At 52.5% G+C, this 53,780-nt stretch carries 52 protein-coding genes and 2 pseudogenes; 23 read left to right on the top strand and 31 right to left on the bottom strand.

The genetic code is table 11. The annotated features are described in order from the left end of the window. Window positions 1–31: 31 nt before the first annotated feature. The 4 genes from hemG to pepQ are packed head-to-tail and all read right to left on the bottom strand — an operon-like array spanning window position 32 to window position 4,024. Window positions 32–577 (bottom strand): menaquinone-dependent protoporphyrinogen IX dehydrogenase, encoded by a 546-nt coding sequence (gene hemG / locus D9738_RS22465; RefSeq protein WP_130209490.1) that lies wholly within the window; start codon window positions 575–577, stop codon window positions 32–34. Window positions 578–588: 11 nt separating this feature from the next. Next, entirely contained in the window at window positions 589–2,040 is a 1,452-nt protein-coding gene (gene trkH, locus D9738_RS22460; protein ID WP_000545680.1) for a Trk system potassium transporter TrkH, read from the bottom strand. Window positions 2,041–2,078: 38 nt separating this feature from the next. Then, on the bottom strand, window positions 2,079–2,693 hold the full coding sequence (locus D9738_RS22455) for an IMPACT family protein (RefSeq protein WP_001296979.1): 615 nt from the start codon (window positions 2,691–2,693) through the stop codon (window positions 2,079–2,081). Then, on the bottom strand, window positions 2,693–4,024 hold the full coding sequence (gene pepQ / locus D9738_RS22450; protein ID WP_130261222.1) for a Xaa-Pro dipeptidase: 1,332 nt from the start codon (window positions 4,022–4,024) through the stop codon (window positions 2,693–2,695). Before pepQ ends, D9738_RS22455 begins: the two co-directional genes overlap by 1 nt. A 189-nt stretch (window positions 4,025–4,213) precedes the next feature. Between pepQ and fadB the strand changes: the two genes are divergently transcribed. After that, entirely contained in the window at window positions 4,214–6,403 is a 2,190-nt protein-coding gene (gene fadB, locus D9738_RS22445; protein WP_130261221.1) for a fatty acid oxidation complex subunit alpha FadB, read from the top strand. A 9-nt stretch (window positions 6,404–6,412) separates the two neighbouring features. Next, the gene (gene fadA, locus D9738_RS22440; RefSeq protein WP_130209482.1) at window positions 6,413–7,576 is read left to right on the top strand and encodes an acetyl-CoA C-acyltransferase FadA; all 1,164 of its coding nucleotides are present in this window, start codon (window positions 6,413–6,415) and stop codon (window positions 7,574–7,576) included. Between the two features lie 183 nt (window positions 7,577–7,759). Here the strand turns inward: fadA and fre are convergent, their stop codons facing one another. Together fre and ubiD are read right to left on the bottom strand one after the other, a co-directional pair. Continuing rightward, the gene (gene fre / locus D9738_RS22435) at window positions 7,760–8,461 is read right to left on the bottom strand and encodes an NAD(P)H-flavin reductase (RefSeq protein ID WP_130209480.1); all 702 of its coding nucleotides are present in this window, start codon (window positions 8,459–8,461) and stop codon (window positions 7,760–7,762) included. Window positions 8,462–8,506: 45 nt separating this feature from the next. Then, complete coding sequence (gene ubiD / locus D9738_RS22430) at window positions 8,507–10,000, bottom strand: 4-hydroxy-3-polyprenylbenzoate decarboxylase (protein ID WP_000339804.1); 1,494 nt, start codon at window positions 9,998–10,000, stop codon at window positions 8,507–8,509. A gap of 166 nt (window positions 10,001–10,166) precedes the next feature. On the opposite strand from ubiD, the gene rfaH reads away from it, so the two are divergent. Next, window positions 10,167–10,655 carry a transcription/translation regulatory transformer protein RfaH gene (rfaH, locus tag D9738_RS22425; RefSeq protein ID WP_130209478.1) on the top strand — a complete coding sequence of 163 codons (489 nt, stop codon included), beginning with the start codon at window positions 10,167–10,169 and terminating at the stop codon, window positions 10,653–10,655. Here the strand turns inward: rfaH and tatD are convergent. The 8 genes from tatD to rmuC form a co-directional block, all read right to left on the bottom strand. Next, window positions 10,652–11,434 (bottom strand): 3'-5' ssDNA/RNA exonuclease TatD, encoded by a 783-nt coding sequence (gene tatD, locus D9738_RS22420; RefSeq protein ID WP_130261220.1) that lies wholly within the window; start codon window positions 11,432–11,434, stop codon window positions 10,652–10,654. The genes rfaH and tatD overlap by 4 nt on opposite strands. 41 nt (window positions 11,435–11,475) lie before the next feature. After that, window positions 11,476–12,252 (bottom strand): Sec-independent protein translocase subunit TatC, encoded by a 777-nt coding sequence (gene tatC, locus D9738_RS22415; protein ID WP_000109937.1) that lies wholly within the window; start codon window positions 12,250–12,252, stop codon window positions 11,476–11,478. 2 nt (window positions 12,253–12,254) lie between these two features. Beyond that, window positions 12,255–12,770: a Sec-independent protein translocase protein TatB gene (gene tatB, locus D9738_RS22410; protein WP_130209474.1), complete on the bottom strand. Its 516-nt coding sequence runs from the start codon at window positions 12,768–12,770 to the stop codon at window positions 12,255–12,257. 3 nt (window positions 12,771–12,773) lie between these two features. After that, the gene (gene tatA, locus D9738_RS22405; protein ID WP_130209472.1) at window positions 12,774–13,043 is read right to left on the bottom strand and encodes a Sec-independent protein translocase subunit TatA; all 270 of its coding nucleotides are present in this window, start codon (window positions 13,041–13,043) and stop codon (window positions 12,774–12,776) included. 78 nt (window positions 13,044–13,121) lie between these two features. Next, window positions 13,122–14,762 (bottom strand): ubiquinone biosynthesis regulatory protein kinase UbiB, encoded by a 1,641-nt coding sequence (ubiB, locus tag D9738_RS22400; RefSeq protein WP_130209470.1) that lies wholly within the window; start codon window positions 14,760–14,762, stop codon window positions 13,122–13,124. Then, the gene (ubiJ, locus tag D9738_RS22395) at window positions 14,762–15,367 is read right to left on the bottom strand and encodes a ubiquinone biosynthesis protein UbiJ (protein ID WP_130261219.1); all 606 of its coding nucleotides are present in this window, start codon (window positions 15,365–15,367) and stop codon (window positions 14,762–14,764) included. Before ubiJ ends, ubiB begins: the two co-directional genes overlap by 1 nt. Before the next feature lie 13 nt (window positions 15,368–15,380). Next, entirely contained in the window at window positions 15,381–16,136 is a 756-nt protein-coding gene (gene ubiE / locus D9738_RS22390) for a bifunctional demethylmenaquinone methyltransferase/2-methoxy-6-polyprenyl-1,4-benzoquinol methylase UbiE (protein ID WP_000227958.1), read from the bottom strand. Window positions 16,137–16,230: 94 nt separating this feature from the next. Next, the gene (rmuC, locus tag D9738_RS22385; protein WP_130261218.1) at window positions 16,231–17,658 is read right to left on the bottom strand and encodes a DNA recombination protein RmuC; all 1,428 of its coding nucleotides are present in this window, start codon (window positions 17,656–17,658) and stop codon (window positions 16,231–16,233) included. Between the two features lie 215 nt (window positions 17,659–17,873). On the opposite strand from rmuC, the gene D9738_RS22380 reads away from it, so the two are divergent. The 6 genes from D9738_RS22380 to D9738_RS22355 are packed head-to-tail and all read left to right on the top strand — an operon-like array spanning window position 17,874 to window position 23,313. Beyond that, window positions 17,874–18,641: an IclR family transcriptional regulator gene (locus tag D9738_RS22380; protein ID WP_130261217.1), complete on the top strand. Its 768-nt coding sequence runs from the start codon at window positions 17,874–17,876 to the stop codon at window positions 18,639–18,641. 23 nt (window positions 18,642–18,664) lie between these two features. Continuing rightward, window positions 18,665–19,669 (top strand): 2-dehydro-3-deoxygalactonokinase, encoded by a 1,005-nt coding sequence (locus D9738_RS22375; RefSeq protein ID WP_130209462.1) that lies wholly within the window; start codon window positions 18,665–18,667, stop codon window positions 19,667–19,669. Further along, a complete protein-coding gene (locus D9738_RS22370) occupies window positions 19,659–20,288 on the top strand; it encodes a 2-dehydro-3-deoxy-6-phosphogalactonate aldolase (RefSeq protein WP_130261216.1) in 630 nt (209 codons plus the stop codon). The genes D9738_RS22375 and D9738_RS22370 overlap by 11 nt, the downstream gene beginning before the upstream one ends. A 24-nt stretch (window positions 20,289–20,312) precedes the next feature. Continuing rightward, complete coding sequence (locus tag D9738_RS22365) at window positions 20,313–21,287, top strand: tripartite tricarboxylate transporter substrate binding protein (protein ID WP_130261215.1); 975 nt, start codon at window positions 20,313–20,315, stop codon at window positions 21,285–21,287. A gap of 16 nt (window positions 21,288–21,303) precedes the next feature. Next, window positions 21,304–21,810, top strand: coding sequence for a tripartite tricarboxylate transporter TctB family protein (locus D9738_RS22360; protein ID WP_130209456.1), 507 nt, complete (start codon window positions 21,304–21,306; stop codon window positions 21,808–21,810). Window positions 21,811–21,822: 12 nt separating this feature from the next. After that, window positions 21,823–23,313 carry a tripartite tricarboxylate transporter permease gene (locus D9738_RS22355; protein ID WP_130261214.1) on the top strand — a complete coding sequence of 497 codons (1,491 nt, stop codon included), beginning with the start codon at window positions 21,823–21,825 and terminating at the stop codon, window positions 23,311–23,313. Between the two features lie 211 nt (window positions 23,314–23,524). Here the strand turns inward: D9738_RS22355 and udp are convergent, their stop codons facing one another. Then, window positions 23,525–24,289, bottom strand: coding sequence for a uridine phosphorylase (gene udp / locus D9738_RS22350; protein ID WP_000045178.1), 765 nt, complete (start codon window positions 24,287–24,289; stop codon window positions 23,525–23,527). Window positions 24,290–24,550: 261 nt separating this feature from the next. Here udp and D9738_RS22345 point away from each other — a divergent pair, with 261 nt between their 5' ends. Continuing rightward, window positions 24,551–25,366, top strand: coding sequence for a dienelactone hydrolase family protein (locus tag D9738_RS22345; RefSeq protein ID WP_130209450.1), 816 nt, complete (start codon window positions 24,551–24,553; stop codon window positions 25,364–25,366). 38 nt (window positions 25,367–25,404) lie between these two features. On the opposite strand, the gene metE is transcribed toward D9738_RS22345, so the two are convergent. Beyond that, a complete protein-coding gene (gene metE, locus D9738_RS22340) occupies window positions 25,405–27,666 on the bottom strand; it encodes a 5-methyltetrahydropteroyltriglutamate--homocysteine S-methyltransferase (RefSeq protein WP_130261213.1) in 2,262 nt (753 codons plus the stop codon). A 117-nt stretch (window positions 27,667–27,783) separates the two neighbouring features. Between metE and metR the strand changes: the two genes are divergently transcribed. After that, a complete protein-coding gene (metR, locus tag D9738_RS22335; protein ID WP_000573618.1) occupies window positions 27,784–28,737 on the top strand; it encodes an HTH-type transcriptional regulator MetR in 954 nt (317 codons plus the stop codon). On the opposite strand, the gene bioP is transcribed toward metR, so the two are convergent. The 3 genes from bioP to pldB form a co-directional block, all read right to left on the bottom strand. Then, window positions 28,625–29,524 carry a biotin transporter gene (bioP, locus tag D9738_RS22330; protein ID WP_001196237.1) on the bottom strand — a complete coding sequence of 300 codons (900 nt, stop codon included), beginning with the start codon at window positions 29,522–29,524 and terminating at the stop codon, window positions 28,625–28,627. The genes metR and bioP overlap by 113 nt on opposite strands. Before the next feature lie 75 nt (window positions 29,525–29,599). Then, window positions 29,600–30,400 carry a sugar/pyridoxal phosphate phosphatase YigL gene (gene yigL / locus D9738_RS22325; RefSeq protein WP_130209446.1) on the bottom strand — a complete coding sequence of 267 codons (801 nt, stop codon included), beginning with the start codon at window positions 30,398–30,400 and terminating at the stop codon, window positions 29,600–29,602. 7 nt (window positions 30,401–30,407) lie between these two features. After that, window positions 30,408–31,430 carry a lysophospholipase L2 gene (gene pldB, locus D9738_RS22320; RefSeq protein ID WP_130209444.1) on the bottom strand — a complete coding sequence of 341 codons (1,023 nt, stop codon included), beginning with the start codon at window positions 31,428–31,430 and terminating at the stop codon, window positions 30,408–30,410. A 110-nt stretch (window positions 31,431–31,540) separates the two neighbouring features. Between pldB and rhtB the strand changes: the two genes are divergently transcribed. Continuing rightward, a complete protein-coding gene (rhtB, locus tag D9738_RS22315) occupies window positions 31,541–32,161 on the top strand; it encodes a homoserine/homoserine lactone efflux protein (protein ID WP_130261212.1) in 621 nt (206 codons plus the stop codon). Window positions 32,162–32,222: 61 nt separating this feature from the next. Here rhtB and rhtC read toward each other — a convergent pair whose 3' ends face one another. The 3 genes from rhtC to pldA all read right to left on the bottom strand — a co-directional run bounded on the left by rhtC (window position 32,223) and on the right by pldA (window position 35,737). Further along, entirely contained in the window at window positions 32,223–32,843 is a 621-nt protein-coding gene (gene rhtC / locus D9738_RS22310) for a threonine export protein RhtC (protein WP_000928845.1), read from the bottom strand. A gap of 63 nt (window positions 32,844–32,906) precedes the next feature. Beyond that, window positions 32,907–34,736, bottom strand: a complete 1,830-nt coding sequence (gene recQ, locus D9738_RS22305) for an ATP-dependent DNA helicase RecQ (protein ID WP_130209494.1) — start codon at window positions 34,734–34,736, stop codon at window positions 32,907–32,909. 131 nt (window positions 34,737–34,867) lie between these two features. After that, on the bottom strand, window positions 34,868–35,737 hold the full coding sequence (gene pldA, locus D9738_RS22300) for a phospholipase A (protein WP_130223375.1): 870 nt from the start codon (window positions 35,735–35,737) through the stop codon (window positions 34,868–34,870). A gap of 165 nt (window positions 35,738–35,902) precedes the next feature. Here pldA and yigI point away from each other — a divergent pair, with 165 nt between their 5' ends. The 4 genes and pseudogenes from yigI to D9738_RS22280 all read left to right on the top strand — a co-directional run bounded on the left by yigI (window position 35,903) and on the right by D9738_RS22280 (window position 38,346). After that, complete coding sequence (gene yigI / locus D9738_RS22295) at window positions 35,903–36,370, top strand: acyl-CoA thioesterase YigI (protein WP_001277142.1); 468 nt, start codon at window positions 35,903–35,905, stop codon at window positions 36,368–36,370. 217 nt (window positions 36,371–36,587) lie between these two features. After that, complete coding sequence (gene rarD / locus D9738_RS22290) at window positions 36,588–37,478, top strand: EamA family transporter RarD (RefSeq protein WP_000339104.1); 891 nt, start codon at window positions 36,588–36,590, stop codon at window positions 37,476–37,478. Between the two features lie 94 nt (window positions 37,479–37,572). Continuing rightward, window positions 37,573–37,953 carry a protein YigG gene (yigG, locus tag D9738_RS22285; protein WP_276320300.1) on the top strand — a complete coding sequence of 127 codons (381 nt, stop codon included), beginning with the start codon at window positions 37,573–37,575 and terminating at the stop codon, window positions 37,951–37,953. A gap of 12 nt (window positions 37,954–37,965) precedes the next feature. Beyond that, window positions 37,966–38,346: pseudogene (locus tag D9738_RS22280) on the top strand (DUF2628 domain-containing protein). 40 nt (window positions 38,347–38,386) lie between these two features. Here the strand turns inward: D9738_RS22280 and corA are convergent. Then, complete coding sequence (gene corA, locus D9738_RS22275) at window positions 38,387–39,337, bottom strand: magnesium/cobalt transporter CorA (protein ID WP_130209436.1); 951 nt, start codon at window positions 39,335–39,337, stop codon at window positions 38,387–38,389. Between the two features lie 150 nt (window positions 39,338–39,487). Continuing rightward, entirely contained in the window at window positions 39,488–39,544 is a 57-nt protein-coding gene (gene ysgD / locus D9738_RS25305; protein WP_212723238.1) for a YsgD/CorL family protein, read from the bottom strand. A 161-nt stretch (window positions 39,545–39,705) separates the two neighbouring features. On the opposite strand from ysgD, the gene D9738_RS22270 reads away from it, so the two are divergent. Together D9738_RS22270 and D9738_RS22265 are read left to right on the top strand one after the other, a co-directional pair. Continuing rightward, window positions 39,706–40,470, top strand: a complete 765-nt coding sequence (locus D9738_RS22270; protein ID WP_130261210.1) for a phosphodiester glycosidase family protein — start codon at window positions 39,706–39,708, stop codon at window positions 40,468–40,470. An 82-nt stretch (window positions 40,471–40,552) separates the two neighbouring features. Beyond that, window positions 40,553–41,455 carry an S-adenosyl-l-methionine hydroxide adenosyltransferase family protein gene (locus tag D9738_RS22265; protein WP_130261209.1) on the top strand — a complete coding sequence of 301 codons (903 nt, stop codon included), beginning with the start codon at window positions 40,553–40,555 and terminating at the stop codon, window positions 41,453–41,455. A 112-nt stretch (window positions 41,456–41,567) separates the two neighbouring features. Here the strand turns inward: D9738_RS22265 and uvrD are convergent, their stop codons facing one another. The 6 genes from uvrD to D9738_RS22235 form a co-directional block, all read right to left on the bottom strand. After that, the gene (gene uvrD / locus D9738_RS22260) at window positions 41,568–43,730 is read right to left on the bottom strand and encodes a DNA helicase II (RefSeq protein WP_000383407.1); all 2,163 of its coding nucleotides are present in this window, start codon (window positions 43,728–43,730) and stop codon (window positions 41,568–41,570) included. 83 nt (window positions 43,731–43,813) lie between these two features. Beyond that, a complete protein-coding gene (gene yigB / locus D9738_RS22255) occupies window positions 43,814–44,530 on the bottom strand; it encodes a 5-amino-6-(5-phospho-D-ribitylamino)uracil phosphatase YigB (RefSeq protein ID WP_130261208.1) in 717 nt (238 codons plus the stop codon). Continuing rightward, window positions 44,530–45,426 carry a tyrosine recombinase XerC gene (gene xerC, locus D9738_RS22250; protein ID WP_130209428.1) on the bottom strand — a complete coding sequence of 299 codons (897 nt, stop codon included), beginning with the start codon at window positions 45,424–45,426 and terminating at the stop codon, window positions 44,530–44,532. Before xerC ends, yigB begins: the two co-directional genes overlap by 1 nt. Continuing rightward, complete coding sequence (locus D9738_RS22245) at window positions 45,423–46,130, bottom strand: DUF484 domain-containing protein (RefSeq protein WP_130209426.1); 708 nt, start codon at window positions 46,128–46,130, stop codon at window positions 45,423–45,425. The genes xerC and D9738_RS22245 overlap by 4 nt, the downstream gene beginning before the upstream one ends. Next, complete coding sequence (dapF, locus tag D9738_RS22240) at window positions 46,127–46,951, bottom strand: diaminopimelate epimerase (protein WP_001160654.1); 825 nt, start codon at window positions 46,949–46,951, stop codon at window positions 46,127–46,129. Before dapF ends, D9738_RS22245 begins: the two co-directional genes overlap by 4 nt. 36 nt (window positions 46,952–46,987) lie before the next feature. Further along, window positions 46,988–47,191, bottom strand: a complete 204-nt coding sequence (locus D9738_RS22235) for a lipoprotein (protein WP_021581201.1) — start codon at window positions 47,189–47,191, stop codon at window positions 46,988–46,990. A 158-nt stretch (window positions 47,192–47,349) separates the two neighbouring features. Between D9738_RS22235 and D9738_RS24950 the strand changes: the two are divergent. Continuing rightward, window positions 47,350–47,528: pseudogene (locus D9738_RS24950) on the top strand (DKNYY family protein); the annotation flags it as partial. 125 nt (window positions 47,529–47,653) lie between these two features. Then, the gene (cyaY, locus tag D9738_RS22225; protein WP_000999936.1) at window positions 47,654–47,974 is read left to right on the top strand and encodes an iron donor protein CyaY; all 321 of its coding nucleotides are present in this window, start codon (window positions 47,654–47,656) and stop codon (window positions 47,972–47,974) included. Between the two features lie 39 nt (window positions 47,975–48,013). Here cyaY and cyaA read toward each other — a convergent pair whose 3' ends face one another. Next, window positions 48,014–50,560, bottom strand: a complete 2,547-nt coding sequence (gene cyaA, locus D9738_RS22220; RefSeq protein WP_130209424.1) for a class I adenylate cyclase — start codon at window positions 50,558–50,560, stop codon at window positions 48,014–48,016. Window positions 50,561–50,933: 373 nt separating this feature from the next. On the opposite strand from cyaA, the gene hemC reads away from it, so the two are divergent. The 3 genes from hemC to hemX all read left to right on the top strand — a co-directional run. Then, window positions 50,934–51,875 (top strand): hydroxymethylbilane synthase, encoded by a 942-nt coding sequence (gene hemC / locus D9738_RS22215; RefSeq protein ID WP_130261207.1) that lies wholly within the window; start codon window positions 50,934–50,936, stop codon window positions 51,873–51,875. Next, window positions 51,872–52,612, top strand: a complete 741-nt coding sequence (hemD, locus tag D9738_RS22210; RefSeq protein ID WP_130261206.1) for a uroporphyrinogen-III synthase — start codon at window positions 51,872–51,874, stop codon at window positions 52,610–52,612. The genes hemC and hemD overlap by 4 nt, the downstream gene beginning before the upstream one ends. Before the next feature lie 21 nt (window positions 52,613–52,633). Next, the coding region (hemX, locus tag D9738_RS22205) for a uroporphyrinogen-III C-methyltransferase (RefSeq protein ID WP_130261223.1) at window positions 52,634–53,780 on the top strand (1,147 nt) is incomplete at its 3' end.

The following is a 53,780-nucleotide window of genomic DNA, read 5'->3' as shown; positions in this document are numbered from 1 at the left end:
TTTCCGAATGCGCGTTTTTTATTCTTTATGCTTATTTCGACGCCGATCTGTTGGTTAATTGAGCTATTTCTCGGGCAAAATTCGCGACCTGCTCCCAATCGGTATAGACAACCTCTTTGCGCGTATCTGTTTCTCCGCCTGACATCTTCATAATCAGCTTGATCATAAAGCGGTCGTACCAACGATAGCGTGGATAACGCAGCGCCCCGGCAATAACGGCACAGCGATCGGGGCGCCATTGTGAACTCATCAGAAACTTCCGCGCGTAGCTGTTGGTCTGCACAGTCCGCTTCTCCGGCTTGCGTGCCACCAGGTTGACGGAGTAAAAGGCGCTCGGCATTGAGTTCAACCGGGTGGCATGCTTTTTGACAAATGCCTGGAACGCAGAATGGTAATGACCGTAGCGAATAGAAGCGCCAATCACCACGCGATCGTAGTTTTCCCATTGTGGTTCTTCAATGCGGTGCACATTAGCGACATCCGCCTGGATCCCCAGTTCTTTCAGTTCCGAAGCCAGGTAGGAGGCAATCTCGCGCGTTTGTCCGTCCCTTGTTGAGAAAAGAATTAATGTTTTCACGTATTACTCCATCATTCACGCCAGAAAGTCGGGGTAAAGAGCACCAGCAATGTAAAGACCTCAAGACGACCAAACAGCATGTTGGCAATCAGGATCCATTTAGCCACCGGGTTCATGCTGGTAAAGTTATCAGCAACCACGCCAAGCCCTGGCCCCAGGTTATTCAATGTCGCAACAACCGAGGCAAAGGCAGAAAAGTCATCCACGCCCGTGGCGATTATCGCCAGCATACTGACAATAAACACCAATGCATAGGCGGAGAAAAATCCCCAAACGGCTTCGAGAATACGTTCCGGCAGTGCACGGTTCCCCAGCTTAATGCTGTAGACGGCGTTCGGATGCACCAGTCGTTTCAGCTCACGGTTCCCCTGCTTAAACAGCAGCAGGATGCGGATCACTTTCAGGCCACCGCCCGTTGACCCGGCGCAACCGCCGATAAAAGCTGAACATAAAAGCAGTACCGGCAAAAAGAGCGGCCAGCGGGCAATGCTATCAGTCGTAAACCCGGCGGTTGTCGCCATCGACACCACCTGGAAAAATGCCTGGTTAATTGTCATCAGCGCCGAACTGTAGACATTATGAAACCACAGCACGAGGGTACAAATAACCACCAGCGTAAACTGTACGCCGATAAACATGCGAAATTCCGGATCGCGCCAGTAGACCTTCAGACTACGCCCACTTAACAGTGAAAAGTGCAGACCGTAGTTACAGCCGGAGATCAGCAGGAAGATAGCAATGATAGTGTTAATAGTCGGGCTATCGAAATAGCCAACGCTGGCATCATGCGTCGAAAAGCCGCCAATAGCGATTGTCGCAAAGCTATGACCGATGGCATCAAAGGCATCCATTCCAGCAAACCACAGCGCCAGTGCACAGGCGACGGTCAACAAGACATAAATCAACCACAGGGTTTTCGCCGTTTCCGCAATTCGCGGACGCATTTTGTTATCTTTCAGCGGGCCGGGCATTTCCGCGCGATAGAGCTGCATACCACCAACGCCGAGGATAGGCAGTATCGCAACCGCCAACACGATGATCCCCATCCCGCCAAACCATTGCAGCATCTGGCGATAAAAGAGGATTGCGTGAGGGAGCGAATCCAGCCCCACCAGCGTAGTGGCCCCCGTGGTGGTCAGGCCGGAGAAAGATTCAAAAAACGCATCGGTGATCGTGAGGTTCGGGCTTTCCGAGAAGATAAAAGGGAGCGCACCGACGCTACCCAGCACGGTCCAGAATAGCACCACGATCAGAAACCCTTCACGGGATTTCAGTTCGCCCTTCTCTTTACGGTTAGGCCACCACAACATAGAGCCAATAGCGAGGGCGACAAAAAAGGTCTGGGTAAATGCGCGGCCCGCCCCATCCCGGTAGATGAGTGCTACCAGCCCAGGGATAATCATTGTCCCTGAGAATAAGATGACCAGTAGTCCAACGATTCGGGTAATGGCGCGAAAATGCATCTCTGCCGCTTCCTTAGTTCTGCAAAACGAAGTGGGGATTATTCTTCAATCGCTAACAATTGCAATGAACCACGGCTAAAATCCGCCAGCTTTGCGGAAAATTCAGCCACTTTCGCCGCTGGAAGCGCCACCCGCAGCAGAACGAATGCCTGATAATCACTGTTGATAATTTTGCCGTCACACTGCCCCAGCAACGCTTCAATGCCGGTTAACTGACTATATTCACATTGCAAAGTATATTCGGTTAATGGCGTCTTGCGTTGGGTCGTTAGCTGGCGCAACGCCTGATTCACGCCGCCGCCATACGCTTTCACTAACCCACCGGTGCCAAGCAATATGCCGCCGTAGTAACGCACCACCACAGCAGTAATTTCCCCGACGCCGCTGCCCATCAGTTGGGCGAGCATCGGTTTACCTGCCGTTCCCGCCGGTTCCCCGTCGTCAGAGAAACCCAGCTGTTGAGAATCATCCGGCGCCCCCGCAACCCACGCCACACAATGGTGGCGGGCATCGGGGTGTTCTGCCCGCACCGATTCAACAAACGCTTTCGCCGCCTCAACGCCATCGGTATGCGCCAACATCGTTATGAAGCGGCTCTTTTTGATCTCTTCAACGACCGTGACCGGTGCCGCAGGAATTAACCAGCTTTCCATCACGCCAGTTTCAGATCCCGGGTCATGTTTTCCACGTTATTTTCGTGGATCACCACGTTGTCTTCGATACGAATGCCGCCGAACGGTTTCAGTGCTTCAATTTTCTGCCAGTTGAAGTGTTTGCTGAACTGCCCTTCACGCCACGGTGCCAGCAGCGATTCGATGAAGTAGATACCCGGCTCAATGGTTAATACCATGCCCGGCTGGAGAATACGGGTGCAGCGCAGGTACGGATATTTTGCCGGTGCCGCGAGGTGCGTACCGCTATCATCCTGCATAAAACCTGCTACGTCATGCACCTGCAGGCCCAGCGGATGGCCGATACCGTGCGGCATAAACGGTCCGGTGAGATCGTTTTCGACCATCGCTTCTTCACTCATATCGGTGATGATTTGATGTTTACGCAGCAGTTTGGCAATGCGCTGATGGAACTGGATGTGGTAATCCACATAGCTGACGCCTGCTTTCATGGTGGCGATCAGCGCCAGTTGTTCATCATTAACGTCTTTCACCAGCTGTGCGTAGTCGTTGTCGCTTTTTGCCGACCAGGTTCGGGTCAGGTCAGCCGCATAGCCATTATATTCTGCCCCGGCATCCAGCAGGAAGCTACGCATCTCTTCCGGTGCCTGATGGTCCAGTTTGGTGTAATGCAGCACCGAAGCGTGTTCGTTGAGCGCCACAATGTTGCTGTAAGGTACGTCGGTATCACGATGACCGGTCGCGGTCAGATAGGCAATGTTGATATCGAACTCGCTCATGCCAGAACGGAACGCTTCTTCTGCCGCGCGATGACCGTTGACCGCCATTTTCTGCGCTTCACGCATACAGGCCAGTTCGTACTCGGTTTTGAAGGAGCGGTAGTAATGCAGGTAGTCGATCACCCCTTTCGGGTTGATATTGCTGGCCTCAATGCCCAGTTGCAGCGCACGTTCCGGCACCGGACCGATATAACCAATATTGCCGCGCGCAGCAGGCAGCAGGCTACCAATGCCATCGGCTTTCGGCAGCGCGATCACGTCCACATCTTCAGTCCAGAAGGCGGTCGGCAGCGGTTCGACGTTGTGCCAGTAATCAACTGGCAGATAGAACCACAGTTTCGGCTTGTTCACGCCATCCACCAGCAACCAGCAGTTTGGCACCTGAGTTACCGGCACCCACGCTTTGAATTGCGGGTTCACTTTAAACGGATAGGGATGATCGTCGAGAAAAACATTGAACAGCTCGCCGGAGTGAATAAGTAATGCATCCAGCTTGAAGCGCGCCAGCGCATCGCGAGTCCGTTCTTGTAAGGTAGCTATATGATTTTTATAGAGCGAGGCCAGTGATTCCATTTTTTACCCTTCTGTTTTTTTGACCTTAAGTCTCCGCATCTTAGCACATCGTTCATCCAGAGCGTGATTTCTGCCGAGCGTGATCAGATCGGCATTTCTTTAATCTTTTGTTTGCATATTTTTAACACAAAATACACACTTCAATGCATCTGGTACGACCAGATCACCTTGCGGATTCAGGAGACTGACATGCTTTACAAAGGCGACACCCTGTACCTTGACTGGCTGGAAGATGGCATTGCCGAACTGGTATTTGATGCCCCAGGTTCAGTTAATAAACTCGACACTGCGACCGTCGCCAGCCTCGGCGAGGCCATCGGCGTGCTGGAACAGCAATCAGATCTAAAAGGGCTGCTGCTGCGTTCGAACAAAGCAGCCTTTATCGTCGGTGCTGATATCACCGAATTTTTGTCCCTGTTCCTCGTTCCTGAAGAACAGTTAAGTCAGTGGCTGCATTTTGCCAATAGCGTGTTTAATCGCCTGGAAGATCTGCCGGTGCCGACCATTGCCGCCGTCAACGGCTATGCGCTGGGCGGTGGCTGCGAATGCGTGCTGGCGACCGATTATCGTCTGGCGACGCCGGATTTGCGCATCGGTCTGCCGGAAACCAAACTGGGCATCATGCCGGGCTTTGGCGGTTCTGTACGTATGCCACGTATGCTGGGCGCTGACAGTGCGCTGGAAATCATTGCCGCCGGTAAAGATGTCGGCGCGGATCAGGCGCTGAAAATCGGTCTGGTGGATGGCGTAGTCAAAGCAGAAAAATTGGTTGAAGGCGCGAAGGCGATTTTACGCCAGGCCATTAACGGCGACCTCGACTGGAAAGCGAAACGTCAGCCGAAGCTGGAACCGCTAAAACTAAGCAAGATTGAAGCCACCATGAGCTTCACCATCGCTAAAGGGATGGTCGCGCAAACGGCGGGGAAACATTATCCGGCCCCCATCACCGCAGTAAAAACCATTGAAGCTGCGGCCCGTTTTGGTCGTGAAGAAGCATTAAAGCTGGAAAACAAAAGTTTTGTCCCGCTGGCGCACACCAACGAAGCCCGCGCACTGGTCGGCATTTTCCTTAACGATCAATATGTAAAAGGCAAAGCGAAGAAACTCACCAAAGACGTTGAAACACCGAAACAGGCCGCTGTACTGGGCGCAGGCATCATGGGTGGCGGCATCGCTTACCAGTCCGCGTGGAAAGGCGTGCCGGTTGTCATGAAAGATATCAACGACAAGTCGTTAACCCTCGGCATGACCGAAGCCGCGAAACTGCTGAACAAGCAGCTTGAGCGCGGCAAGATCGATGGTCTGAAACTGGCTGGCGTGATCTCCACGATCCACCCAACGCTCGACTACGCCGGGTTTGACCGCGTGGATGTTGTGGTAGAAGCGGTTGTCGAAAACCCGAAAGTGAAAAAAGCTGTACTGGCAGAAACCGAGCAGAAAGTACGACCGGATACCGTGCTGGCGTCTAACACTTCAACCATTCCTATCAGCGAACTGGCCAACGCGCTGGAACGCCCGGAAAACTTCTGCGGAATGCACTTCTTTAACCCGGTACACCGGATGCCGTTGGTAGAAATTATTCGCGGCGAGAAAAGCTCCGACGAAACCATCGCGAAAGTCGTCGCATGGGCGAGCAAGATGGGCAAAACGCCGATTGTGGTTAACGACTGCCCCGGCTTCTTTGTTAACCGCGTGTTGTTCCCCTACTTCGCCGGTTTCAGCCAGTTGCTGCGCGACGGCGCGGACTTCCGCAAGATCGACAAAGTGATGGAAAAACAGTTTGGCTGGCCGATGGGTCCGGCATATCTGCTGGATGTTGTGGGGATTGATACCGCCCATCACGCCCAGGTGGTGATGGCTGCAGGTTTCCCGCAGCGGATGCAGAAAGATTATCGCGATGCCATCGACGCGCTGTTTGATGCCAACCGCTTTGGTCAGAAGAACGGCCTCGGTTTCTGGCGTTATAAAGAAGACAGCAAAGGTAAGCCGAAGAAAGAAGAAGAAGACGCCGTTGACGATCTGTTGGCAGAAGTCAGCCAGCCGAAGCGTGATTTTAGCGAGGAAGAGATTATCGCCCGCATGATGATCCCGATGGTCAACGAAGTGGTGCGCTGTCTGGAAGAAGGCATTATCGCCACTCCGGCAGAAGCGGATATGGCGCTGGTCTACGGCCTGGGCTTTCCTCCGTTCCACGGCGGCGCGTTCCGCTGGCTGGACACCCTCGGCAGCGCGAAATACCTCGATATGGCACAGCAATATCAGCACCTCGGCCCGCTGTACGAAGTGCCGGAAGGTCTGCGTAATAAAGCGCGTCATAACGAACCGTACTATCCCTCGGTTGAGCCAGCCCGTCCGGTTGGCGACCTGAAAACGGCTTAAGGAGTCACAATGGAACAGGTTGTCATTGTCGATGCAATTCGCACCCCGATGGGCCGTTCGAAGGGCGGTGCTTTTCGTAACGTACGTGCGGAAGATCTCTCCGCTCATTTAATGCGTAGCTTGCTGGCGCGTAATCCGGCGCTGGAAGCGGCGGCCCTCGACGATATTTACTGGGGCTGTGTGCAGCAGACGCTGGAGCAGGGTTTTAATATCGCCCGTAACGCGGCGCTGTTGGCTGAAGTACCACACTCTGTCCCGGCGGTTACCGTCAACCGTCTGTGTGGTTCATCCATGCAGGCACTGCATGATGCAGCACGAATGATCATGACTGGCGATGCACAGGCATGTCTGGTTGGCGGCGTGGAGCATATGGGCCATGTGCCGATGAGTCACGGCGTCGATTTTCACCCCGGCCTGAGCCGCAATGTCGCCAAAGCGGCGGGCATGATGGGCTTAACGGCAGAAATGCTGGCGCGTATGCACGGTATCAGCCGTGAAATGCAGGATGCCTTTGCCGCGCGGTCACACGCCCGCGCCTGGGCCGCCACGCAGTCGGGCGCATTTAAAAATGAAATCATCCCGACCGGTGGTCACGATGCCGACGGCGTATTGAAGCAGTTTAATTACGACGAAGTGATTCGCCCGGAAACCACCGTGGAAGCCCTCGCCACGCTGCGTCCGGCGTTTGATCCCGTCAGCGGTACGGTAACGGCGGGTACATCTTCTGCGCTTTCCGATGGTGCAGCTGCCATGTTGGTGATGAGTGAAAGCCGCGCCCGTGAATTAGGTCTTAAGCCGCGCGCCCGCGTACGTTCGATGGCGGTCGTCGGTTGTGACCCGTCGATTATGGGTTACGGCCCGGTCCCGGCCTCAAAACTGGCGCTGAAAAAAGCGGGGCTGTCTGCCAGTGATATCGGTGTGTTTGAGATGAACGAAGCCTTTGCCGCGCAGATCCTACCGTGCATTAAAGATCTGGGGCTGATGGAGCAGATCGACGAGAAGATCAACCTCAACGGTGGCGCGATCGCGCTGGGTCATCCGCTGGGCTGTTCAGGTGCTCGTATCAGTACCACGCTGCTGAATCTGATGGAGCGTAAAGATGCCCAGTTTGGTCTGGCGACGATGTGTATCGGTCTGGGTCAGGGTATTGCGACGGTGTTTGAGCGGGTTTAAACACTTGCCGGATGCGGCGTAAACGCCTTATCCGGCCTACGGTTCAGGACTATTTGTAGGCACGATAAGACGCACCAGCGTCGCATCAGGAATTGTTTGCCGGATGCGACATAGATCAAAATGTCACTGTATAAAGTTTTAGTTGCCGTTCTTCCCGCCTGTCAGGGGCGGGTTTTTTATGGCTTAGATAAACGCAAACGCATCGCCAAACAGGCGATCTTCCCGCGCATTACGCTCATTGCAGAACAGGTCACGGGCGATTTTCGCCATCTCAAAGCGGCCAGCGATATAGATATCATGCTCCGCCAGCGTACCGTGATCCTGCAATACCGCCGTTAATACCGTTCCAGTACGTCCACGCCAGCCCGCTTCCGGTTGTTCAACTACCGGCACCACACGCAAACCAGGATGCTTCAGAGAAAGCGCCTCAAGCTCGGACAGATCATAAAGATGTTGCTCTTCACGCCCGCCCCAGTAAATGGTGATATCGCGATTGGGATTACGTGCCAGCGCTGTCAGCAAAATCGAGCGCGCATAAGAGAACCCCGTGCCGCCCGCAATCAGAATCATCGGACGTTCTTCATCATCGCGCAGCCACGCTTCACCGTGGGGAATATCCACCACGATTTGATGATCTTTAAGGATGCGATCCATAACGGCTTTGGCGTAGAGATTGATCTCCGAAGCGCCAATGTGCAGCTCAATGAAACCTTGTTCATTCGGCGTCGAAGCCATTGAAAACGGGCGTTTGTCGCGCTCGTCCATCACCACCATCAAATACTGACCAGCACGAAAAGAAAAGGCCGCGTCTGGCACAATGCGGACACGATATACGGTATCCGTGATAGCTTCTACCGAGGTCACTTTACAGCTTAAGGTTGTCATGCGCTTTCTCTGTCGGATCGATAAATAGGGCAAAACAAACGCGCATCAGGCGCTTTTACCGTTGTTAAAAATAGCCAGTTCATCCCAGATGGCGTCAATATGCGCGACAACATCTGGATCTTTTTTGATGGGACGCCCCCATTCACGCTGGGTTTCCCCTGGCCATTTATTCGTGGCATCCAGCCCCATTTTTGAACCCAGCCCGGAGACGGGCGAGGCAAAATCCAGATAATCAATGGGCGTATTTTCTACCAACACCGTATCCCGCGCAGGGTCCATACGGGTGGTAATTGCCCAAATCACATCGTTCCAGTCGCGTGCGTTAACATCATCATCGCAGACGATCACGAACTTAGTGTACATAAACTGGCGTAAGAATGACCAGACCCCCATCATGACGCGCTTCGCATGTCCGGCGTACTGTTTTTTGATTGTCACTACCGCCAGACGATAAGAACAGCCTTCCGGCGGCAGGTAAAAATCGACAATTTCCGGGAACTGTTTTTGCAGAATCGGCACGAACACTTCGTTCAACGCCACGCCCAGTACCGCGGGTTCATCTGGCGGACGCCCGGTATAGGTGGAATGGTAAATCGCATCTTCACGCTGGGTAATATGCGTCACGGTAAATACCGGGAAGCTATCGACTTCGTTATAGTAACCGGTATGGTCGCCATACGGCCCTTCCGGCGCCGTTTCGCCTTGTTCGATATACCCTTCCAGCACAATCTCCGCACTGGCGGGCACTTCAAGGTCATTGGAGATACACTTCACCACTTCGGTCTTGGTGCCGCGCAGCAATCCGGCAAAGGCGTATTCCGACAATGTATCCGGGACTGGCGTCACTGCACCGAGAATCGTAGCGGGATCGGCACCCAGCGCCACAGAAACCGGGAAACGTTCGCCCGGATGCGCCGCGCACCACTCCTGATAATCCAGTGCGCCGCCGCGATGCGACAGCCAGCGCATAATCAGTTTGTTTTTACCAATCAGCTGCTGGCGATAAATACCCAGATTCTGCCGCTCTTTATGCGGGCCGCGCGTTACGGTCAGCCCCCAGGTAATTAGCGGCGCGGCGTCTTCCGGCCAGCAGGTCATAATGGGAATGCGGTTAAGATCGACGTCATCACCAGAGACGATTTTTTGTTGGCAAGGGGCACCACGCAATCGCTTTGTCGGCATGTTTAACACCTGCTTAAACTGCGGCAGTTTATCAAACAGGTCGCGGAAACCTTTTGGCGGCTCCGGCTCTTTCAGAAACGCCAATAATTTACCGACTTCACGCAGCGCCGAAACATCTTCCTGGCCCATGCCCATCGCCACGCGCTTTGGCGTACCAAACAGGTTGCACAGCACCGGCATCGAATAACCTTTGGGGTTTTCAAACAACAACGCAGGTCCACCGGCACGCAGAGTGCGGTCAGCAATTTCAGTGATTTCCAGATGCGGATCCACCGGGAGCGTGATACGTTTTAGCTCACCCTGCTGTTCAAGCAGCGTCAGGAAGTCGCGTAAATCGTTATATTTCATGGCGTCCATTGTAGCCTCTTAATCTTCGCCCATTATACGGCGTTCATCTTCGCGATGCTGTAAATTTGTTAAATTAGCGTGAACTCTGACGGCATAACGCAAACCGGGGAATATAATTAACTTAGCGTAAAGCTTTTGCTATCCTTGCGCCCCGATTAAACGGATAAGAGTCATTATGCAATCCTGGTATTTACTGTACTGCAAGCGCGGGCAACTTCAACGTGCCCAGGAACACCTCGAAAGACAGGCGGTGAATTGCCTGGCGCCGATGATCACCCTGGAAAAAATCGTGCGAGGCAAACGTACCGCAGTCAGTGAACCATTGTTCCCCAACTACCTGTTTGTGGAATTTGACCCGGAAGTGATTCATACCACAACCATCAGTGCGACCCGCGGCGTAAGCCACTTTGTGCGCTTTGGCGCATCGCCGGCGATAGTCCCATCTGCGGTTATTCATCAACTGTCGGTGTATAAACCGGAAGACATTGTTGATCCTGCGACGCCCTATCCTGGTGATAAGGTGATTATCACCGAAGGCGCTTTCGAAGGTTTTCAGGCCATTTTCACCGAACCCGACGGCGAGGCTCGCTCTATGCTATTGCTTAATCTTATCAATAAAGAGATTAAGCACAGTGTGAAGAACACCGAGTTCCGCAAACTCTAGAACGCAATCCTAAATAACTTTTTGACATTGGCATCCGTGGTGGCAGCCAGCCATGCGGCATCTTCCCCACGCCAGTGTGCAATACGTTGCAAAATATGGGGCAGATAGGCTGGCTCATTACGCCGTGACGATGGCTTCGGCGTGAGATCGCGCGGAAGCAAATACGGTGCGTCTGTCTCGACCAGCAATTTCTCCGCCGGAATAAATGGCAACAGTTCTCGCAGCTCCAGTCCGCGTCGTTCATCGCAAACCCAACCGGTAATGCCGATATAAATCCCTCGCGCCACGCACGCCTGCATCTCTTCGCGTGTGCCGGTAAAACAGTGCAACACCGCACCAGGTAGCTTATCCAGCCACGGTTCCAGCAACGTCATAAACCGCTCGTGGGCATCACGGCAGTGCATAAATACCGGCATGTTTAACTCTGCGGCAATACGTAGCTGGGCAACAAAAGCGCGTTCCTGCTCTTCTGGTGTGGAAAAGTTGCGGTTAAAGTCGAGGCCACACTCACCAATCGCCACCACTTCTGGCTGCGAGGCCAGCGCCACAATCATTTCTTCTGTTGCGTCTTGCCACTGGCTACTGTCATGAGGATGCACGCCCGCCGTTGACCAACAGGACGAATACTGACGCGCCAGCTTTTGCGCCTGCTGGCTTTCGCGCAGGTTAGTGCCGGTGATGAGTAGCCCATTAACTCCCGCAGCAAAAGCGCGCGCTACGACATCATCACGGTCTTTCGCAAATTGCGAACTGGTCAGATTAACGCCGATATCAAACATCCTGCACTCCATATGACAACCGCCCTGACGGGCGGTTGAGTTTATTCTTCAGTTTTTTCGCTTTCTGCTTCAGCGTCGTTTTCTTCTTCCCGGTTTCGGCCTTTACCAACGTAAAAGCGCGAGAAGAAGACGCCAATTTCAAACAGGCAGTACATCGGGATCGCCAGCAGCGTTTGCGAGAAGACATCCGGCGGCGTCAGCAGCATCCCGACGACGAATGCGCCAACCAGCACATACGGACGTTTTTTGCGTAAGTCTTCTGGCGAGGTAATCCCCATCCAGCACAGCAGCACAATCGCCACAGGTACTTCAAAGGAGATACCAAACGCCATAAATAGCGCCATCACGAAGCTCAAATAGCTGGCAATGTCGGTGGACACCTGCACCCCTTCAGGCGCGGTATTGGCAAGGAAACCAAACGCCAGCGGGAAGACCACGAAATAAGCGAACGCCATGCCGATATAAAACAGCAGAGAGCTGGAAACCAGCAGCGGCACCACCAGGCGACGTTCGTGCTTATAGAGTGCAGGAGCGATAAATGCCCACACCTGATAGAGAATCACCGGCGCTGACAGAATCAGCGACACCATAAAGGTCAGCTTGATTGGCGTAAAGAACGGCGAGGCCACATCGGTGGCGATCATCGTTGAACCTTGCGGCAACTGCTTGATCAATGGCGCGGATACCAGGTGATAAATGTCATTGGCGAAATAGACCAGACACAGAAATATCACGATCACCGCGATAATGCAGTTCAGCAGACGCTTACGCAGCTCAATCAGATGCGTGATAAGCGGTTGAGTATCTTCTACAGACATGTTTACGGTTTATCACTCGACGAAGGGGAATGTGCAGCGGTTTTCGGTTCAGCGTCCGCAGCAGGTTTTACCACCGGCTCTGGCGTGGTTTCTGGCTTCTGTTCCGGCGAACTGGCCTGCGTTTGTGCAGCGGCTGGCGTGACGCCTTCATGCGCAGCCTCATTGTCTTTCACCACCGGGTTATGAATGGTGTGCGCTTCATCGCTCGCCTTTTCAGGGTCATTCGCAACGTAGGAACGCTTCATCGACTCCGCGGCCTGGCGCAGTTCATCCATTGACGCTTTCAGTTCGGGCGTCAGGTTGGTGAGACTCGCCTTTTCAACCTTTTTCAGGCTGTCCTGAAACTCCTGGAGTTTTAACTCCTGGGTCAGTTCGTTCTGCACCGTTGTTGCCAGTGAACGCAACGCGCGAATCCAGCCCGCTACCGTTTTTACCGCCACAGGCAGTCGTTGCGGCCCCAGAACTACGAGGCCGATGATGAACACCAATAGCAGTTCGCTAAAACCGATATCAAACACGGATTACACCTGCTCTTTATCGTGGCGCTTTGCGTCTTCTGTTTTAGCCTGTTCCTGATTCGCATCCGCCTGCTTATCGGCGATTGTTTTCGCAGTAAAATCAGCATCCTGACTGGTTTTATCCTGCTTTGGTTCATCATCGCTCATTGCTTTTTTAAAGCCTTTGATCGACGCACCAAGATCGGAACCGATGGAACCGAGCTTTTTGGTGCCAAAAAGCAGTACAACGATGACGGCAATAATCAATAACTGCCAAATACTGATACCACCCATACATGTTCCTCTGTGGTAGATGATGATTAAACAAGGCCGCATTATACGTTACACGGCCCGCCTTGAGCGATGAAAAAATCAGCGTGTTTTGCACCAACCGACAAACCAGGCGATCAGACCGGCCGCCATTAACCAGCCGGGCATCAGCCCCCATTCCGGTCGGCTGACCAACAAGAATGTGCCGCTTAATACTAACGTCGCACCAATCCCCAATAAGTAACGAGATTGTCCCTGACGCACATGATTCGACTGTAACTCGCGCGCAATCTTATCAACACTATGCTGTAAATACTTGCCCTGGCGCAAACTGTCATAAACCAATTCAGGCAGTTCTGGCATTTTTTCAATCCAGAACGGCGCTTTTTCCTTAAATGCTCTCACCAGCGCGGGAATACCGACCTGATCTTTAATCCACGATTCAAGGAAAGGTTTTGCAGTTTTCCATAAATCGAGCTGCGGATAAAGCTGCCGTCCTACTCCTTCGATATAGAGCAAGGTTTTCTGAAGTAACACCAGTTGCGGCTGCACTTCCATATTGAAGCGACGCGCCGTATTAAACAGATTTAACAGCACATGTCCAAACGAAATTTCCGCCAGCGGTTTCTCAAAGATAGGTTCGCAAACGGTACGAATGGCAAATTCGAACTCTTCAACGTTGGTATCTGGCGGTACCCAGCCTGAATCGACATGCAGCTCTGCCACTTTGCGATAGTCGCGGTTAAAGAAGGCGATAAAGTTTTCCGCCAGATAGCGTTTATCTTCCTTGTTTAGCGAGCCGACTATCCCGCAATCAATGCCGATATATTTCGGGTTTTCCGGGTGCTCATAGCTTACGAAGATGTTGCCTGGATGCATATCGGCATGGAAAAAGCTGTCACGGAAAACCTGGGTGAAGAACACCTGCACACCGCGTTCTGCCAGCAATTTCATGTTAGTGCCGTTTTTCTCCAGCGCCGCGACATCAGAAACGGGAATGCCGTAAATGCGCTCCATCACCATCATCCCTTCGCTGCAATAGTCAGGGTAAACTTCCGGGATGTAGAGCATCGGGCTGTCTTCAAAATTGCGTCGTAACTGAATGGCGTTGGCAGATTCCCGCAGCAAATTCAATTCATCAATCAAGGTCTTTTCGTACTCGCGCACCACTTCAGTTGGGCGCAGACGGCGACCATCCGGCAGCAAACGCGGCACCCAGCGAGCCAAGCGGTAGATAAGTTTCAGATCCGCTTTAATCACCGGCAAAATGTCCGGACGGATGACTTTAATTACCACATCTTTGCCATTCGATTTCAATCGCGCGGTATGAACCTGGGCGATAGAGGCCGACGCCAGCGGCTCGATTTCAAAATCGTCAAACCACGCTTCCACCGGCAAACCGCCCATTGCAGCTTCAATCTGTTGCTTCGCCAGTCTGCCATCAAACGGTGCGACTTTGTCCTGCAATAACGCCAGCTGATCGGCAATATGCGGCGGGAAAAGGTCACGACGGGTAGACAACATCTGCCCGAACTTGATCCATACCGGCCCCAATTCTTGCAGCGCCAGTCGTAGTCGCTCACCTAATGGTTTGTCTTTGTGCCGATTCGGCATCCAGAATAATGAGTATCGCCATAACCGCAGCGGCAGGGTGATACGCATTTTAGGGATCAGTTCATCAAGTCCGTAGCTTAAAAAAGTGCGAATGATGAAATACAGGCGCCGTACTTCACCTGGCGTCATTAAACTGCCTCCAGTTTTTCCAGCCGTTTGATTAACGCATCAACGGCACGTTCAACAGCGGCTGTCTCTTCCGCAAACCAGGCCACTTCAAGCGGACCAGGCGCCATACGCCACTCTTCGGTAATGGCTTCTGCCACATAACGTTGCTGGCGTTTAATACCATGATGCAAGAATTTCGCACCGCCGCGCAGGGCTTTGCTGATTCCTTCAGCGGCGATATCACCGGTATAAGGGGCCAGCAGTTCCGCAGGGTCGAACTCTGCCAGATCTGCCAGCGCCACGAAATTCTGTACCACCTGAATATCGCCCTGCACTTCCAGCTCACCGCTACGAATTAGTGCGGCAAGCTGCTGGCGGTCACGAAGTTTCGGCAACACGCTGGCGTAGGCGATAACGGTGCAATCAGCATCGCCAGACCATTCGCCCAGCACATCGACCTGCCGTTCACTAAACACCAGAATTAGCGACGTCGAAAAGCCTTTTACCTCCACGCGCAATACTTTACCCAGCAGGCGCGAGCGGGCTGTTTTCAGCGCGGGTGAGCGATACAGGAAAGTGTTGAGCAGACTTTCAATTCCTGCCGTCACTAAAGGTTTAAAAGGCATAGTCGTACTCCTGTCAGAACTTATAACCACGATGCAGCGCCACAACGCCAGCCGTCAGGTTGTAATAATCGACACTTTCAAATCCGGCATCCTGCATCATGGCTTTCAGCGTATCCTGATCGGGATGCATACGGATGGATTCGGCCAGATAGCGGTAGCTGTCGGCATCGTTCGCCACCAGCGAACCAATACGTGGCAGCACATGGAAGGAGTAAGCGTCATAGGCTTTGCTTAACGGTTCGATAATCGGCTTCGAGAACTCAAGCACCAGCAGGCGGCCGCCCGGTTTCAGCACGCGATACATCGAACGCAGTGCTTTATCTTTGTCGGTAACGTTACGCAGACCAAACGAAATGGTGATGCAATCAAAGGTGTTATCCGGGAACGGCAGCGCCTCTGCGTTCGCCTGAACATACTCAACGTTGCCAATCACACCGATATTGCGCAGTTTCTCACGGCCCATCTTGAGCATGGATTCATTGATATCGGCGAGAACCACTTTGCCCGTTTCACCGACCAGGCGGGAGAATTTCGCCGTCAGATCGCCGGTACCGCCAGCCAGATCCAGTACGGTCTGCCCACGACGCACACCGCTGCAATCGATCGTGAATCGCTTCCACAAACGATGAATACCAAATGACATCAAATCATTCATGACATCATATTTCGATGCCACGGAATGGAAAACGTGAGCGACCATATCCGCTTTTTGTTCCTTCGCGACGGTCTGAAAACCAAAGTGCGTCGTTTCTTGTGACTTATCCACCATCTCAATGCCTGCTCATCAAAAAATTGTTCCAGAAGTGTAACAGATTGGGCGTCGATGCCCTAGATTTCTACCCGGCTTAACTACCCCTAATGGGCTAGCGCGACTGCTGATTATATTCATCATCGCGTTGATAAGCTTCATCATTCGGCTGCCCCGGAACCGACCGCAGTCGATACTCTTCATCCTGGCTCACCGCCTGTTCAGCCAAGTCCGGATTAATCTCGCGTTTAATTTCTACCCCTAAACCGCGAAACGCTTCTGCCTGCGCCAGCACATTTCCGCGACCTGAAGAGAGTTTTTTCATCGCCTGGCGATAGTTATCCTGCGCTTTGTCCAGACTTTGACCAATCGCGGACATATCATCAATAAACAGACGCATCTTGTCGTACAGCTTGCTGGCACGATCGGCGATTTGCTGGGCGTTACGGCTTTGATGCTCATAACGCCACAGGTTGGCGATAGTACGCAACGCCACCAGCAGCGTGGTGGGGCTAACCAGCATGATGTTGTTCTTTAACGCTTCGGTGATCAGCTCTGGCTGGCGATCAAGCGCCAGTAAAAACGCTGGTTCAACGGGAATAAACATCAGCACGTAATCCAGCGTTCGTAGCCCCGGCAGCTGTTGATAATCTTTGCGCCCAAGTAAGCGGATGTGATTACGTACCGAAGCAATATGCTCCTGCAATGCGCTTTCGCGTGTGTAGTCGTCTTCCGCGTTGAAGTAGCGTTCATAGGCGACCAACGTCATTTTGGCATCGATCACCACATCTTTCCCCTGCGGCAGCCGCACGATGACATCCGGCTGCATCCGCGAGCGAGCATCATTTTCGATGCTTACCTGGGTTTCGTATTCATACCCTTCACGCAGTCCGGAAGCCTCCAGCACCCGCGTCAGTACCACTTCGCCCCAGTTCCCCTGGGTTTTGTTATCGCCTTTCAGCGCGCGCGTCAGGTTGATCGCTTCCTGGGCCATTTGCGCGTTGAGTTGCTGTAGATTACGAATTTCGTGGGTCAGGGTATGGCGTTCTTGTGCTTCTTTACCAAAGCTGTCCTGTACCTGTCGGCGAAAACCATCCAGTTGTTCACGCAGCGGCGATAGCAGGTTGTTCAGACTCTGGCGATTTTGTTCATCTACACGGCGATTACTGTGCTCAAAAATACGGTTGGCGAGGTTTTCAAACTGCTCGCTCAAACGCTGCTCGCTGTTAATCATCTGGCGAATTTTATCGTCAGCATGTTGCTGTGCAGCTTCCATCCGCGTGGTCACTTCACGCAGATCTGCCTCCAGCGAGGTGTTAATACTTTGCAGACTACGCACTTCGTTATTGAGCAATTCACACTCTGCACGCCAGTGCTCACTTTGGGTAATTTGTTGTTTTGCCGCACTTAACTCCGCGACCATCTCTTCACGTTCAGCTAATTGCTCGGCTTTTTGCTGCGCATGTTGATAACTGGCAAACAGCCAACCGATGGCCACACTGACCAGCGCAATAATGGCATAAACAATGATTGATAAATCCACAAAGCCTCCTGACGCAACAACTTACCCGCACAAAATAGAATTGTGCTGTACAAACGTCCAGTTTGAAAGAAGTTTCCTGCGAGGCGCTACGCAAAACGATCGTTTATTTTGCTTATTTTATCCCACAATATGAGACTAAGTTTATATTGTGGGACACATCACCTTTTCCCCACTTTATTCTGTGAAACACTCGGCAATATCATCAGGAGACATCTATGGCAGAAACCTCTTCAACCACCGCTGGCGCACAAACGTTATTACGCGGACTGGCTGTTATTAATGCTGTTTATAACGGTTGCCATGACCTGAAAAGCATCGGCGAGTTCATCGGCACGACGCGGAGTACAACCCATCGTTTAGTCTCTGTTTTGGTGGAGCAACGCTATCTGCGCCATGTCCCAACTCAGGGCTACCAACTGGGCGCCAAACTGATCGAACTCGGCGCCAGAGCGCTGGAAAGCACTTCATTGTATGAAGTTGCACAGCCCGTTTTGCAACGTCTGGCCCGTTACACCCTGGACACCGTGCATCTGGGGATCGTTGAAGGCGACGAAGTGCTGTATCTGGAGAAGATCAACAGTCAGCGCGGGCTGGAAATGCGCTCACGCCCAGGCCATCGCATGCCACTGGCAATCACCGGCATCGGCAAGGCGTTGATCCTCAACCGAACAGAAGAAGAGTGGCGCACACTATTTTTGACTTGTGGTGATGAAACAAAACTGGGCGCATTTATACAAAACATGCGCCGTTATGCCGCCAGTGGTTTTGCTTTTGATCTGGAAGAGAACGAGCCCACTATCCGTTGCGTTGCAGCGCCGATTTACAACGCCCGGAATGAAGTTGTGGCGGCCATTTCTGTCGCCAGCACCACCACGTATATGTCGCTGGCGCGCCTGGAAGAACTGGCACCTTACGTCAAATCCTGTGCAGAAGAGATATCCGCTGAACTGGGCTGGGGTAAGCACGTCCGCAAAGATAATTAAACCATGATTAAAGGAAACGGCTAATGTCGGGAAATACCTCATTTATTGCCCTGGACTGGGGAACGTCATCGCTTCGGGCATGGCGTTTTGGTGACTCACCTGATCCACAAGAAAAACGTGAATTCCCCTGGGGAATCATGAAATTACCCTCCCAGGCAGCAACACGTGAGGACGCTTTCCACGATACATTTTTGCGTGTCTGTGGCGACTGGCTGGCACAATCCCCCTGCCCGGTTCTGGCTTGTGGCATGATCGGCAGTGCGCAAGGGTGGCAACCAGCAGCTTATTTACCTTGCCCGGTCACTCTCGATGGACTGGCGAAGCAACTGACGCCGGTTATCCACCAGCAGCAGACAATGCTGCACATCATTCCCGGCGTGATTAAAGAAGGTGAAATGCCCGAAGTAATGCGTGGCGAAGAGACACAAATCTTCGGTGCCATCACAATGGAACCTGCTCTGCAAGACGCAATCCGTAAGGGGGTGCCGGTGCTGATTGGCTTACCTGGCACTCATGCGAAATGGGCGGTGGTTGAAAATAACACCATTACCGATTTCCGAACCTTTATGACGGGCGAATTATTTGATGTTTTATCCCGCCATTCGATTCTTGGCGCCACCATGCATTCGGGAGATGAGCCGCACTGGGATGCCTTTGCCCAAGGACTGACAGCGGCACTGGAGCATCATCAGACCGGATTATTATCGACGCTGTTTTCGACCCGTTCGCGCTTGCTGACCGATAATCTTACGCCGTCCTCACAGGGAGATTATCTTTCTGGATTACTGATAGGCCATGAATTATGTGGTCTGGCATCCAGCTTGCTGCGTGATTTACCCGCCACAACGCCGATCGCCTTAATCGGTAGCGCCACCCTGAACAGCCGCTATTCACGGGCGTTCAGCCACGTTTTTCCCGACAGACAGCTTCACGCCATTCCTAATGCCACTGAACAGGGATTATGGCGAATCGCCCACGCTGCCGGGCTACTCTCCACCAACGCCAGGGAATGTACTCATGCCATTTAATACGCTTTTGCAAAAAACCGGGTTAGTCGCCATTTTACGCGGCGTGAAACCGGATGAGATTGTCGCCATCGGTGAAAAGCTGTACGCCGCCGGATTCCGCCTGATTGAGATTCCCATGAACTCGCCGGAGCCGTTGCAAAGTATCAGTCTACTGCGCGACGCCCTGCCTAAGGACTGCCTGGTCGGAGCCGGAACTGTGCTTTCAGTAGAGCAGGTGGTCGCGGTTAAAGAGGCTGGAGGCCAGATTATCGTGATGCCGCATTGCGATACTGCGGTGATCCGTCGCGCCCGTGCGCTGGGTATGTATTGCGCGCCTGGCGTCGCTACGCCCACTGAAGCCTTTGCTGCCATTGAACACGGCGCCAATGCCATCAAGCTGTTCCCGGCCGAACAAATTACGCCAGAAGTCACCAAAGCCTGGCGTGCGGTTATTCCGCAATCCGTTCCGATGTTACCGGTTGGCGGTATCACACCGGAAACCATGGCGCGTTATCTGAGCCACGGCGCAAACGGTTTTGGCCTCGGTTCTGCGCTATATCGCCCCGGCATGACGCCAGAGCAGGTCTATGAAAATGCAGTACTGTTTATGAACGCATGGAACAATTTAAATAATAACTAACTGATAAATAAGGATATAAAACCAATGATAAAACATCTTACCTTACCGAAAAAAATGGCTGCGATGGTACTTCTTGCAGGCGCTGCCCTCAGCACTGCACCCGTACAGGCGGCTTCCTACCCAACCAAACAGATCGAGTTAGTCGTACCCTACGCTGCCGGAGGCGGTACGGATCTGGTTGCCCGAACCTTTGCTGATGCCGCCAAAAACCATTTACCCGTCAGCATCGGGGTTATCAATAAACCTGGCGGTGGCGGCGCTATTGGCCTGAGCGAAATCGCCGCTGCCCGCCCTAACGGTTACAAAATCGGTTTAGGCACGGTTGAACTGACCACCCTTCCCGGCCTCGGAATGGTGCGTTTTAAAACCAGCGACTTCAAACCCATCGCCCGTCTGAATGCGGATCCGGCGGCTATCACCGTCCGTGCCGATGCGCCGTGGAATAGCTATGACGAATTTATGACTTACGCCAAAGCGAATCCCGGAAAAGTACGCATTGGTAACTCAGGCACCGGGGCTATCTGGCATCTGGCGGCGGCTGCTCTGGAAGACAAAACGGGCGCGAAGTTCTCTCATGTCCCTTATGACGGCGCAGCCCCTGCCATTACAGGTCTGTTAGGCGGGCACATTGAAGCGGTTTCTGTAAGCCCAGGTGAAGTTATCAACCATGTGAAAGGTGGCAAGCTGAAGACACTGGTGGTGATGGCGGATGAGCGTGTGAAAGCCATGCCTGACGTACCGACGTTAAAAGAGAAAGGCGTTGATCTCTCTATCGGCACCTGGCGCGGTCTGATTGTGTCGCAAAAAACGCCGCAGGATGTGGTGGATGTTCTGGCGAAGGCAGCAAAAGAGACGGCTGAAGAGCCTGTATTTCAGGATGCTCTGCAAAAGTTGAATCTCAACTATGCATGGCTTGATGGCGCCAGCTTCCAGACACAAATCAGCGAGCAGGAACAGTATTTTGACGAGCTGCTAACTCGCCTGGGCCTGAAAAAATAATCCCGAGGTACGGTCGATGAACACAAAACAGTCTGTTGCTCAACTCGCCGTACCGCACCGCAAGCGCCTTTCATCCACCGTGGTGGTGGCGCTGTTGCTTTGCGTAGTTGCTGGCACAGTGATGATTAATGCCGCTGATTTTCCAGCAACTGCCATTGAAACGGATCCCGGTGCAAGTGCCTTCCCTACCTTCTATGCCTGCGCCCTGATTGTGCTCGCTGTCTTGCTGGTGATACGTGATCTTTTGCTGGCAAAACCAGAATCTTGCGCCAACGCACAGGAAAAACCGGCATTCAGGAAAACGGCAACGGGAATTGCGGCAACCGCGTTTTATATTGTGGCGATGAGCTACTGCGGTTATCTCATTACTACTCCTGTTTTCCTCATCGTCATTATGACGTTGATGGGCTACAGGCGATGGGTACTCACACCGGGTATTGCGCTGTTGTTAACGGCAATCCTCTGGTTGCTGTTCGTCGAAGCGTTACAGGTGCCATTGCCTGTCGGCACATTTTTCGAATAACAGGGGCCAGCAATGTTTGAAAGTGAACTTTTAACTCAGGGTTTTTCGACATTACTCAGTAATCCTCAGGCGCTGCTGTTTGCCACGTTTGGGGTGATGCTGGGTATTGTGATTGGCGCCCTGCCCGGTTTAACAGCGACCATGGGGGTGGCGATTTTACTGCCTTTCACCTACGGCATGGAGCCTGTTTCTGGCTTGTTGATGATTTGCGGCGTCTTTTTTGGCGGCGTCTATGGCGGTTCTATCACCGCAATTTTGCTCAAAATTCCAGGCACACCCGCAGCCGCAGCCACCGCAATTGACGGTTATGAGCTGACGAAGCAGGGAAAAGCCGGGCTGGCGTTGAGTGCCGCCACGTTCTCTTCCTTTAGCGGCGGAACAATCAGCATTATTGTGCTGATGTTTCTCTCTCCGGTACTTGCCAGTTGGGCGTTGAAGTTTAGTGCTTCAGAGTCCTTCGCCCTGGCAACCTTCGGGCTGAGTATTATTGCCAGTATTTCCGGCGAGTCGTTGATTAAAGGACTGATTGCCGGAGTTGGCGGATTGCTGATCGCAACGATAGGCCTTGATCCAATGGGCGGTTTTCCACGGTTTACAGGTGGATTTGTGGAGCTGATGAATGTGCCATTTATCCCGGTGATGATTGGTTTATTTGCTGCTTCAGAGGCATTCCGCTCTATGGAGCAAAACCAGCAAATTCGTCAGGGGGCGAAGGTGGCTATCGGCAGTCTGTTACTGCCCTGGCAAACGCTACGTCGCATCGCATTAACCATTTTGCGCTCATCAGGATTAGGGGTTTTTATCGGCATGATCCCCGGTGCGGGGGCGGATATTGCAGCTTTTGTTGCCTATAACGAAACTCGTCGTTTCAGTAAGACACCAGAAAACTTTGGTAAGGGTGAAATTAAAGCTGTGGCGTCCAGTGAGGCAGGCGCGAATGGCTGCACCGGTGGCGCCTTGTTACCTATGCTGACGCTGGGGATCCCTGGCGATGCGGTAACCGCCATCATGCTGGGCGCGTTAACGTTACAAGGGATGCAGCCAGGCCCACTGATGTTTACCGACCACGGCGATATGGTTTATACGCTGTTTGTCGGCATGATCTTCTGTTACTTCATGCTGCTAGTGCTTGGGCTGCTCTCTTTGAAAGTCATCGGCAACGTGGTGAAAATCCCCGGCAATATTCTCACGCCGATGATCCTCGCGCTTTGTGTTGTTGGGACTTATGCGCTGAACAATAGCCTGTTTGATGTCGGCATTATGCTGATTGCGGGCGTAGTGGGCTATTTCATGCAGAAAGAGGGATATCCGGCGTCGCCAGTGGTCCTGGCATTGATTATGGGGCCAATGGCAGAAAGTAATTTTCGCCGGGCGCTGTCGCTTTCGGGTGGGTCACTCGACTTTCTGTATACCCGACCGATCACCCTGGCATTGCTGACTCTGGCAGCCTTTACGCTACTGACACCAATAATCCGCAAAATTATGCGCTTACGGCGTCAGTAACAGATATCGCTCTCCGAAGTTGGGGAGTATGAGACTGATGACAAACGCTAAATTGCCTGATGCGCTGCGCTTATCAGGCCTACCACAGAAATGCAATATATTGAATTTGCATGCTTTTGTAGGCCAGGTAAGGCGTTCACGCCGCATCCGGCATGAACAAAGCACACGTTAACAACAATCAGAATGCTCCCCTAAGCCAGGGAGCATTTTTTTATTTCAGCAGACGACGCGCCGCTTCCACTACGATTTTCACCGCATGGCTTTCGGTTTGTTTCATCGTCTCGGCGTTCGGGATCTCTTGCTGGGTACGGTTAACGATAACGCCCGCCACCATACCGGCGCGCAGGCCCTGGCTTGCACACATGGTCAGCAGAGTTGCAGATTCCATTTCATAGTTCATCACGCCCATCGCCTGCCACTCTTCCATAGAACCTTTAAAGTGACGGACTACGCGACCAGAGTAAGTATCGTAACGCTCCTGGCCCGGGTAGAAGGTGTCAGAAGAAGCCGTCACGCCTACGTGAGTGGTGGCACCAATTGATTTCGCGGCTTCTACCAGTGCAGTCGTACATTCGAAATCAGCGACAGCCGGGAACTCCAGCGGAGCGAAGTGCAGGCTCGCGCCATCCAGACGAACAGACGCCGTGGTAACCAGGACATCACCAACATTAATATGCGGCTGAATAGCCCCCGTCGTACCGATACGCAGGAAAGTGCGAATGCCCAGCTGTGCCAGCTCTTCAACAGCAATAGAAGTAGACGGACCGCCGATACCGGTAGAGCAGACAATAACAGGTTTACCATCCAGCTCTGCGCGCCAGGTGGTGAATTCGCGGTGAGATGCCAGCTTAACCGGCTTATCCATCAGCGCGGCGATCTTTTCCACACGATCCGGGTCGCCAGGGACGATGGCAAGCGTAGCCCCTTGTAAATCGTTTTTAGTGAGGCCGAGATGAAAAACATCAGACTTGGACATATACAACTCCTCTGTGAATCGGTTTAGTCAGAAGAAGCAAAAAGACACTTTACCGAAGGATTTAACATTTTTTCGTGACACCCATCACCATGACGCAAATGTGTTGCATGCATTTACCTGATAAAAGTGATTTAAATCACATAAATAACTCTTTACCGTGTGTTGTTGCATAAAAGATGAGCCGATTCAGGCAATGTGATTTGTTGCATGCTGACTATAGTTAACATTGCGCAAAATTTTTATAAGGGTACGGAGAATACCATGGCAACAACACAACAATCTGGATTTGCACCTGCTGCATCGCCCCTCGCCTCGACCATCGTTCAGACCCCGGAAGATGCGATTGTGGCAGGGTTCACCTCTATCCCTTCACAAGGGGATAACATGCCTGCTTACCATGCTCGCCCAAAGCAGAGCGATGGCCCACTGCCAGTGGTCATTGTAGTGCAAGAAATTTTTGGCGTGCATGAACATATCCGCGATATTTGTCGCCGTCTGGCGCTGGAGGGGTATCTGGCTATCGCACCAGAACTCTATTTCCGCGAAGGCGATCCGAATGATTTCGCCGATATCCCAACGCTGCTAAGTGGTCTGGTGGCAAAAGTACCTGACTCACAGGTATTGGCCGATCTCGATCATGTCGCCAGTTGGGCGTCACGCAACGGCGGCGATGTCCATCGTTTAATGATCACCGGATTTTGCTGGGGCGGACGCATCACCTGGCTGTATGCCGCGCATAATCCACAGTTAAAAGCCGCAGTGGCGTGGTACGGCAAACTGACGGGCGATAAGTCACTGAATTCACCGAAACAACCTGTTGATATCGCAACCGATCTTAACGCTCCTGTTCTCGGCTTATATGGCGGCCAGGATAACAGCATTCCGCAGGAGAGCGTGGAAACGATGCGCCAGGCGCTGCGGGCAGCAAACGCGAAAGCAGAGATTATCGTTTACCCGGATGCAGGACATGCATTCAACGCCGATTATCGTCCGAGCTATCATGCCGAATCTGCAAAAGACGGCTGGCAGCGAATGCTGGAGTGGTTCAGGCAGTATGGTGGCAAGAAGTCGCTGTAATGAGAAAAGACCGGGTGGTATTACCACCCGGTTTGGATTTACCCCCGACGCAAATTCTGCGCCGCCTGCACCATGTTCGCCAGCGCGGCGCGGGTTTCTGGCCAGCCACGCGTTTTCAGGCCGCAGTCCGGGTTGACCCACAGACGCTCTGCCGGAATGCGTTTTGCCGCTTTCTTCAGCAAGGCTTCAATCCATTCCACACTCGGTACGTTTGGCGAGTGAATGTCATAGACGCCCGGGCCAATTTCATTCGGATAATCAAACTCTTCAAATGACTCCAGCAACTCCATGTCGGAACGCGAGGTTTCGATGGTGATGACGTCTGCGTCCAGCGCCGCAATCGAATCCATGATGTCGTTGAACTCGCAATAACACATGTGAGTGTGGATTTGCGTTTCATCTTTCGCTACGGCGGCGTTGATACGGAAGGCCTCTACGCCCCACTGGAGATAAGCATCCCAGTCGCTGCGGCGCAGCGGTAAACCTTCGCGCAGTGCCGGTTCGTCAATCTGGATGATACCAATCCCTGCCGCTTCCAGGTCCGCCACTTCATCACGCAGCGCCAGCGCAATTTGTTTGGCGATGGTTTCACGGCTGACATCTTCACGCGGGAACGACCAGCAGAGAATCGTCACCGGGCCAGTCAGCATCCCTTTCACCGGTTTATCAGTCAGCGATTGCGCGAACGATGCCCACTCCACGGTAATCGGTGCCGGGCGGCTAACGTCACCAATAACAATCGGTGGCTTCACGCAGCGGGAACCGTAGCTCTGTACCCAACCGTTTTGCGTAAAGACAAAACCGTCGAGATGCTCACCAAAGTATTCCACCATGTCGTTACGCTCGGCCTCGCCATGTACCAGCACATCCAGTCCCAAACGTTCCTGCTCAACAATGGCCTGCTTGATATGTTCCGCAATGCCCGTGCGGTAGTTATTGGCGTCAAGATTGCCCTTTTTGAAATCCAGACGCAGGGTACGAATTTCCGTGGTTTGCGGGAAGGAACCAATCGTGGTGGTCGGCCACGCGGGCAGTTTAAAACGCGCACGCTGGGCTTCGGCACGCACTTCATAGACATTCGCACGCTGACTGTCCTGGGCGGTGATCGCCGCCAGACGTTTTTCTACCGCCGGATTATGTACACGGGTAGAGTGGCGGCGCGCCTGAATCGGGGCGCTCCACTCTGCCAGAGCTGCCGTGTCACTACTGTTCAGCGCATCGCGCAGCAGCGCCAGTTCATGGCATTTTTGCAGGGCGAAGGCAAACCAGCTTTTCACTTCTGCATCAAGACGCGTTTCCACGCTCAGGTCGATGGGGCTGTGCAGCAGTGAGCAGGAAGATGCCACCCACAAATCACGTTTGCCGACAATGTCCTTAATTTGCGCATATTTCTCGGTAAGATCGGCGCGCCAGACGTTACGACCATTGATCAGACCAGCAGACAGCAGCCAGTCAGAAGGCAAACGCTTGTGCAGTTCAACAACGTCATCTTTGCCATGCACGAGGTCAACATGCAGCCCCTGAACAGGCAGCGCAGTAATCGTGTTGAGGTTTGGTGTGACGCCTTCAAAATAGGTAGTCAGCAGCAGTTTCACCTGCCCCTGGAGCGCGTCGTAAGCGGGTTTGTATGCGTCCAGCCACGCCTGCGGCAGTTCCAGTACTAGCGCGGGTTCGTCGATCTGTACCCACTCAATGCCGCGTTTTGCCAGTTCTGCCAGCACTTGCTGATAAACCGGCAGAATGTCGTTCAGCAGGCTCAGTCGGTCAAATTGCTCACCTTTCACTTTACCCAGCCACAGGTAGGTAATCGGCCCCAGCAGCACAGGTTTCACCTTGTGGCCCAGCGCCAGCGCCTCGTCCACTTCCTCCTGCAGCTGCGTCCAGGTCAGTTTGAACTGTTGGCCTTTAACGAACTCCGGCACCATGTAGTGATAGTTGGTGTTAAACCATTTGGTCATTTCCGCCGCTGCCGCAGGTTCGCCAGTCGGTGCACGTCCACGACCAATACGGAACAGGGTGTCGATATCTACCGAACCATCTTTGTTCTGGTGACGCGCCGGAACATTACCCAGCAGCAGGCTGGTGGTCAGAACATGATCGTACCAGGCAAAATCGCCCACCGGCAGCAGGTCGATACCCGCTTGCTTTTGTTGATCCCAGTGACGAGCACGCAATTCACGCCCTACTGCCAGCAGTTCTTCACGCGTGGAGTTCCCCGCCCAATAACTTTCTTGCGCTTTTTTCAGCTCGCGACGCAGGCCAACGCGAGGAAAACCGAGGGTGTGATTAAGAATTGTCATTATATGCCCCTTGTGGAATTTTTAGTATTTAGACGTCCAGATGTTTACACATCCATATTTGCCAGTTACTGTATATTCCTCAAGCGCAAATTATTCATGCCGAAGTGAAGGACTTTCATGATCGAAGTAAAACACCTGAAAACGCTACAAGCGTTGCGGAACTGCGGCTCGCTCGCAGCCGCTGCGGCGACGTTGCATCAGACGCAATCCGCCCTGTCTCACCAGTTTAGCGATCTGGAACAACGTCTTGGCTTCCGGCTATTTGTGCGTAAAAGCCAGCCGCTTCGCTTTACACCGCAAGGAGAAATCCTGCTACAACTGGCAAATCAGGTGCTGCCGCAAATTAGCCAGGCACTGCAAGCCTGCAATGAACCGCAGCAGACGCGCCTGCGCATTGCCATAGAGTGCCATAGCTGTATTCAGTGGCTGACGCCCGCATTAGAAAATTTCCATAAGAACTGGCCGCAGGTGGAGATGGATTTTAAATCGGGCGTAACGTTTGATCCGCAGCCTGCGTTGCAACAGGGCGAGCTGGATCTGGTGATGACGTCCGATATTCTGCCGCGCAGTGGCCTGCATTATTCGCCGATGTTCGACTATGAAGTGCGTCTGGTGTTAGCACCTGACCATCCACTGGCGGCAAAAACGCGTATTACACCGGAAGATCTCGCCAGCGAAACGCTGTTGATTTATCCGGTGCAGCGTAGCCGACTGGATGTCTGGCGCCATTTTCTTCAGCCAGCAGGCGTCAGCCCGTCACTGAAAAGCGTCGATAACACCTTATTGTTGATTCAGATGGTTGCCGCACGGATGGGTATTGCCGCACTACCGCATTGGGTAGTGGAGAGTTTTGAACGCCAGGGCCTGGTGGTCACCAAAACCCTGGGCGAAGGCTTGTGGAGCCGACTGTACGCCGCCGTGCGCGATGGCGAGCAGCGTCAGCCGATTACAGAAGCGTTTATTCGTTCAGCGCGCAATCACGCCTGCGATCATCTGCCGTTTGTGAAGAGCGCGGAGCGACCCACTTACGATGCACCCACAGTGAGGCCAGGATCACCAGCGCGCCTGTAATAAACGTTGGCCAGTGCGGCTGTTGGTGCCAGATAGCCAGGTTTACCAGCAGCCCTGCCGGAACGTGCATATTATTCATAATGCCCAGCGTTCCGGCGTCCACCTGCGTCGCGCCGTAGTTCCACATAAAGTAGCCAATTCCGGAAGCCACCACGCCAAGAAACACCAGAATGCCCCATTGCAGCGTGGTTTGCGGCATTTTCTGCGCATTTCCCAGCAAGAACCATGCAATCACTGCCACCAGGAACGCGCCAAGATAGAACCACGCAAAGGCGTTATGCTGCGGCATCGGGCGAGTTTCCATCAGGCGTTTATAGCCCACCATACCAATGGCAAAAGTGATATTGGAGAGTTGTACCAGCAGCAGGCCCGTCCAGAAATGGTCGGTGACCTGATCGTAGCGAATAATTCCGGCGCCAATCACCGCCAGCAAGGCGCTAAAGGCATAGCCCCAGCGCAGGCGGCGCTTGCTCATGATGTCATAAATCAGCGTGATGTAGAGCGGCGTCAGCACGGTGAACAGCAACAGTTCGGAGACCGTCAGGTAGAGATAAGCACGGAAACTCAGCATATACATCACGCCAAGCTGCATCGCGCCCACCAGCATATACAGGCCGACCGTTTTCAGGCTATTGCCACGGGTACGCAGAAACGGCAGAAAAACGAGTGCCGCCAGGCCAACGCGCACCAGCACCGCAAAATAGCTATCGACGTGGCCCGCAAGGTACTCGCCATAAAAGCTAAAGGAGAAGGCCCACAGAATCGTGGTGATGATAAGTAGCGCCACAATGGAAAACTCTTTGATTAACGAGTATCCATTGTAGCGAAGTATCAGGTTGACAACTGACCAAATAAAGAACGATTACGATAAATAGAGCTTACGCAGATAATGCGGCACTGCGTCTTCGGCGTTAGTACCAATCACTTCCAGCTCTGGATGCAGGTCTTTCAGCCGTTGGTGTGCGCTGCCCATAATGCAGCCCTTACCCGCCATCGACAGCATTTCGGCATCGTTCATTCCATCGCCAAAGGCAATACAATCTTGCAGGCTGTAGCCCAGTTTCTTCGCTACCGCTTCCAGGGCATGGCCTTTTGAAACGCCGCCAGCCATGACTTCCAGGCAGGTTAAGGTAGAGAAACTGACATTGACGCGATCGCCCCAGCGAGCGTTAATCGCTTGCTCCAGTGGCAGAAGTTTTTCATGGGAATCACTGGTGAAGAACACTTTGCTGACACCTTCTGGTTCCAGCAACCCCGGCTCATATAGCGCATATTTGAATACCGCTTCTTTAAAAAAGCGCATCTCTTCCGGGCGGTGGCGATTCATAAACCATTCGTCGTCGCGATAAACGTTAGTAATGATGTCCGGATTGTCGTTGACTACGCCAAACAGGTCACTGGCAATGTCGCGATCCAGGTTATGAGCAAAAACCAGATTGCCATCCAGATCGTGAACGCGCGCGCCATTGGAGGTAATCATGTAAGACTTAATCTCCAGATTATCGCGAATTTGCCCCACATCAACGTGGTGGCGACCAGTCGCAAACACAAAGTTGATGCCGCGCGCGGTGAGCAGCTTCAGAGTTTCTTTGGCGTAAGGGGATAACGTATGGTCGGGAGAAAGTAACGTGCCATCTAAATCAGACGCAACAACCTGGTACATAAGAAATTTAAACCTCTGTAGAGCGGTTTCCGCTGGGTGAGTTATGCCTGTTGAAAAAATCAACGATGGCGTGGAGCGCGACTGAGCGCATTGCGTCCTTTTCAAAAAGGATCTCGTGGTACGCACCTTTAATTACCAACGGTCGACCTCCTTCTACAGGGTGGCCCGCGGCGGCGCGAAGTTCACAAAAACGGTCGTGCATGCGGTTATCCACCACGCGCTCTTCTTCAGCCTGCAAAAGCAGCGTTGGCGTGGCGTCATCACCTGCTCCGGCTAACACCTGTTCTCCGGCCAGAATACTTTCGCGTACCCAATGGTATGTCGGCCCGCCGACACGAATCGTTGGGTCATCAGCATAGAAGCGTAGATTGCGCCGATATCGCTGCCTGCTGTGGGTAAGCACGTTGATGGTAAACGGCAAGGCGCGCCAGCGCCCGGTGCCTATCGCATAGCCATCGCGAAAACGTGGGTGCGCTTCGGCCCAGTTTAGGATCTGCCGCGCCATAAATGACGGCATGCGAATCACAATGCCGAACATTGGCGCGGTCAGTGCAATGGCATCGCACACGCCAGGATGGCGTTGCAGGAACAGAGTGGAGATTGCGCCGCCCATCGAGTGGGCCAGTATATAGCGTTTACGCCACGGACCTGGCTGGACCTCTTGTTGCCAGAACGCCGCCAAATCATCAACATAATCATCAAAGCGATTAACATGGCCGAGATGTGGATCGGCTAACAGACGACCAGAACGCCCTTGCCCGCGATGGTCGATGATTAATACGTCAAACCCCAGTTGAAACAGGTCATAAGCCAGTTCCGCATATTTTACGTAGCTCTCAATGCGCCCTGGACAGATGACGACCACCCGGTCATGGTGCTGCGCGCGAAAACGGACAAAGCGCACCGGAATGTCATCCACACCAGTAAACTCTGCTTCATCACGCTGACGCCAGAAATCAGTCAGCGGTCCCATGGTAAAAGCAGCAAACGCTTTTTCTCTTGTTTCCCAGTCTTTTTGCTGCTGAAACATCGGGTAATCAGCCTCTTAAACCACGTAAAATCGTTTTTTTAAGCGTGCCTGACACAACGCTGCGACAGTAGCGTATTGTGGCACAAAAATAGACACACCGGGAGTTCATCATGACTTTAGAATGGTGGTTTGCCTACCTGCTGACATCGATCATTTTAAGCCTGTCGCCAGGCTCTGGCGCAATCAATACCATGACCACTTCCCTTAACCACGGTTATCGTGGTGCAGTGGCGTCTATTGCTGGTTTACAAACCGGGCTGGCGATTCATATTGTGCTGGTTGGCGTGGGATTGGGGACGCTATTTTCCCGCTCAGTGATTGCGTTTGAAGTGTTGAAGTGGGCGGGAGCGGCTTACCTGATTTGGCTGGGGATCCAGCAGTGGCGCACCGCTGGTGCAATTGACCTTAAATCGCTGACCCCGACCCAATCACGGCGTCATCTGTACCAACGGGCCGTGTTTGTGAATCTCACCAATCCCAAAAGTATTGTGTTTCTGGCAGCGCTATTTCCGCAATTCATCATGCCGCAGCAGCCGCAAGTTATGCAGTATATCGTGCTCGGTGTCACCACCATTGTGGTCGATATTATTGTGATGATCGGTTACGCCACCCTCGCCCAACGGATCGCGTTATGGATAAAAGGGCCGAAACAAATGAAGGCATTGAATAAGATTTTCGGCTCGCTGTTTATGCTGGTGGGAGCGCTGTTGGCATCGGCGAGACACGCTTGAAAAATAATGTCGGATGCGGCGTAAACGCCTTATCCGACTTACTCTGATGACGCGTCTGGCATCAACGCGAAATAATCAAATGAATGCCAAATCCGGCAAATAATGCCCCGGCAAAACCATCAATCCACTTCGCCAGACGTTGATAACCACGGCGCATTTGCGGCAGGGCAAACAGGCTGGCAACGACGGTAAACCATGCCAGCGTTTCGACAATAATCAGCGCGAAAATGCCCCAGCGTTCGGTGGTGCCGACGTTATCGCCGACAAACAATGAGAATACCGAGCCAAAGTAGATAATCGCTTTCGGATTAGCGAGATTGGTCAGCAAACCTTTCAGGAAACTGCGCCCGCTTTTCGCCAGTTCTACCTGTGGCGCAGGTGCAGAAACAACCTCTTTTTTCAGTGCACTACGCAGCATCTGATAACCCATCCAGCAGAGATACAGGCCACCACCTACCATAATCAGCGTATGCAGCCAGGCCATTTTTTCGATAATCAGATGCAGGCCAAGCAGCGCAATCCCAGCCCAAACCATTACGCCGCAGGTAATGCCCAGCACACCCATCATCGCTTCTTTACGGGAACGACTAACGGCGGTCTGAGAGACAAAAAAGAAATCGGGACCGGGGCTCATAAGCGCCACGATGTGCACCATGGCAACGGTGAGGAATAACATCAACATACAATTGACTCGCGGGGAAAACGTTTACGGAATCTTCATCCTGGCACTTTTTTATGCCGCTGACTACTCTTCGTCGTCGCCGTCAACATGCGCGCGGATAAGCGTCATAAACGGTTTACCAAAGCGTTCCAGCTTGCGCATCCCAACGCCGTTAACGCTGAGCATTTCGCTGGCGGTGATCGGCATCTGTTCCGCCATCTCAATTAAGGTTGCGTCGTTAAACACCACGTACGGCGGGACATTGCTTTCATCGGCAATCGATTTACGCAGTTTGCGTAATTTAGCGAACAGTTTACGGTCATAGTTGCCGCCGAACGATTTCTGCATCGCTTTCGGTTTGAGCGCCACAATACGCGGCACGGCAAGTTGCAAAGAGGATTCGCCGCGCAGTACCGGGCGCGCGGCTTCTGTCAGCTGTAACGCGGAGTGCTGGGCAATATTTTGCGTCACCAGGCCGAGGTGAATCAGCTGGCGGATCACGCTTACCCAGTGTTCATGACTTTTATCGCGGCCCATGCCGTAGACTTTCAGTTTGTCATGACCATAGTCGCGGATACGCTGGTTATTGGCGCCGCGAATCACTTCCACCACATAGCCCATCCCAAACCGCTGATTTACGCGACCAATAGTGGAAAGGGCAATCTGCGCATCGGTTGAACCATCGTATTGTTTGGGGGGATCGAGGCAGATATCGCAGTTCCCGCACGGCTCCTGACGACCTTCGCCAAAATAGTTCAGCAACACCAGACGGCGGCAGGTTTGCGCTTCGGCAAATGCGCCCATCGCATTGAGTTTGTGGCGCTCGATATCCTGCAATTGCCCCTGCGGTTTCTCTTCCAGGCAACGGCGCAGCCACGCCATATCAGCCGGATCGTAAAACAGCATCGCTTCCGCGGGCAGGCCATCACGCCCGGCGCGACCGGTTTCCTGATAATAGGATTCGATATTGCGCGGAATATCAAAATGCACCACGAAGCGGACGTTCGGCTTGTTGATGCCCATGCCGAACGCCACGGTCGCCACCACAATTTGCAGGTCATCGCGCTGGAATTTCTCCTGCACATCGGCGCGAACATCGTTTTCCAGGCCGGCATGATACGCCGCCGCGCTAATTCCTTTACTTTGCAGACGCGCGGCTGTGTCTTCTACTTTCGCCCGGCTGTTGCAGTAGATAATGCCCGACTTACCGCGCTGTTCTTGCACGTAACGCATCAACTGATCGAGCGGTTTGAACTTCTCCATCAGCATGTAGCGAATATTCGGACGATCAAAACTGCTGATTTGAATCAGCGGATCGTTCAGCCCCAGCAGGCGCACGATATCCTGCCGCGTGGTGTCGTCGGCGGTGGCGGTTAGCGCCATAAACGGCAGCGTCGGAAAACGCTGACGCAGCTGACCGAGCGCGGCATATTCCGGGCGGAAATCGTGGCCCCATTGGGAGATACAGTGCGCTTCATCAACGGCTAATAACACCGGATTCCAGTGCGCCAGATGCTCAAGGAAGTTATCCAGCATCAGGCGTTCCGGCGCGATATAGAGCAGACGAATTTGCCCGGTACGGCAGCCTGTCATCACTTCAAGTTGCTGCTCTCGGGTTTGCGTCGAGTTAAGGCACGCCGCCGCCACGCCGTTGGCTTGCAGTTGATCCACCTGATCTTTCATCAACGAAATCAGCGGTGAAACAACCACGGTAAGGCCGTTTAGCAATAAGGCAGGAATTTGATAGCAAAGGGATTTTCCGCCACCAGTGGGCATGACGACCAGGCAATCGCGACCAGAAAGTACGGTATCGATGATCTCTTCCTGACCAGGGCGAAACTGTTGGTAGCCAAAGGTTTCTTGTAAAACCTGCTTAGCTCCTGACTCCAGATTCAACACTTCCGCCTGCGCCACATTCACCCCGATTGCCTGAAATAAAAACAGGCGCTATTTTCAGCGCCTGCGCGAGAAACTGCAATGCTTTTAGTCTCTGAGAGGATAATCCTGGATGCTGGATTCCAGATTTGCCTTTCAATCAACTCGCATTAGAACAGGTCGTTTAGCATAACTCCCACACCGACGCGGGTCTGGTTAAAGTTATAGTCGATGAGCGATTCGCCATAGCCGCTGTAGACTTGGGTATAAAGACGCACATGTTTAGTGATCGGGTAGCTTAAGCCTAACTCCGCACCACCATAACCGGTGTTCCAGTTGTACTGCCCTTTCGCGCTCAGCACAGCATCACCGAGGTGATAACCAATTTTAAGCTGGTAGTAACCCATATATTTGGTGATGTCCGGGTTATCGTCCGTATTACCCACCACATACCACGGCTTCACTTCCACCAGCCAGTTACCATTTTCTGCCATCAGGCGGGTGTAGATACGGTTCCAGCTACGGGAAGTCGGGTCTGAACGTCCGTTTGAGTCGTGGTTGTAGCCCATTTCCACATCGCGCAACGTCCAGCCAGCAAAACTATAATCGGTGGCAAAACCGAGGAACAATTGCGGTTCGTAGTTAGTTTCGCGAAACGGTGATGACTCATCGCTATTAGAAAGCTGCCACCAGGATTTCTGGGTGTAGGAGGCGCCCAGTACAGAGTTTGGCCCCAAAATCCCACGCCACAGCGGAAACGCCAGGCTCAACTGGAACTTTACTTCATCCTTACGCGCGTTTTCTGCCCAGTCGTAACTGGCTATCGCTTCTTTATTGAGATCACTTGTTTGGGTGTAGATGATGTAGTTGGTGTCGTAAGGATAAAGGGTGAAAGGATTGTCATGCTCCTGCAACATATTGGCGATAATGCTGCCACGTACTGCTGGCGCGTCATGCACATCTTTCACCGTTGCCTCTTGCGCATTTGCCACTATCGGCAGCATACACATCGGCAACAAGCAGCCCAGTAGAGTCCGCATCGATCGTGTTCTCCGTAACGAATTATTGATTAGATGAATATTTTTTCTGCGGGCTATTTTACATACTTAACTCAATTGCCGTTAGTTATCCCTTCCTAAAGTAGAAACCAACAACAAAGAAGCATAAAATCAACATTTCATTAACCAATGAGGTGTAAGGATGATATGTCTGCCGTACTGACCGCCGAACAAGCCCTGAAATTAGTGGGTGAAATGTTTGTTTATCACATGCCATTTAACCGCGCATTGGGGATGGAGCTGGAGCGTTACGAAAAAGAATTTGCACAGCTGGCCTTTAAAAATCAGCCGATGATGGTTGGTAACTGGGCGCAAAGCATTTTGCACGGTGGGGTCATTGCGTCGGCGCTGGACGTCGCCGCGGGTCTGGTGTGTGTAGGTAGCACCTTAACCCGCCACGAAACCATCAGTGAGGATGAACTGCGCCAGCGGCTATCGCGGATGGGGACAATTGATCTTCGCGTCGATTATCTACGTCCAGGCAGAGGCGAGCGTTTTACAGCTACCAGTAGCCTGCTGCGTGCGGGTAATAAAGTCGCCGTCGCCCGCGTTGAACTGCACAATGAAGAACAGCTTTATATTGCCAGTGCTACCGCCACCTATATGGTAGGTTGAATACATAAAAGCAGGTAAACTGCTGAGACTTATGACAAACGCAAAATTGCCTGATGCGCTACGCTTATCAGGCCTACCAGAGAAATGCAATATATTGAATTTGCATGGTTTTGTAGGCTGAATAAGGCGTTAACGCCGCATCCAGCATGAACAAAGCACACTTTGTCAGCAAACTGAGCAGGTCAACTGCTATCAACAACAAAAAATGAGTTTTCCAATGGATGCAAAACAAACGCGGCAGGGCGTATTACTCGCTCTTGCCGCTTATTTTATTTGGGGTATCGCCCCAGCGTACTTCAAGCTGATTTACTACGTGCCCGCCGATGAGATCCTGACGCATCGCGTGATCTGGTCGTTTTTCTTTATGGTGGTGCTGATGAGCATCTGCCGCCAGTGGTCCTATTTAAAAACGCTGATTCAGACGCCACAGAAAATTTTTATGCTGGCAGTCTCTGCCGTGCTGATTGGCGGCAACTGGCTACTGTTTATCTGGGCGGTGAACAATCACCATATGCTAGAAGCGAGCCTCGGGTACTTTATTAACCCGCTGGTGAACATTGTGCTGGGGATGATTTTCCTCGGCGAGCGATTCCGCCGGATGCAATGGCTGGCGGTGATTCTGGCGATATGTGGCGTGTTGGTCCAGCTGTGGACTTTTGGTTCGCTACCTATTATCGCGCTGGGGCTGGCGTTTAGTTTTGCCTTCTACGGCCTGGTACGCAAGAAAATTGCCGTTGAAGCGCAAACCGGCATGTTAATCGAAACCATGTGGTTGCTGCCCGTGGCGGCGATTTACCTGTTTGCTATTGCCGACAGCTCAACCAGCCATATGGGGCAAAACCCTATGTCGCTGAATTTACTGCTGATCGCCGCCGGTATTGTCACTACCGTACCGCTGTTGTGTTTTACCGCCGCTGCGACACGCCTGCGTCTCTCAACGTTAGGCTTTTTCCAGTACATTGGCCCGACGCTGATGTTCCTGCTGGCTGTGACGTTTTATGGTGAAAAACCGGGTGCCGATAAGATGGTGACTTTCGCCTTTATTTGGGTGGCGCTGGCAATTTTTGTGATGGATGCGATTTATACGCAGCGTAGAACGTCCAAATAAAAAATAAATATATTCTGAAAAAATATGCCTGCTCTTGCATGAGAGTGGGCATATTGTCATGCTGGCAAGAGAATCACACAAGGATGTAAAATTTATGTTACGTATATTTATCCCAACATCTGACGGTAAGATTTCCAGACGCCGATATATATTTTCATTTATTTTAATAAATTTCTTTTTTGCCTTTCTTATTATCTTTTTTAACGATGGGGAAGCAGGTTTTCTTGTTATAGTCTCTACCATCGCACTCCATTATCTCGTCATCAACATGAATTGCCAACGACTCCGTGATAGTGGTTTCATATATATAAAAACTTATGTTTTTGGTACATTGGCAGTATATATTATCTCTATCATCACAATGATAGCCGAAGATTTTGCCTGTTCAGGCAATGGTTCGATGATTTTTTTAATTTGCTACTTTTCCACTTTCAGTATGCTAATGCTTGCACCTACTGATTCATCAAAACAATAGTACGGAGTATTTATGAGTAAGGAATATATGAACGATGGTTCATTAAGTGAAAAATGGAAATATCGATTTAATTTTTATGATCAACATGGTTTTCCTGGATTCTGGGGGGCAACACCAGAATATAAAGCAGCATTTAAAGCATTAAAAGTAAGACAACGCTTAACTATTCAAATGAATTTCATTGCTTTCTTCTGTTCCTGGATATATTTATTTGTCCTGGGATTATAGAAAAAAGCAATTATAGTTCTATTACTTGGTATTCTATCTCTATTTGTTGGTGCACTAATTGGCGTTAACATTCTGGGAATTGCCGTAGCAGCCTATGTTGCTGTTAACACGAACAAATGGTTCTATGAGAAAGAAGTAAAAGGGTTAAATACCTGGAGCCTTTGAATAACAGGTGGCTTAGCCAGGCTAAGCCACCGCCTTCTTTTTACAGCCAGTTCTTGCGCTTAAAGTACAGATACGGTGCCAGGCCCGCGAGGATCATAAAGATAATCGCTGCCGGGTAGCCGAAGCTCCACTTCAACTCTGGCATAAACTCAAAGTTCATCCCGTAGCTGGAAGCGACGAGCGTTGGCGGCAGGAACACGACGGATACCACCGAGAAGATTTTGATGATGCGGTTCTGCTCGATGTTGATAAAGCCCATCGCTGCCTGCATCAAGAAGTTCACCTTCTGGAACAAGGATTCGTTATGCGGCAGCAGGGACTCGATATCTCGCAGGATTTCACGCGCCTGCTCCAGTTGCCCACCCGGTAAGCGTGCTTTACGTACCAAGAAGTTGAGCGCGCGCTGGGTATCCATCAGACACAGGCGAACTTTCCAGCCGATATCTTCCAGTTCTGCCAATGTGGAGAGTGCCTCGTCGTACTCATCGCCCTGACGCCCTTCCATAATCACCCGGCTCAGTTGCTCCAGATCGCTGTAGATGTTTTCAATTTCATCCGCTAACTGTTCGATTTTGGTTTCGAACAGATCCAGCAGCAGCTCGTAAGCGTTACCGTCTACCATCGACTGGCTGCGGGCGCGCATACGATACAGACGGAATGCAGGCAGCTCGCGTTCACGCAGTGTAAACAGACGACCATCGCGGATGGTAAATGCTACAGTAGAGTTACCGGCGTGATCTTCCGCATCTTCAAAGAAGAAGAAGGAGTGAATATGCAGGCCGTCATCGTCTTCAAAGAAACGCGCCGATGCTTCGATGTCTTCCAGTTCCGGGCGAGTTGCCAGGCTCTGGCCAAGTTCAGATTGTACGCGCAGTCGCTCGTCGTCATCCGGTTCGACAAGATCAATCCATACTGCATTTACAAGGGGTTGTGACTCTTCGACTTCCAGCCGGGTCAGTCGGTTATTTTCCAGTTGAAATGCGCTCAGCATGACCGGGACTCCCAATGCTTAAAATATCGGACAGTTCGGTGGGCACACAGAAACAAATTGGGTTTCAGACCATTAAACAGCCTGACTCAGCGCGACGGGAAAATTGAGGTCGCTGACAACCGCTAAGGCTATCAGCAAAAGGGGATAGCCTTAGGAGTTGATCCTGGATGACAGGATAATGAGCCAGTATCTACTGGGTGTGTCCAAGGCGAATGTCCTCTTAGAGTGATCGTGCGCGCATGTTACGCCAGCAAAATTTTGCCGTCAACACGCAACAGAACACCACAGAACAATAGTTGAACTTCGCGCTTTTTGGTACTCGTCAAGGTCATTAACAGGATAAAAAAATCCCACATCCAGGACCTATAATGGCGCATCGGCTACTCATTGGTAAAGGAATGATCACCTTGAATCTCAAACGGATTTTTCTCGCTCTCACCTTGCTCCCCTTGTTTGCTGTTGCTGCTGATGACTGCGCGCTCTCTGCCCCAACGCTGACTGTGCAGGCGTATACCGTTAATCCTCAAACCGAACGGGTGAAAATGTACTGGCAAAAAGCCAATGGCGAAGCGTGGGGAACGTTACATGCGCTGCTGGCTGATGTTAATAATCAGGATCAGGTTCAGATGGTGATGAACGGCGGCATCTATGATGAAAGCTATGCGCCGCTCGGTTTGTACATCGAAAACGGTCAGCAGAAAGTGGCGTTAAATCTCGCCTCGGGGGAAGGTAATTTCTTTATCCGTCCTGGCGGCGTTTTTTATGTTGCGGGAAATAAAGTCGGCATCGTTCGTTTGGATGCCTTTAAAGCCAGTAAAGAGATTCAGTTTGCGGTGCAGTCAGGGCCAATGCTGATGGAAAATGGCGTAATTAATCCGCGTATTCATCCCAACGTCGCCTCACGCAAAATCCGTAACGGTGTGGGGATTAATAAACAAGGGAACGCTGTGTTTTTGTTGAGCCAGCAGGCGACAAATTTTTATGATTTTGCCTGTTATGCCAAAGCGAAACTGGACGTCGAGCAGCTGCTTTATCTTGATGGCACGATTTCACATATGTATGTGAAAGGCGGGGCAATCCCGTGGCAACGCTATCCTTTTGTTACCATGATTTCCGTCGAGCGGAAAAGTTAAGCATTGTACACTCGAGGAGGCCAGACAAACTGGGGCTGGCTACACAGCAGGAAAATCATCAGATAAATGAAGGGAAACAAAAATGAAAAAAACGCTCGCAACGTTATTTTTATTAACGTGTCTGGGATCATCGTCCGCTTATGCGGATAACGCTTTGATTTTACAAACGGATTTTAGCCTGAAAGATGGGGCCGTCTCGGCGATGAAAGGCGTCGCTTTCGGCGTTGACCATAATCTTAAAATCTTTGATTTAACCCACGAAATTCCACCGTATAACATCTGGGAAGGTGCTTATCGCCTGTATCAGACTGCCAGTTACTGGCCGCAAGGTTCGGTGTTTGTCAGTGTGGTCGATCCGGGCGTAGGCACTGACCGTAAATCGGTGGTGCTGAAAACCAAAAACGGTCAGTACTTCGTTTCACCAGACAACGGTACGCTCACTTTGGTGGCACAAACTCTGGGTATTGATAGCGTCCGGGAAATCGATGAAAAAGCTAACCGCCTGAAAGGTTCTGAAAAGTCATATACCTTCCACGGTCGCGATGTATATGCCTACACCGGTGCGCGTCTGGCTTCCGGAGCGATTTCCTTTGAGCAGGTGGGGCCTGAGCTTCCGGCAAAAGTTGTCGAACTGCCTTATCAGAAAGCGAAAGCGACAAAAGGTGAAGTGAAGGGCAATATCCCGATTCTTGATATTCAGTACGGTAACGTCTGGAGCAATATCAGCGACGAGTTGTTGAATCAGGCGGGGATCAAACTCAACGATACGTTATGTGTGACCATTTCCGAAGGTTCCCAGCAAAAATACGCAGGGAAAATGCCGTATGTCGCCAGCTTCGGCGATGTGCCGGAAGGCCAGCCGATGGTGTATCTGAACAGCTTGTTGAATGTTTCCGTGGCGCTGAATATGGATAATTTCGCGCAGAAACATCAGGTTGCGTCTGGTGCTGACTGGAATATTGATGTGAAGAAGTGCGCTAAGTAAGGTGCTGATGCCGGATGCGGCGTAAACGCCTTATCCGGCCTACCGGGTGCCATTTCTGTAGGCCGGATAAGGTGCGCATGAACTGCACCTCATCCCGCAACGGAATCGTAAATTACACCGTCTCCAGCCGGGCGTAAGCTGCCACCAGCCATTTAATTCCCTGGCCCTGGAATGCCACCTGCAAACGGCTATGCTCGCCGCTGCCTTCCATATTGACGATAGTGCCTTCACCAAACTTGGCGTGGCGCACGCGCTGGCCGAGTTTGTAGCCGCTGTCATTCTCGACCATTGGCGTACCCATCCGCTGATGGCTGACCGGGCGGCTTACCGTGGCGCGCAGGCGCACCTCTTCCACACACTCTTCCGGCAGCTCGCCAATAAAGCGCGACGGGCGATGGTAAACCTCTTTGCCATACAGACGGCGAGTTTCCGCGTAGGTCAGCGTCAGTTTCTGCATCGCGCGGGTTACGCCAACGTAGGCCAGACGGCGTTCTTCTTCCAGACGCCCGCCTTCATCCAGCGACATTTGGCTTGGGAACATGCCCTCTTCCATACCAACGATAAACACCTGCGGAAACTCCAGACCTTTCGCCGAGTGTAGCGTCATCAACTGCACCGCATCCTGCCAGGTATCCGCCTGCCCTTCACCTGCTTCCAGTGCCGCATGGGAGAGGAACGCCTGCAGCGGCATTAAATCTTCGTCTTCTTCGTTGTAGCTGAACTGGCGCGTTGCCGTAACCAGTTCCTCTAAGTTTTCGATACGCGTCTGGCCTTTTTCGCCCTTCTCCTGCTCGTACATGGTGCGCAGGCCGGAGTCTTTAATTACCCGGTCAGTCTGTACATGTAGAGGCATATCGGCAGTTTCCTGCGCTAAGGCGTCGATTAATTCCATAAACCGTTGCAAGGCGCTGGCTGCACGTCCGGCGAGGGCTTTTTCCTGCAACAGTTCACGGCACGCCTGCCAGAGTGTTAACTGGCGATCGCGCGATGTCTGACGTACCACGTCCAGCGTCCGGTCACCAATACCCCGTGTTGGTGTATTCACCACTCGCTCAAAGGCCGCGTCGTCGTTGCGGTTGGCAATCAGGCGCAGATACGAGAGCGCATCTTTGATTTCCTGACGTTCGAAGAAGCGCATCCCGCCGTAAATACGGTACGGCATACTCGCCTGCAACAGTGCTTCTTCCAGCACACGCGACTGGGCGTTGCTGCGGTAGAGAATGGCGCACTCGGCAAGCGCCCCGCCGTTGTCCTGCCAGGTTTTGATGCGGTTAACCACAAAACGCGCTTCATCGAGTTCGTTAAAGGCACAATAGAGGGAAATAGGCTCACCGTCCGCGCCATCGGTCCACAGTTTTTTACCCAGACGCCCGTTGTTGTTTTCAATCAGGGCGTTAGCGGCGCTCAGAATATTGCTGGTTGAGCGGTAGTTCTGCTCCAGACGAATAGTTTCAGCACCGGGGAAATCATTGAGGAAACGCTGAATGTTCTCGACCTGCGCCCCGCGCCAGCCGTAGATTGACTGGTCGTCATCACCGACGATCATCACCTTGCCAGTGTCGCCCGCCAGCAGGCGGATCCACGCGTACTGAATGTTGTTGGTATCCTGGAATTCGTCCACCAGGATGTTGGTAAAACGTTCGCGGTAGTGTTGCAGGATATGCGGCTTGTTAAGCCACAGTTCGTGGGCGCGCAGCAGCAGCTCGGCGAAGTCCACCAGGCCCGCGCGGTCACACGCTTCCTGATACGCCTGATACACCTTCTGCCAGGTCTGCTCCACCGGATTACCGTAGCTTTGAATATGATGCGGACGCAGGCCTTCATCTTTCTGGCTGTTGATGTACCACATTGCCTGGCGCGGCGGCCACTGCTTCTCGTCGAGGTTCATGGCTTTGATCAAACGCTTAAGCAGGCGTAGCTGGTCTTCGCTGTCGAGGATCTGGAAATCCTGCGGCAGATTGGCGTCCATATGGTGCGCACGCAGCAAACGGTGCGCCAGCCCGTGGAAGGTGCCGACCCACATGCCGCCCTGGCTGGTGCCCATCAGTTGCCCGATACGATGACGCATCTCCGCCGCCGCTTTGTTGGTAAACGTCACCGCCATAATCGAGTATGGCGAGCAGTTTTCCACGCTCATCAGCCAGGCGATACGATGCACCAGTACGCGCGTCTTACCACTGCCCGCGCCCGCCAGCACCAGAAGGTTGCTGCGTGGCGCGGCCACCGCTTCGCGCTGTTTGTCATTAAGGCTATCGAGCAGGTAAGAAACGTCCATTGGCACCGCCGCGTAAAAATAGGTTGGGCGGAGAAGCGCAACGCCCTCCGCCAAAAAGCTGGGTATATATACAGATTTGCTGATTATATCAGCGAGGTCAGAGATGCCAACCGGGAAATTTCCAGATGCGGGAGTAAACGGCTGTCCCAGGTTTGCATCAGATCGCCATTTTCCGGTCTGATCCAACAGGCCTGCATTCCGCTGCGAATTGCCCCGCCCACGTCAGTGGTGAGATCGTCCCCGACATGTAAGATCTCGCCGATCGGCACGTTGAGTTTTTCCGCCGCCAGGAAGTACATATCGCTGAACGGTTTTGAGCGCCCGTGTGGGCCAGCACGCAGCACAAACTCAAAGTAGTCGCCCAGGCCAAACAGCTCCGGCTGGGCGTTACCGTTGGTGATCGCCACCAGCGGCCATTTCTTAGCCAGCTGTTTTAAGGTGTCGTGGGTTTGCTGCGGAACATCGATCCGGCTACGCCATTTGGCAAAGTTGATCATTGCCGCGTGTGCGCCGGCACTGGCTTCCTCCGCGCTCAGCCCGGCGTCGAGCATCGCTTGTTCAATCGAACGAAAACGCCAGCGCGTTACGTCGTGATAAATCTCGGGTTCCGCTTCCCGTACCGCCTGACGCAGACGTTGCAGATCTTCATTCTGGAAGCTGCGCAGCGCCGGATGATAATTTTGCACAAAGACAAGTGCTTCTTGCTCAGTACGTTGGATCACCGGACGGTTATCGTAAAGGGTATCATCCAGGTCAAAGGTGAGCGCCGAGATGCGCCCCAAAGGCCGGTAAAAACGCATTATTTCCCCCGTTTGGCGCGTGGATGCGCCGCATCGTACACCGAGGCAAGGTGTTGAAAATCAAGATGAGTATAGATTTGCGTGGTGGAGAGGTTGGCATGACCCAGCAGCTCCTGCACACCACGAAGATCGCCGCTCGACTCCAGCATATGCGTAGCGAACGAGTGACGTAATTTATGCGGGTGAACGTGATTATTCAGCCCTTGTTTTATGCCCCATTCGGCAAAGCGTTTCTGTACATTACGCGCGGAGATACGCTTGCCCAGTTTCGACAGGAAAAGTGCGTCGTCTTCGCTGCCAAACAGATCGCGCAAATCAAGCCAGTGCTCAATCCACGCCACAGCGTTGCGACCAATTGGCAGGCGGCGCTCTTTACTACCTTTCCCCATCACCCACACTTCGCCAGACTCCAGGTCGAGGTGTTTGATATCCAGCCCCACCAGTTCGGAAAGACGCAGACCCGCGCCGTACATCACTTCCAGCATTGCCCGATCGCGCACGGCGAGAGGATCGTTGATATCAATATCCAGCAGCCGATTCATATCATCGACGTCGATATTTTTTGGCAGGTGACGCGGCGCTTTCGGTGCCGAAACACCTTTTGCCGGGTTGGCTTTGAGTTCGTTCTGGCTGACCAGCCAGTCAAAAAAGCTACGTAGCGCAGAGAGGCGTAATGCGAGGCTTGCCGCGCCCAGCCCTTTACGGCGACTGCGTACAGCAAAATTGCGCACCATCGTCACATCGCATTGCTGCCAACTTTGCAGGCCATTTTCGCTGGCAAAATTGATGATCGCCTCAAGCTGGCGCTGGTAGTTAAGCAGAGTTATTGGGCTAAGCTGACGCTCCACGCTCAGATAACGTAGATAGCGTTCTACATCGGTATGTAAATTGGTCATACGCGTTCAATCCAACGCTCCAGAAGCTCCGGCATCATCAGCGCAATTTCATCAAGTAACTGCGTTCCCTGTCCTTGTTGATAGTGATTAGCATCGCGGCTGGTGAACAGCACTACGCCTAAATCAGCATCGCTTCCCAGCATCGACATCGCCACCGATCCCACCGCTTTCGCTTCCGGTAGCACCACCAGCAACTCCGGCCCGTTAAGCGGCCCCAGATAATGCTGCTCCTGCCCCAGCCGCTGAATACGCAGTGGTTCAAAAGCCTGACGGCTTAATGCCAGATGAGTATGGTTCGACGGCGCACCTAAGCGCCAACGATCCGGAAACAGGCGCACACTCGCGCCTGCCAGCCCTAAATCACGCGCCCAGCGGTGAAAACGCATCAGCATATCGTCGAGACTGCTGGCGGCGGTGAGACTACGCTGCAAGTAGAGTAAGCGATAAAACAGGCCTTCGTTGGCGATAGCCTGTTCCATCAACAGCGACATGTTCTCTTCCAGAACATGAATATGGTTACGCGCGCGAGCCAGATGCCACTCGACCAGCGAAACGGTACCACGTACCGGATGCGGCACACGTATCGCTTCTACTGCGTGCGCATTGCGGATAAAAAACTCAGGATTTTTAATCAGATAATCGACAACCGCCCGGTCATCAAGCTCCGTGAGTGTTTCCTGTAGTTCTTCCCCTGGTTGCTTCATAGATGAATAAATCCGTCGTAAACATGTACTGCCGGACCCGTCATATATAACGGATGACCCGGACCTTTCCAGGCGATATCAAGACGACCACCAGGGAGTTCCACACGTACTTCTTCGGCCAGCAAACCTTGCTGAATCCCTACCGCAACCGCCGCACACGCGCCGCTGCCGCAGGCCTGGGTTTCTCCTGCCCCACGCTCATAAACGCGTAAACGAATATGCTCGCGCTTAACCACTTGCATAAAACCGATATTGGCGCGCTCCGGGAAACGTTCGTGGCTTTCCAGAACAGGGCCAAGCGTTTCTACCGCCGCGGTATCGACATCATCGACCTGAATCACGCAGTGCGGATTTCCCATCGACACCACACCGCATAAGATTGTCTGCTCGGCGGCGCGCATAATATAGGTTTTTTCCGCTTTGTTAGCGCGAAACGGCACAGCGGAAGGTTCGAAGTTGGGCTCGCCCATATTTACGCGGACCAGATCATCATCGGTGACGGTCAGAACCATCCGCCCGTTGGCAGTGCTGACGCGGATATCGCGCTTATTGGTCAGCCCTTTCAGACGCACAAAACGGGCAAAGCAGCGCGCGCCGTTGCCGCACTGCGCCACTTCACTGCCATCAGCATTAAAAATGCGATAGTGAAAATCCAGTTCAGGATCGTAAGGCGGCTCAACCACCAGCAACTGGTCAAACCCTACCCCCAGGTGCCGATCCGCCAGGCGACGAATCAGCTCCGGTGAAAAAAAGACATTCTGCGTTACCGCGTCGACGACCATAAAATCGTTGCCAAGGCCATGCATTTTCGAGAATTGCATCATTTACTCCAATCACGCGGGTACAGAAACTGACTTTTAGTAATTCACCTGGGATGGGCCATCGCCTGTGGCGCGGTCGTTTTTATCCGGCAACGTGGATTGCGTTTGCGTCTCTACCGGTTTGGTCGGCGGCGGTGCGTTTTTATCTGCAGGCGGGAAATAGAGCGGACCTTTCAGACCGCAGCCCGTCAGGCTGAAGAGAGTAAGTAATACAGTGAGTGCCTTAAACACGTTTTTCATTATGGATTGCCTGTAAAGTTCATCGCTTTCTGCTTTCTATCATCGCAGGAGAAGGCGTAAAAGCAAGCATTTAGCGACTCTTTATGAAGTCTGAAAAGTGAGGATTTGCTGCGAGTATAACGCTTACACGTGGGGATTTATGTTTTGCTGGTGGTTTCGTGATCGGCACCTCGCGCCAGGATGGCTTTATGCACTATCGCAATGTGGTTTGTTTGTTGTCTTTTTTAGTTCCGTCAGCGTGGGGATGCTCGCTCGGTGAACCTGATCATAATGTTTACCAGAAACAGGGAAAGGCGTGGTGTACCTGCGCCCTAATGAAGAGACAAATCTTTCGCTATACAGAGACATTATTATTCCAGTGACGGATGAATCGTGCCGGAACGCAGCTGCAGAGGTGCAAACTTTGAAGCCCTGACCCCATGCCGCTATACTGCCGCCATCACTTAAAAACAGGATACAACAATGAACGACAGTGAATTTCATCGCCTGGCTGACCAACTGTGGCTAACCATTGAAGAGCATCTGGACGACTGGGATGGCGACAGCGATATCGACTGCGAAATCAACGGTGGCGTGCTGACCATTACCTTTGAGAACGGCAGCAAAATCATTATCAACCGCCAGGAACCGCTGCACCAGGTATGGCTGGCAACCAAACAGGGCGGCTACCATTTTGATCTGAAAGGCGACGAGTGGATTTGCGACCGTAGCGGTGAAACCTTCTGGGATTTGCTGGAACAGGCGGCAACGCAGCAGGCGGGTGAAACAGTCAGTTTCCGCTAAAATTGCATGCCGGATAAGCCTCGCTTTCCGGCTCGCTCATCACGAAAAATACTGCTGTAACAGCGGCGTATCGTTGTCCTGATTGGCAGGTGGCATGTTGCCAATAGATTTTGTGCGGAACGGAATCACCTGTTCGCGACCATCGACCTTCACAATCTGATAGAACTGCGGCAGATTGAAGTTAATGAAGCTAGAGCCGTAGGTAAAACGGTCGTGCGATGACGAGTAGAAGCGGCTGACGTCACGCACCAGCTCCTCTTTGCTACCTTCGCAGTGGTGATACACCTCAACTCGGTTGCTTTCGTCGAGAATGTAGATATTAAAGCCATTCTCGTCTTGCGTTTCTTCGAAGAAGAACTGGATGATCCCTTCGCTGGCAAAGCCGTCCACCACCGCCGGTAATTTGACGTGATTGGTTTCAACCTGCACTGACAGGCCGTGCAGTTTGTTATGCGAAATAGCGCCATAAAACTCGATGGCGTTCTCCAGTTTCTGTACCGATACATTCAGGCGTTCGAAGAACAAACCCCAGGTTTGACCAGAAACGCGCAGTGCCTTGAAGCGCCCAGTTTCCTGGCGGGTGCTGGAAAGACGCAGTTCAATACACTCAGAAACCAGTTGCTGCACGCGGGTGCGAATTAAACCGCGCAGATGCTGGCTGTAGCAGAAGACTTCCACGCTATCGGGCGGTGCGGCGTCCTGATGCATTTTGCCGAGAATGGTTTTCAGGGCTTCAATCATCGACTGCTCACCGTTGAAGTGCAGCGTACGCACTTCGTTCCACGAGTTGCGGTACAGCAAGTCAACACTACCCACCAGGCATTTTTGCTCTTCACCAAAGCTGAAAACATCCAGCTTACGAAAATCGAAATGTACTACCTGGTTACGGAATGCCGTCGTCGGGTCATATTCCAGATTAACAATTATTGCCAGATGGCGAATCTCACATGGACTGTAGAGCGCTTTTGGCGTCGGTGCGGGCAGACGCAATGGGAAGTGGTGCGACACATCGGCCACCATCTCTTGCAACTTCGGCAGATCAACAATGCCATTGCCCTTAATGTACAAGCGTGTACGTGAAGTCAACAGGCCGTTAAACCACGCCCAGGCCACTAGCTTATTCAGGTAACGGTTATATTCCAGCGGCTGATGGCTGATGATCGATTCAATCGTTGGCGCACGGTTATACAGATACCAACCTGAACGGTTAGCACGGCCCGGCGGTACATAAATAAAGGTCAGATTCGGTTCCGAGAGATCAGGTGAAATCTGCGGGTTTACCAGCGTCACTTTACCCGGTAATGCTTCAAACGCGGCGTACAGTTTACGCGTCAGCACGCCGATATCCTGCGGGCTGGCGGAGACGCTAAGGTTATTGCGGCGCGCAAAGCGGATCAGATTACGGTAGCTCTGCATCATTGCGTCGAGCAGCTCGTTGTGCGCCTCACGCACCTGATCTATCTTCCAGTTAGCACGGTTATCGAGCATTGCCAGACGAGCATCGTCCCATTCCCACTCTTTCACCAACTGGCTTAACACTTCACGACGCCAGCCTACGCAGGCGCGTTCACGGCTGAGTTTTTCGCACACTTTTAAATAGAAGCAGCGGCGTACTAAATCCAGACGGGTGAAATCTTCAATCGCCGTCAGGTATTCAGTAACACGCTCCAGCATCATGCAGTACGGATCGAGGCCAAACGACACAATCTCGCCGTCGTGCAAACGCTGTTTGATATCTTTCGCCAGCAGGCGTGGGTTCGGGTATTCCCAGGAATAGGCTTCCAGCAGCAGTGTCTTCAGCACCGCTTTGTACGGGGAATCGATACTTTTGTAGAGTTGCCAAAGGCTGGCACCAAAGTACTCTTCAGCAGAAAGCGAGCTTAAGCCGCCGAGATCCAGCCATTCATTTGGCGTCAGCACGCCCTGCGCGTAGAGCGTCATCACGTAGTCATCGTAATGCTCTTCTTCGTCGCAAGGCACCATATTCCACAGAATACGCTTACCGGCGAGACGCACGGCGGTACGGTAAAATTCATCAAGAAGCAGTATATGCTGGGTGGAGCCGCAATCTTCGCCCCCCAGACTGCCACTCTCGTTGTGACGGAAACGGTTTTCATCAATCAGGAAGAAGCTAACTTCCACCCCGAGCGAGGCGGCCCAGCTTTCCAGCAGGCTACATTTACGTTGTAGTAACTGGCGCTCTTCGCTATCGAGCCAGGATTGATGACAGACCCAGATATCCAGGTCAGAGGAACAACTTTGCCCTACCGACGAAGTACTGCCCATGGTGTATACACCAGTAATCGGAAGCTCGCCTTTCGGCGGGTCCTGTACTGACATTCCACGATACAGTTCAAGTTCGTTCAGGTAGTGGCGTTGGGTTTCATCAGGCGTGTAAAGGCAAATGCCTTTGGGAACGTTACCATCAAGGTAACCCGGCATTAGCGGATGGTGATAGTGCAACAATGTCGGCAGCAGACTGTAAACCTGTTGGAATGCAGGCCCCATGGCAGCAAGCGCGCGATCCACGCGCAATTGATTTATGGCATCCAGTCTCTGTTTCAGAGTCTCAATATAGAGGTACAAGACGTATCGCCTGATTTGCTACCCGTCATGTCTGTGATTCCGGCAACATCAACGGAAACACGCGGCATTCGGGATATTTCGTATGTCAAAGGTAACTGTTACCACTTTCCGCGCCTGGTTTTTTTAGTTTCACGACGAAAAAATGGTCTAAAACGTGATCAATTTAACACCTTGCTGATTGACCGTAAAGAAAGATGCGCTACATACAAGTGTAGCACCGTTTATTCTCTGTAAATTCCTTATTACGACGGCTTGAAGCGCCTGTCAGGATTCAATTTACGTTTTGCATTAACGTCAACGTTTCACCACAACACTGACATCGCTCCAGCAAGGATGTTAGGATGGACCACGGATGATAATGACGGTAACAAGCATGTTAGACAATGTTTTAAGAATTGCCACACGCCAAAGCCCACTTGCACTCTGGCAGGCGCACTATGTCAAAGACAAGTTGATGGCGAGCCATCCGGGATTAGTCGTTGAACTAGTACCGATGGTGACGCGCGGCGATGTAATTCTTGATACGCCGCTGGCGAAAGTAGGCGGAAAAGGCTTATTTGTTAAAGAGCTGGAAGTCGCGCTTCTGGAAAACCGCGCCGATATCGCCGTACATTCGATGAAAGATGTGCCGGTTGAATTCCCGCAAGGTCTGGGGCTGGTCACCATTTGCGAACGCGAGGATCCGCGTGATGCCTTTGTGTCCAATAATTATGACAATCTGGATGCGTTACCGGCTGGCAGTATCGTCGGGACTTCCAGCTTACGTCGCCAGTGCCAACTGGCGGAACGCCGCCCGGACCTGATTATCCGCTCTCTGCGTGGGAACGTTGGAACACGCCTTAGCAAGCTGGATAACGGCGAATACGATGCCATTATTCTTGCCATGGCTGGATTAAAACGTTTAGGGCTGGAGTCCCGCATTCGCGCTGCACTGCCCCCAGAAATTTCTCTTCCGGCAGTCGGACAAGGTGCCGTAGGTATTGAATGCCGCCTTGATGATACGCGTACCCGCGAGCTTCTTGCCGCACTTAATCACCATGAAACCGCGCTACGCGTCACCGCTGAACGTGCGATGAATACCCGTCTGGAAGGGGGTTGTCAGGTGCCGATTGGCAGCTATGCCGAACTTGTCGACGGCAAAATCTGGTTGCGTGCGCTGGTCGGTGCGCCGGACGGTTCGCAGATTATTCGTGGTGAACGCCGCGGTGCGCCGCAGGATGCCGAGCAAATGGGGATTTCACTGGCGGAAGAGCTACTGAATAACGGCGCACGGGAGATTCTCGCTGAAGTCTACAACGGGGACGCGCCAGCATGAGTATCCTGGTCACCCGCCCATCTCCAGCTGGAGAAGAGTTAGTGAGCCGTCTGCGCACACTGGGGCAGGTGGCCTGGCATTTTCCGCTGATAGAGTTTTCCCCGGGTCGGCAATTACCACAACTTGCCGACCAGCTATCAGCACTTGGTAAAGGCGATCTATTGTTTGCCCTTTCGCAACACGCCGTTGCTTTTGCCCAATCACAACTGCATCAGCAAGCTCTTAAATGGCCATTACTTGCTGGTTATTTCGCCATCGGCCGCACCACTGCGCTGGCGCTGCATACCGTGAGCGGACACCAGGTTCGTTATCCGCAGGATCGGGAAATCAGTGAAGTCTTGCTACAATTACCGGAATTACAAAGTATTGCGGGCAAACGTGCGCTGATATTACGTGGCAACGGCGGTCGTGAGCTGATTGGAGAAACTCTGACGGCACGCGGTGCTGAAGTCACTTTTTGTGAATGTTATCAACGGTGCGCCATTCATTATGACGGTGCAGAAGAGGCGATGCGTTGGCAATCCCGCGAGGTGACGACCGTCGTTGTTACCAGCGGTGAAATGTTGCATCAACTCTGGTCATTGATCCCACAATGGTATCGTGAGCACTGGTTACTACGCTGTCGGCTTTTGGTCGTCAGTGAGCGTTTGGCGAAACTCGCCCGGGAACTGGGCTGGAATGACATTAAGGTCGCCGATAACGCTGACAACGATGCGCTTTTACGGGCATTACAATAACTCTCATAACAGGAAGCCATAATGACGGAACAAGAAAAAACCTCCGCCGTGGTTGAAGATACCAGGGAGGCCGTGGACACCACGCCACAACCTGTCGTTGCAGAAAAGAAGAGTAAGAATAGTACCGCTCTGATTCTCAGTGCGGTGGCTATCGCCATTGCTCTGGCAGCAGGCGTCGGTTTGTATGGCTGGGGTAAACAACAGGCCGTCAGTCAGACTGCCACCAGCGATGCCCTGGCGAGCCAACTCACGGCACTGCAAAAAGCCCAGGAAAGCCAAAAAGCGGAGCTGGAAGGCATTATTAAGCAACAGGCTGTACAGTTAGAGCAGGCGAATCGACAGCAAGAAACGCTGGCAAAACAGCTGGATGAAGTCCAACAAAAGGTCGCTACCATCTCTGGTAGCGATGCCAAAACCTGGCTTCTGGCACAGGCGGACTTTCTGGTAAAACTTGCCGGACGTAAACTCTGGAGCGATCAGGACGTCACCACCGCAGCAGCGTTACTGAAAAGCGCTGATGCCAGCCTGGCAGATATGAATGACCCCAGCCTTATTGCTGTTCGCCGGGCAATTACCAATGATATTGCCAGCCTTTCTGCGGTAACGCAGGTGGATTATGACGGCATTATCCTCAAGTTGAATCAGCTATCTAATCAAGTGGATAACTTGCGTCTGGCCGACAATGATAGCGACGGTTCGCCAATGGATTCCGATGGTGAAGAGCTTTCCAGCTCCATCAGCGAATGGCGCGTCAATCTGCAAAAAAGCTGGCAGAGTTTTATGGACAACTTCATTACGATTCGCCGTCGTGATGATACTGCCGTACCGCTGTTAGCGCCGAATCAGGATATCTATCTGCGCGAAAATATTCGTTCCCGTCTGCTGGTCGCCGCACAAGCAGTGCCGCGTCATCAGGAAGAGACGTACCGCCAGGCGCTGGAGAACGTCTCCACCTGGGTTCGTGCTTATTACGATACTGAAGATGCCACCACCAAAGCGTTTCTCGACGAGGTGGACCAGTTAAGCCAGCAAAATATCTCGATGGATCTCCCGGAAACACTGCAAAGCCAGGCGATGCTGGAAAAACTGATGCAGACTCGCGTGCGTAACCTGCTGGCACAACCGGCAGCAGGGGCAACGGAAGCTAAACCTGCACCTGCACCTGCAC

It is taken from the genome of Escherichia sp. E10V5 (assembly GCF_004212315.1).
Lineage (GTDB): Bacteria > Pseudomonadota > Gammaproteobacteria > Enterobacterales > Enterobacteriaceae > Escherichia.
This window is presented reverse-complemented; position numbering and strand designations above follow the sequence as displayed.

Coding starts and splice junctions, on each gene's coding strand:
- trkH (WP_000545680.1), bottom strand. CDS start 2,040: ATGCATTTTCGCGCCATTACCCGAATCGTTGGACTACTGGTCATCTTA.
- D9738_RS22455 (WP_001296979.1), bottom strand. CDS start 2,693: ATGGAAAGCTGGTTAATTCCTGCGGCACCGGTCACGGTCGTTGAAGAG.
- pepQ (WP_130261222.1), bottom strand. CDS start 4,024: ATGGAATCACTGGCCTCGCTCTATAAAAATCATATAGCTACCTTACAA.
- fadB (WP_130261221.1), top strand. CDS start 4,214: ATGCTTTACAAAGGCGACACCCTGTACCTTGACTGGCTGGAAGATGGC.
- fadA (WP_130209482.1), top strand. CDS start 6,413: ATGGAACAGGTTGTCATTGTCGATGCAATTCGCACCCCGATGGGCCGT.
- fre (WP_130209480.1), bottom strand. CDS start 8,461: ATGACAACCTTAAGCTGTAAAGTGACCTCGGTAGAAGCTATCACGGAT.
- ubiD (WP_000339804.1), bottom strand. CDS start 10,000: ATGGACGCCATGAAATATAACGATTTACGCGACTTCCTGACGCTGCTT.
- rfaH (WP_130209478.1), top strand. CDS start 10,167: ATGCAATCCTGGTATTTACTGTACTGCAAGCGCGGGCAACTTCAACGT.
- tatD (WP_130261220.1), bottom strand. CDS start 11,434: ATGTTTGATATCGGCGTTAATCTGACCAGTTCGCAATTTGCGAAAGAC.
- tatC (WP_000109937.1), bottom strand. CDS start 12,252: ATGTCTGTAGAAGATACTCAACCGCTTATCACGCATCTGATTGAGCTG.
- tatA (WP_130209472.1), bottom strand. CDS start 13,043: ATGGGTGGTATCAGTATTTGGCAGTTATTGATTATTGCCGTCATCGTT.
- ubiB (WP_130209470.1), bottom strand. CDS start 14,762: ATGACGCCAGGTGAAGTACGGCGCCTGTATTTCATCATTCGCACTTTT.
- ubiJ (WP_130261219.1), bottom strand. CDS start 15,367: ATGCCTTTTAAACCTTTAGTGACGGCAGGAATTGAAAGTCTGCTCAAC.
- ubiE (WP_000227958.1), bottom strand. CDS start 16,136: ATGGTGGATAAGTCACAAGAAACGACGCACTTTGGTTTTCAGACCGTC.
- D9738_RS22380 (WP_130261217.1), top strand. CDS start 17,874: ATGGCAGAAACCTCTTCAACCACCGCTGGCGCACAAACGTTATTACGC.
- D9738_RS22375 (WP_130209462.1), top strand. CDS start 18,665: ATGTCGGGAAATACCTCATTTATTGCCCTGGACTGGGGAACGTCATCG.
- D9738_RS22370 (WP_130261216.1), top strand. CDS start 19,659: ATGCCATTTAATACGCTTTTGCAAAAAACCGGGTTAGTCGCCATTTTA.
- D9738_RS22365 (WP_130261215.1), top strand. CDS start 20,313: ATGATAAAACATCTTACCTTACCGAAAAAAATGGCTGCGATGGTACTT.
- D9738_RS22360 (WP_130209456.1), top strand. CDS start 21,304: ATGAACACAAAACAGTCTGTTGCTCAACTCGCCGTACCGCACCGCAAG.
- D9738_RS22355 (WP_130261214.1), top strand. CDS start 21,823: ATGTTTGAAAGTGAACTTTTAACTCAGGGTTTTTCGACATTACTCAGT.
- udp (WP_000045178.1), bottom strand. CDS start 24,289: ATGTCCAAGTCTGATGTTTTTCATCTCGGCCTCACTAAAAACGATTTA.
- D9738_RS22345 (WP_130209450.1), top strand. CDS start 24,551: ATGGCAACAACACAACAATCTGGATTTGCACCTGCTGCATCGCCCCTC.
- metE (WP_130261213.1), bottom strand. CDS start 27,666: ATGACAATTCTTAATCACACCCTCGGTTTTCCTCGCGTTGGCCTGCGT.
- metR (WP_000573618.1), top strand. CDS start 27,784: ATGATCGAAGTAAAACACCTGAAAACGCTACAAGCGTTGCGGAACTGC.
- yigL (WP_130209446.1), bottom strand. CDS start 30,400: ATGTACCAGGTTGTTGCGTCTGATTTAGATGGCACGTTACTTTCTCCC.
- pldB (WP_130209444.1), bottom strand. CDS start 31,430: ATGTTTCAGCAGCAAAAAGACTGGGAAACAAGAGAAAAAGCGTTTGCT.
- rhtB (WP_130261212.1), top strand. CDS start 31,541: ATGACTTTAGAATGGTGGTTTGCCTACCTGCTGACATCGATCATTTTA.
- rhtC (WP_000928845.1), bottom strand. CDS start 32,843: ATGTTGATGTTATTCCTCACCGTTGCCATGGTGCACATCGTGGCGCTT.
- pldA (WP_130223375.1), bottom strand. CDS start 35,737: ATGCGGACTCTACTGGGCTGCTTGTTGCCGATGTGTATGCTGCCGATA.
- yigI (WP_001277142.1), top strand. CDS start 35,903: ATGTCTGCCGTACTGACCGCCGAACAAGCCCTGAAATTAGTGGGTGAA.
- rarD (WP_000339104.1), top strand. CDS start 36,588: ATGGATGCAAAACAAACGCGGCAGGGCGTATTACTCGCTCTTGCCGCT.
- yigG (WP_276320300.1), top strand. CDS start 37,573: ATGTTACGTATATTTATCCCAACATCTGACGGTAAGATTTCCAGACGC.
- corA (WP_130209436.1), bottom strand. CDS start 39,337: ATGCTGAGCGCATTTCAACTGGAAAATAACCGACTGACCCGGCTGGAA.
- D9738_RS22270 (WP_130261210.1), top strand. CDS start 39,706: ATGGCGCATCGGCTACTCATTGGTAAAGGAATGATCACCTTGAATCTC.
- D9738_RS22265 (WP_130261209.1), top strand. CDS start 40,553: ATGAAAAAAACGCTCGCAACGTTATTTTTATTAACGTGTCTGGGATCA.
- uvrD (WP_000383407.1), bottom strand. CDS start 43,730: ATGGACGTTTCTTACCTGCTCGATAGCCTTAATGACAAACAGCGCGAA.
- yigB (WP_130261208.1), bottom strand. CDS start 44,530: ATGCGTTTTTACCGGCCTTTGGGGCGCATCTCGGCGCTCACCTTTGAC.
- xerC (WP_130209428.1), bottom strand. CDS start 45,426: ATGACCAATTTACATACCGATGTAGAACGCTATCTACGTTATCTGAGC.
- D9738_RS22245 (WP_130209426.1), bottom strand. CDS start 46,130: ATGAAGCAACCAGGGGAAGAACTACAGGAAACACTCACGGAGCTTGAT.
- dapF (WP_001160654.1), bottom strand. CDS start 46,951: ATGCAATTCTCGAAAATGCATGGCCTTGGCAACGATTTTATGGTCGTC.
- D9738_RS22235 (WP_021581201.1), bottom strand. CDS start 47,191: ATGAAAAACGTGTTTAAGGCACTCACTGTATTACTTACTCTCTTCAGC.
- cyaY (WP_000999936.1), top strand. CDS start 47,654: ATGAACGACAGTGAATTTCATCGCCTGGCTGACCAACTGTGGCTAACC.
- hemC (WP_130261207.1), top strand. CDS start 50,934: ATGTTAGACAATGTTTTAAGAATTGCCACACGCCAAAGCCCACTTGCA.
- hemD (WP_130261206.1), top strand. CDS start 51,872: ATGAGTATCCTGGTCACCCGCCCATCTCCAGCTGGAGAAGAGTTAGTG.